Source organism: Aliiruegeria lutimaris (assembly GCF_900099935.1).
Classification (GTDB): domain Bacteria; phylum Pseudomonadota; class Alphaproteobacteria; order Rhodobacterales; family Rhodobacteraceae; genus Tropicimonas; species Tropicimonas lutimaris.
On the sequence record NZ_FNEK01000011.1, the window covers coordinates 1 to 56,515 of the forward strand.

Here is a 56,515-nt window from a genome sequence, read left to right on the forward strand (position 1 = left end):
AGCGGGGCTCAGAAGTTTCCCCGTGCAGCTTCCTTCAGGATGAGCTTGTCCAGCGTCAGGTCTGACACGGCTTTTCGAAGCCGTTCGTTCTCTTTCTGAAGCCGCTTGAGCTCCTTCAGTTGGTCGGTTCCCATCCCGCCGTACTGCTTGCGCCAGCGATAGTAGGTCTGCTCCGTTATGCGCACCTCGCGGATCGCATCCACACGCGCAATTCCTTGCCCGACAAGCACATCAACCTGCCGTAACTTCTGAACTATCTCTTCCGGCTTGTGCCGCTTGTTCGCCATTCTCAGTCCTCCGTTCCCTAAACATAACGGTGGACCAGTTCAGACGGGGCACTCCAGCAGGAGGTATTCGTAACCGATCATGCTTGCCTCAGAACTGCTCTTCCGGAACTGTTACAGTTCTCAATGAGGAATTCCTTAATAACGTTGGGTAATGTCCGATGCGGGCATAAACTGATGTTTTGCCAACACATTACAGGTCCTGACGTCCATATCGAGGAGGCCAGGACCTTTATTATCCTGTCATTTTCGGCAAACGCCCCTGCGCTTTCAGGCAACATCCTGCAAGGTCGCATCCTGCACGATGCCGATCGCATGGCAGATGTCATGCGTCAGGTGCGGCTTGTTCAACGTGTAGAAATGCAGGTGGCCGGCACCGCCTTCGATCAGATCGGAACACAGCTCCGTCGCGACGGCAATGGCGAGCAACTCCTCGCGCCCGTCGCGCTCGGCATTCGCAAATGCCTCGTCGAGCCAGGCCGGAACATTGGCGCCGCAGCGCTGGGCAAAACGTTTCGTGTTGCCCCAATGCTCGATGGGCAGGATGCCCGGCAGTATGGGCGCGTCGATACCGGCCTTCTCGCAGGCATCGCGGAAGCGGAAGAACGTTTCCGCCTCGAAGAAGAACTGGGTGATCGCTTCATGCGCACCGGCGTCGATCTTGCGCTTCAGCCACTCGACATCGGCCAGATCGCTGGTCGCTTCGGGGTGGCGGTCCGGGTAGGCGCCGACGCGAATGGTGAAATCGCCGCTGTCGCGCAGCGCCGAGATCAGCTCGCACGTATCGGCGAAGCCTTCGGGATGCGGCTCGAAACGGGTCGCGCCTTTCGGCGGGTCGCCACGAAGCGCAACGATATCTGTCACGCCTTCGGCGGCGTAGGTCCTGGCGATTTCCAGCGTTTCTTCACGGGTTGCATCGACGCAGGTCAGGTGCGCGGCGACCCGCAGATCGGTCGTGCGATGGATCGCGGAGACCGCCTCGTGGGTCAGCCGGCGCGTGGTGCCGCCGGCGCCATAGGTCACCGAGACGAATTCGGGCTTGAGCGGGGCAAGCGCTTTCACGGTCTCGTGCAGCCGGAAGGAAGCTTCGACCGAGCGGGGCGGAAAGAATTCGAAGGAGACGTGCGGGGCGGGCATGGCGGTTTTTCATCCTCTTGTGTCGGTATTCGACCTCGCATATTCCGCGTCGTGAGGCAATTTCATAATTCTCACAAAGATCATGAGTCAGACATGCATGTAGAACTCCGCCATCTGCGTACGATCAAGGCAATCCACGAGGCTGGCGGGCTTGCTCGGGCGGCCGATATGCTCAACATCACGCAGTCGGCGCTGAGCCACCAGGTAAAAGGCCTTGAAGATCAAGCGGGTATGGAGCTCTTCGTGCGGCGTTCCAAGCCGCTCAAGCTCTCGGCGGCGGGGCAGCGCATGTTGCGCACCGCCGAGCGGGTGCTGCCCGAGATGGCGGCGCTGGAGGAGGAGTTCGACGGCTTGCGCGCCGGAAAGTCCGGGCGGCTGCATATTGCCATCGAATGTCATGCTTGTTTCGAGTGGCTCTTCCCGGTGCTGGAGGAGTTCCGCAAGGCCTGGCCGGATGTCGATGTCGATATCCGCCCTGGCCTCGCCTTCGATGCGTTGACCGCGCTTTGGAAGGAAGAGGTGGACGTGGTCATTTCTTCGGATCCCGAGAAGATCGAGGGCGTGACCTTCAACCCGCTCTTTGACTACTCGCCGGTATTCGTGGCGTCCTCCCGGCATCCCCTGGCCGATCGCCCTTTCATTGATGCCGAGGATTTCCGCAGCGAAACGCTTATCACTTACCCGGTGGAGCGCTCCAAGCTCGACGTGTTCAGCCAGTTGTTGATGCCGGCACGGGTCGAACCGCGCGGCGTTCGGCAGGTGGAACTGACGGCCGTCATCCTGCTCCTCGTCGCTTCCAATCGCGGTGTCGCGGTGTTGCCGGACTGGGTTGTGCGCGAGGTGCGTTACAATTCCGACTATGTCACCCGGAAGCTCACAGAGAACGGACTGACACGCCGCCTCTATGCGGCCAGCCGCACGGAGGATATCGAGAAGCCCTTCATGGCACATTTCCTGCGGCTGGCGCGCACCATTCCGTCCCGGCTGCAACGGGCGCAGGATCAACCGATCGGCTGAGCGGGGAAACGGGCGGCAGCGGCATCCGGCCGGCCGGTTTTCCGGCGGGCGCGACGTGGCTTCCCTTCTGCAGTTCAGGCCAGTATACGACCGGCTTGAATCATCAGGAGCCGGACCGATGCAGGGCAGCGCAAATCTCAACGTCATGATCAAGGCCGCCCGCATGGCAGGCCGTTCGCTGGTCAAGGATTTCCGCGAAGTGGAAAATCTCCAGGTTGGCACCAAGGGGCCGGGAGATTTCGTTACCAAGGCTGACCTGCGCGCCGAGGAGATCATCCACGCAGAGCTGACGGCCGCGCGCCCGAGCTATGGCTGGCTTGGCGAGGAAACCGGCGAAGTGGCTGGCAAGGACCCGACCCGCCGCTGGATCGTGGACCCGCTGGACGGAACCACCAATTTCCTGCACGGCTTGCCGCATTGGGCGGTGTCCATTGCGTTGGAGCACAAGGGCGAGATCGTGGCCGGCGTCGTGTTCGACGCGGCCAAGGACGAGATGTTCTATGCCGAGAAAGGCGCGGGCGCCTGGCTCAATAACGACCAGCGGATCCGCGTTTCCGGCCGGACCCGCATGATCGAGTCGGTTTTCGCCACCGGTATCCCCTGGGGCAGCATGCGCACCCTGCCGGCCATGATGCAGGATCTTGCCCGCCTGATGCCACAATGTGCTGGCGTCCGCCGCTGGGGATCTGCCGCGCTCGACCTCGCCTACGTCGCCGCCGGCCGATATGACGGCTACTGGGAGCGCGAAGCCAAAACGCATGACATTGCAGCGGGTTTGGTCATCGTGCGCGAGGCCGGCGGTTTCGTCGAGCCGCTCTACGAGGGACGCGATATTTTCGAGGACCAGATGCTGATTGCGGGCAATGGCGGCGTGTTCACCAAGTTCGCTCAGACAATTCGAAGCCGCTGATCCGTCGATTTTGCGCCACATTTGCTCGACAATGTGGAGTAATGAAACCGAATGCTCTCCTCCGGCGGCTATTTGCCCGTTTCCAATCCGAAGACCGCGGAGCGGTCACGGTGGATTGGGTCGTACTGACTGCGGCTGTCGTCAGCATGGCGCTCGGTTCCATTCACTTGTGGCGTGCCAATGTCGTAATAGTCGCGACCGACATTGCGGATACGACCACGGATTACGAAATCAAGACATCTTTCGATTGATGCGCCAACCGGCGGATCATTTGCGCCGATGCACAGGCGGGATATGGCCGCGTTTCCGTCGGACCCGTGGAATGCTGCTGCGATCGTAGCGGGCAACCGGGTGCGGTGGCGCCCCATGCGTCCTGTTCCAGAAAGCCGGCCCGCCGCGTTTTAACCAAACTGGCAATGCGAAAACAGCCCCGACCACGAAGCCGCCCGCATGGGCCGAGTAGGCAACCCCGCCCGTATCGGGGTCGGAGCCGGCTGCGCCCAGCAGCTGCAAGCCGAACCACAGCAGCAGCATCGCCCAGGCCGGCACGGAGATGACCCGGATCAGGATGATGATGATCAGCAGTACGTCTACACGGGCGCGGGGAAACAGCAGCAGGTAGCCCCCCATGACGCCTGCAATCGCACCGGAAGCGCCAACGGTTGGCACCGTAGAGCCGGGGGAAAGCATGACGTGCACAAGGCCGGCCGCGACGCCGCTGGCCAGGTAGAAGAGCGCGAATCCGCCATGCCCCATTTCGTCTTCGAGGTTGTCGCCGAAGATCCACAGGAACAGCATGTTGCCCAGCAGGTGCAGAATCCCGCCATGCAGGAACATCGAGGTGAGATAGCTGCCCAGGCTCGGCCGCGCCGGAATCAGCGCATAGTGATCGTAGAAGATCATGAGATCCCGCGGGTAGTTCAGGAGATCCCAATAAGACAGGAAGATCAGCACATTGGCCGCGATCAGCAAATAGGTGATGAAGGGCGTGCGCCCCGAGGGGTTATGATCGCGGATCGGAAACATGGACGGAGGCTAGCGGGCCGTTCCGCCCGGTCAAGCAAAAGGCTCTGACGCAGCCGTGAATTGACCGAAGCGGTGAAACGCGCATCGTTGAGGTATGAATCGTGCAACACTCACGGGGCTTTCGTCCCTCTGGATCGCTTTTGGAGCCACCGCCGGCCTCGCTTGCCCCGAGGTTTCTGAAACCGATCCTCTCCACAACGAGCTGATGGAACAGGTGCGCGTTGCGCCCGATGCCCGCTCCGCGCAGCTTCTGACCAACCAACTCTGGGAGATCTGGGCCAAGGCGCCGGATGCGCATTCCCAGGACCTGCTCGATGCCGGGATCGAACGGCGGTCTGTCTTTGATCTCGATGCCGCGATGGCGGCATTCGATGCGCTCGTTGGCTATTGCCCGACCTATGCCGAAGGCTACAACCAGCGGGCTTTCGTGCTTTTCATCCGGCAGGATTACGAGCCCGCGCTGAAGGACCTGGACCGCGCCCTTGCGCGCGCGCCCGACCATCTGGGCGCCTTGACCGGCCGGGCCATGGCGCTGATGGCGCTCGGCAGGGATGTCGAGGCGTTGCAGGACCTGAAATCGGCCCTGTCGCTCAACCCGTGGTTGAAGGAGCGCGACCTTGTTCCGGTTCTCGAAGGCCGGATTTCCGACTCGGAACTTTGAGATCCGCCGAGAGGACGCTCCCCTCTTGCCGCCCGCGCGCGCAAGGCCTATTCCGGGCATGTTGCGGGCGTGGTGGAATGGTAGACACAAGCGACTTAAAATCGCTCGGGCGTGGCCCGTGCGGGTTCGACTCCCGCCGCCCGCACCACCTTCCGCCGCGAGCGAAACAATGGCCCCGCGCTATATCCACTGTTTCCAAATTCTCCCCTTGATACCCACCGGTGCGGACACTTACCTCTAAGCGAGATCGAAAAAACAAGCGCTTGGGGCGCTGAGAGGTATTTGCATGCGCAACGCGGCGCTGACGCTTGGGTTGATCGGGGGGCTTATCGCCCTGGTGATCGGGTTCTTTGGTTTTGGCTATACAGAGGTCATTCGGAATTACGAGGAGGTCGGCGAGGTCTTCGGCCGGCCGCAGAATGCCGAACTGATCCGCGTGGCGAGTTTCCTCGCCCCGCTGCTGGCCATTGCCGGGGGCGCGATGGCCAAGAGCCGGGCGCTCTGGGGCGGGCTGATGATGCTCGTTGCGGGCGGGTTGATGTATTACACCTTCGGCTTTGGCGTTTTCACCATGTTCCCGATCGGATTTTGCCTCACGGGTGGCCTGCTCGCCGTGGCCGCTGGCAAGCCGGACGAGCCCAAACAGCATTTCTGACCTTCGCGCCGACGACGGCCGGTTTCCCATACAAAGTCCGGCTCTCCAGCCCGGTGAATCGTCCTGGCGCCAATCGTGTCAGGGATGCGGGGGTGTTTCCCAATGAAGGCCCCATTGCGGCGGGCTGGTCTGCCGCGGGGACGGTTTTCGTGGACTCATACATGCCCCCGAGTCAGCATGACCTGGGGGTAGCTCGTCTGATTCTGAAACTGCCATTGATTTTCAGCGGGTTACGAAATGTCTGCCGGGAGCCGGGTTGCGGCCCGTATCGAATCCAGGCCTCAGAAAGCGACGCAAAAGGTGCGTATTTCGCCTGAATGTCGCCGCAGCGGTCGGGTCTTTTGGCTCCAAAGACCATCGGAGGCCGAATGCGCGCTGCGAAAACGATATTGCTTGCCCTGACCCTGCTGCCGGTCATGGGCGGGGGGATTTCCGCGAAAAGCACGCGGCAGTTCGACTCCTTTCCGGGCGAGACGGCCGTCGGTCGGCTGATCGTTTCCGGTAACGCGATGTGCACGGGGGCGCTGGTTTCGCCGGACACGGTACTGACAGCGGCTCATTGCCTGTATGATCCCCGGAGCGGGCGGCGGGTGGATCCGAAGAAGATAGAGTTCCAGGCCGGACTGAAGCAGGGCCAGGCCAGCGCGGTGCGCAAGGTAGCCAGCGCGAAGGAACATCCCGACTACCGCCACCGCAAGGGGAATGCCCAGCTCGGCAACGACCTTGCGCTGCTACGCTTGCAAAGCCCGATTTCCAGCGAGACCGTGCTGCCGCTCGATTTCAATCCCGGCCTTGAGAGGGGCGACGCGCTTGCGGTGATGTCCTACACGCTCGGGAACAAGAGCAACCCGATCATGGAATATCCCTGCATGGTTCTGGCGCGGGAATTGCAGACCCTGGTCATGTCCTGTGAGGTGGATTACGGTGCCTCCGGTGCGCCGGTGATCGCGCTGAACAAGGGCAACCGTCCCGCTGTGGTTTCCGTCGTGTCAGCCAAGGCGGCGATGAACGGCAAGAAGGTGTCGGTTGGAACCACGCTGAGCGCCAGCACCTTGCGGCTCATGTCGGGCGGCTAGGCCCTACGGCTCCCGAAACGCTTCTTTCGACTTGTAGAGCGGCTTCATCAGGTAATGCAGGATCGTCTTCGATCCGGTATGCAACTCGACCAGTGCGCGCATGCCGGGGCGGATCTCGATCGCCTTCTGCCGCTCGGTCAGTGCATTCACATCCACCGTCACGGTGACCCGGTAAAACGGCGGGGCGGAGGGGTCGCGCTCGTCCTCGAACGTGTCGGCGGAGATGAAATCCACCTTGCCCTTGAGCGTTCCATAGATCGTGTAGTCATAAGCCGTGAGATTGATCGAGGCATCCTGCCCGGTCACCACGTCGGCGATATTCTCGGGGCGCACGCGGGCTTCGACGAACAGCTCCTCGCCCAAGGGGATGATCTCGAAGATCTCCTCGCCCGGCCGGATAACGCCGCCGATGGTCGTCACCCCGAGATTGTTGACGATGCCGCGCATCGGCGCGGTGATCACGGTGCGGCTCAACTGGTCCTGCGCCAGCCGGATTTCCTGACGGAGCGAGGTGATCTCCTTGAGCGTTTCGGAGTAATCCTCGGCCAGTTCCAGTTCCGCCTGGGTCAGGATGTCCTTGTAGCGAATATCGGCCTCGGTTGCCTTGTCTCGGGCCTTGTTGACCTCCAGCAGGGCGACGAATTCCTTCTTGTAGAGCTTCTCCATGTTGGCCAGTTCGGACTTGGCCTGCTCCAGCTGCGCCAACGCGCCCTCGCTCCGGCTTTCCAGATCCGTCTGGCGAGCCCGCAACAGCGCCCTTTCGGAGGAAAGGATGCGCGGGGAGCGCTCGGCGAGATCCTCGGGAACGATGAATTCCGCCGCGCCGTCGATCTCGGCTTCCAGCCGGATCCGGCGGATCAGCAGCGCGTCGATCTGGTCTTGAAGATCGTCGAAGGCAGTGCGGAAGCGAGTATCCTGCAGCGTCGCCAGAACCTGTCCGGCCTCGACAAGGTCGCCCTGTTTGACCGCCAGCTCCGCAAGGATGCCGCCTTCGAGGTTCTGGACACTTTGCGAGCGCGAGGACGAGACGACCTGCCCATCCGCGCGCACGATCTCGTCCACCCAGGCAAAGGCCGACCAGAGCACGAACAGCCCCACCGCCAGCGCGATCAGCCGGATCGTCAGCCGCGAGGCGCGGATCTGCTGTTCAAGCCCGGTTTCGGTCTCATGGGTCAGAACGCTCATCGGCGGTCTCCCGAGGCCAGATGCGCCAGGACCTGTTCACGCGGCCCGTCCACGGCGAGGCGACCGGCCTGCAGGATCAGCGTGCGGTCGGTCAGTGCGAGGATCGGCGTGCGGTGGGTGGCGATCAGCGCCGTGCGCCCGTCGAGCCACTTGCCCAGCCGGCTGACCAGCGTGCGTTCCAGCGTCTGGTCGAGCGCAGCGGTCGGCTCGTCCAGCAACGCGATCTGCGGATTCTGCAGCCAGAGCCGCGCCCAGCCGATGGATTGGCGCTGCCCGACGGAGAGCCCCTCCCCGCCGTCGCGGATCTGCAGGTCCAGCCCTTGCGGGTGGCTGCGCAGGAAGGCGCCGAGCCCGGCGAAATCCAGCGCCTTCATCAGCCGGTCATCGTTGCGTTCGAGCTGGGTGAGGTTGTCCCGAAGACTGCCGGCAAACAGGCGCACATCCTGCCCGAGATAGCCGATGCCGCGGCGCAGGTCGCGCGGGTCGATCTGGGACATTTCGGTGCCGTCGAGCAGGATCCGCCCGCGGCTCGGCCCATAAAGCCCGGCCAGCAGCTTCAGAAGCGTGGATTTTCCCGAGCCATTGGCGCCGAGAATGGTGACATGCTGGCCCGGCTTGATGACCACGCCGGAGATATCCAGCGTTGGCGCGGCATCTTCGTCGTAATGGAAGGTCAGGTCGCTCAACTCGAATTGTCCACGCAGCGACTCCCGGCGCAGATAGCTCCGTTCGCTATCCTTTTCCTGCTCGGCCAGCGCGATCTGTTCGAGATTTTCCAGCGCGCCGCGCACATTGCTCCAACGCGCCAGAACACCCGCGAACTGTGTCAGAGGCGCCAGCGTGCGGCTGGTCAGGATGCCGGTGGCGATGATCGTGCCGACCGTGAACTGCCCGGCAAAGACGAGATAGGTGCCGATCACGACGGTTGAGATATAGGTGCATTGCTGCACGCCCTGCGACCAGAAGGTCAGCGTGCTCGACAGGCGGCGTTGCTCGGCGGAGCTGTAGGAGGAAGCCTCGTTCAGCTCGTTCCACAGCCGCAGTACACGTTCCTCGCCGCGCTGCGTCTTGACCGTGTCGGCCTCGGTGATCACTTCCTGCAGCAGTCGGCCGAGCTTGGCCGAGGTGCCCTGGTTTTCGCGCGAGAGCGCCACCATCCTGCGCTGCAGGAAATAGGCTGGCAGAACCATCAAAATCCCGCCCAGCATCAGCACCCAGACGACATTGCCCGCTATCGAGGCGACGAGCGCAAGGAAGAGGACAATGAAGGGGACATCGGCCAGCACGGAGATGGTGGAGGAGGTAAAGAAATCCCGCACCATACAGAAATCGCGCATCGCGGCGAACAGGCCCGACGGGGGCAGGGGGCGCTTGTCCGAGCGCATGCCCAGCAGGCGGCGCATCAGTTTTTCCTGGATGGACAACTCCATCCGCTGCCCTGTCGCGTCGCTCATCCGGGCGCGGGCGATCTTGAGCATGCCCTCAAGCGTGATCGCCGCGAGCGCGCCAATGGCCAGCACCCAGAGGGTCGATTGGGACTGATGCGGAATGACCCGGTCATAGACCTGCAGCGAGAACAGCGCCACGGCCACGGCCAGCATGTTGGCCACCAGCGAGCCCAGCATGATCTCGGCCACGTGGCGGCGGTAATGCTGGAACTCGCCCCAGAACCAATGCCCGCGCGTCGCCTGCCCGACATGGCGATCCGCCAGTTGCCGCAGAGTGACCCGCGCCTTCAGCACCGTTCCAGAGAAGAAGGGCGCGAACTCTGCGACGGGGACCTCGGTGCGGTTGTCGGGGCAAGTCTCGTCGAAGATCGTGAGGCTGTGCTCCCGCTGCTCCAGAACCAGCACCGATTGCCCGTTCGCCATGAAGGCGATGGCGGGCCAGCAAGCGGGCGCGACTTTCTGGTTGCGCACCACGCGGGCATCAAGGCCTGTCGAGGCCAGCGCCAGCGCCAGCGCCTGCGCCTCAACGGAGACCTTGCCCGGTGCGTGTTTCCACATGAATTCCGATAGGTCGCGCGCCGGGGTTTCAACCCCGTGCAGGCCGGCCATCGTCGAGAGGAGCTTGGCGCGATGCTCGACCCTCGCGGCCAGCGCACTGGTGTCTGCCTTTCTGGGCGGCGCTCCCGCCGGTTCGGCGGAATTGGCCGCGTCGGCCGGCTGGACGGTCTCGATGGAGACGATGACCGGGGTGTGCACCTTGTTCAAATCGCCTCTCCATTGGCTAGAAGGCCAAGATCCCGGGCAAGCTGCAGCTCGGCCAGCAGCGTATCGTATTTCGCGTTCAGCCCTTCCATCTCGCGCTGGATGGACTGTTCGTAGATATCGACCACTTCGAGGACTGAGCGCTGCCCGGCCCGGAACTGAGCCTCGAACAGGCGGTAAGTTTCCTGGCCTTCGCGGGCCAGCCCCTCGGCCTCGGCCTGTTGGCGCTTCAGGCTCTCGATGCGGTTCTGCAACCGGCTGCGGGCGCGGGCGGAATCCTCGCGCGCCTCGTCGACCTGCAAGAGCGCGGTCTCCTTGGTGGATTCGATCGCCTTGATCCGGGCGGCGGTGCCAAAGCCGAGGCCGGTTTCGCTCACCAGTTGCAGCGCGGCCGAGCCGCTGCTTGCAACAGCGCCGATCCCCGGAAGCTGGCCGGCGCGTTCCACCTTGGCGCGGGCGATGTTGCGCCCGGCCTCGGCCTTTGCCTTGACGACGGCGAGCGCCTCGACCTCGGGCAGGGCGGAAATGCCAAGCTTGCCGACATCTGCGATCTGGAAGCTCGTTCCCGTCATCGCGGTCAGCTCGGAAAGCGCGGTCTGTGCCGCCTCGCGGGCGGTATCGCGCTGCGTGCGCAGCGAACTGGACCGGGTGTCGACCATCCGCAGGTCTCCCTTGTCGGATACTCCGCCTTCGACACGGCCGTAGACGATCTTGCGGAACCGGTTCATCTGCGCGAGCGCCCGGTCTGCCAGCGCGGCGCGGTGCTGGTTCTTGACCGCTTCCACGAAGAGAGATTGCGCGGTGTAGACGCGGTCGTTCATGTCCTGCGAGAGAGTGACGGCGGCCACCTCCACGTCGGCGGCGGCATATTCGCGCTCGGCTTTCTTGCGACCGTGATCATAGAGCACCTGCTCGACGATGAGCCCGGTCACCACGTCGCCCAGGCTGGTCAGCGAGACGGTGGGTTCCAGCGTCGGCAGCCAGTTCTTGTCTTCCGCCTCGGCACGCAGTTTGGCGGTGCGCAGTTCGGCCTCGGAGGCGCGTGCCCCGGAGGCCAGCGCGATATCGGCGACTTGCGAAAGCGTGCTGTCCTCGGGAATGACCGAGCGGCGGGCCAGAAGCGTGTCGAAGATCTCCGACCCGTCGGAGCGGTCCTCCTGCACGAAGTTGCCCGCGCCCTGGCTCACCTGTTCCTGCTCCTGCCCGAAGGGCAGCTTGAGCCGGGATTGGATCGCTTCGCTGTCCATCTCCATGCAACCGCCCAGCACGACGAGCGCGGCGGCCGGAAGCAGTCTGCAAAACACGGCAGTCCCGGCGACGCGTCCGCGTTCCCCGGGGAGTGTCGGGGCGGACGAGCCGCCCCGCTGCCTGTCACCTTTAGATGACAACGTTGATGTCTTGATCGATGACAACCGTCACTCCATCATCGCCAACCGTGTAGATATCGTAGGTTTCGCCTTCGATATCGACGGTTTGCGTTGTCTTGGCTGCATTCTCGATCGTGACGGTATCGTCCGAACCGCCGTGGACCGTGACCGTATCGGAGGTGCTCGACAGATCCCGGATCATGTCTTCCGTGAGGGTCAGATTGGCGTCCGATGCATAGTCCAGCTCGATACCTTCAATATTGAAGCCGTCGATCTGATTGTGCTCCAGCGTGCCGGTATTGGTCACGTTGTCATCCAGAACGAGCAGCGTATCGGAGGTATTCCCGGCATCGTCCGTCGCGGCGATGACAAGATGCGTTCCGTCTGAGGCGCTCGGGTTGAGAACGACCAGCGACTCCTCGGGACTCAGCGCGAATTCGGTCGTGCTCAACTCGGTGGCGGTCCCATCCGGGTTGAGCGCGTAGAAGTCGAACGCCTGGTCATCGGTCGAGATCGAGAGCGACGTGACGTCGTCATCGGCAAAGGTCACCGACTTGATCAACGGGTTGGTCACTTCCGTGTCCACCAGGAAGGTGGCACTGGTCGTGGCGGTGTTGCCGGCAATGTCGGTCACTTCCACGTTGGCCGAGGCGTTATACGTCCCTTCCGGCAGGCTGCCATCCTCGTAGGTCACCATCCAGTGGCCGTTCTCGTCGGCGACCGTCTCGCGCACGACCCCGTCCACCGTGACCAGCACCACTGCGCCGGCCTCGGCCGTTCCGTCCAGTTCGACACCGTTCTGAAGCTGCTCGGCATTGACGGGCGTCACGAACATGCCCGTATCCATCGACACATTCGTGCTGGTGTCGATGCGCAGGATCGCGGAGGAACTGGCCGCGTTGCCGGCGTCATCGGTCGCGATCACCGTGACGGTGGCATCGTATTCCCCCTGCGCGATCTGCGAGGAGGCGAAGGTGCTGCTCCAGTTGCCGTCGGCATCGGCAGTCACATAGTCGGTGGCGCCTGCCAGCGACACCTGAACCTGCGATCCGGCCTCTGCCGTCCCGGTCAGGGTGACGCCGTTGGTGACTTCCTCGGCATTGGCGATGTCGTCGCCCCCAGCCTGGCCGCTGTCGATGCCCACGTTGATCTCGGTGTCGACATGCACCGTGCCCGTCGTGGTGCTGGAGTTGCCCGCCGCGTCGGTCGCGGTGACGGTCACGGTCGCATCGTAGGTTCCTTGCGGGATCTCGTTCGAAGCGAAGCTGGCGGATCAGTTTCCATCCGCATCCGCAACCACGCTGTGCGAGGTGCCCGCAAGTTCGACGAGCACCGTTGCCCCGGCTTCGGCGGTGCCGGTCAGGCCCACCCCGGAGGCGACCTCCGCCGCGTTCGCCGTGTCGTCGCGCCGGCCTGACCGGCATCGTAGGTAACGAAGGTTTCGGTATCCACGCCAATGACATGGTTGGCCGTCGCGCTGTTGCCCGCGGCGTCGGTCGCGACCACCGAGACGGTCGTCTCGTAGGTGCCTTGCGGGATCTCCGAGGAGGTGTAGGAGGCCGACCACGTGCCGTCCTGGCCTGCTGTGACTGTCTTGGTGACCCCGACAAGGGTCACTTCCACCGTCGCGCCGGCCTCGGCGGTTCCTGTCAGCGTGATGCCGGCGGATTGCTCGGCCGCGTTGGCAACGTCATCGCCGCCCAACTGGCCGGAATCGATCCCGGCGCCGGTCTCGGTATCCACCTGAAGGGAGAATGTCTCGGTCGAGGAATTGCCCGCGCCATCGGTCGCGGTGATCGTCACCTCGGACTCGTAGGTGCCCGGGGTGATCTCGGAGGCCGCGTAGTCGATGGACCACGCGCCGTCCTCGCCGATCGTGGTCGTCCGGGTCTGGCCCTGGAACTCCACGGAAAGCGTGCTGCCCGCCTCGCCGCTGCCGCTGAGCGTGACGCCGTCGGAGGCTTCCGCGGCATTGATCACGTCGTCGCCCTCGACCGTGCCGAGGTCGACCTCGGGCGGGATCGTGTCGACGTCGAGCACCTCGTTAATGACGGTCGTATTGCCGCGCGCATCGCTCGATGTGATCGTCACGGCCGTTTCATATTCGCCGGTCGCGATCTGGTCGGACTCGAAGGTCACGCTCCAGGAGCCATCCTCGCCCACGGTCGTGCTCTGCGTGTTGCCGTCGATCTCGACCGTTAGAGACGCGCCGGGCTCGCCCGTGCCGGTGATCGTGACGCTGCCGTCGCCATTGCCGCCGACGTCGTATTCGCCATCGGGATTGTCAACGGTCGGAATGATGGGCGTGCTGCCGGACCCGTTGCCGTCGCCTCCGGAGCCGCCGCCGTCGCCCGTGCCATCGCCTCCATCACCGGAGCCGCCATCGCTGGCGGTCCCTCCGCCAGTGCCACCCGGGGTGCCGCTGCCTCCAGTGTCTTCGGGCGCTGCTTCGCCGTCACCGGTCTTGGCGGGATCTTCTCCATCCGAACCGCCATCGCCATCGCCATCTTTGCCGTCATCGCCGCCAGAAGTAGCGAATGCCGCCGCTGCGCCGCCGGCGCCGAGAACGCCAAGGCCGCCCATTCCCAGGGCTGGCGCGACAAGCGGCGCGATGACCGGCTCGACATCGTCGAGATCGAGGAAGGTCATCTGGTCATACGAGCTCCATTTTCCCGTGATATCGACCGCCGTGTATTGTGCAAAATACTCGTCGCCGACATTGTCGGTGAAGGCCACCAGGTGCAGCTCTCCGTCCCGGCTGAGCAGCAGCTCCCGGTCCTCGGCCTGCGTTCCGGCAAAATACCCCTGAAGGGTAATGGTCTCTCCATTCGACAGGTGCAGGACCAGATCGGACCCCTGCCGTGTGTATGAAGAGACGTTTCCGGGAGAAATATTGAGAGAAACTTCGGAGGCCTCGCCGACCGCAATTGTCGCGTTTGCAGCGTCCGATGTTTCGCCACGAAAAACCCCTCCGGAATCCCGGACGGCATACTTGTAAACATTCATTTGAACCCACCGCTCGATGAATTTTGGGGCTTTTGCCCTTGCTTGATTGCGGGAAACTATACGCGAATATCGGTGTCAATCCAGAAGTATTAACCCCTGTGGAAGAATTGTGGCAATGGTGCAAAAAATGTGGAAAAAGTTAACGAATCATTGAGATTAGCGGGTGACGCAAACGTAGCTTTGGCCTCCGCTAGTCCCGGGGGAAAGCTGATTTGAGCGGGCAAACCCATGCGCCGATGCAGTGCCCGCAGAGGAAAATCGAGTTTGGGCATGGACATTTGCAAGCTGAAACCCGCAAAGGTGAGAGATCGGATTTTCGGTGCCCGCCGCCCTGACCGGGCCGGGTTCCGGTTGGTCCAGTTGGGAGGCCTAGGATGATACTGGTTCTGGCGCTGGCCGCTGTGCTTTGGGGTGTCGGTCACGCAATGGGTGCATCCGGCAGGGTGCGCTGGACGATGATCGCATTTCTGTACGCGGTCGTCGTCCTTGAGCAGCTTGTCCTGCCCGATGGGCATCCTCTGCGGGAGGCAACCGGGGAGTCGCCGGCCTTCTGGCTGCTGCTGGGGGGCTTTGGCGTGCTTGTGGCGCTCTATTTCAAGGGGGTCAACTGGCTCAAGGCGCGGGCGCAACCGGTCGAGGCGGTGCCCGTCGCGAAACCGGGCAGCTTTGCCGAGGGAGAGCTGGAGCGATACGCGCGCCATATCGTGCTGCGGGAGTTGGGCGGTCCGGGGCAGAAAAAGCTGAAACAGTCCCGTGTTTTGGTGGTCGGGGCCGGTGGGCTCGGCTCGCCCGCGCTGTTTTACCTCGCAACGTCGGGCGTGGGGACGATCGGCGTGATCGACGGCGACACGGTCGACGGCAGCAACCTGCAACGCCAGATCCTGCACCGCGAGGAAGATATCGGGACGCCCAAGGTGTTTTCGGCGATGCGGGCCATGAAAGCGCGCAATCCGTTTGTCGAGGTGAAACCCTATCACCGCGAACTGACCGAGGAGATCGCGCGGGACCTGATTGCCGAATATGACCTCGTGCTGGATGGAACCGACAATTTCGACACGCGCTATCTCGTGAACCGCGCCGCGGTGGCCTGCGGCGTGCCGTTGGTCTCTGGCGCGCTCAGTCAGTGGGAGGGGCAGATCTCGGTCTTCGACCCCGCCAATGGCGCGCCCTGTTACCAATGCGTCTTCCCGCAGGCACCCGCGCCGGAACTGGCGCCGTCCTGCGCGGCGGCGGGTGTACTCGGGCCCCTGCCGGGGGTCGTGGGGACGATGATGGCTGTCGAAGCGGTGAAGGTCCTCTCTGGCGCGGGCGAGCCCTTGCGCGGACGGATGCTCATCTATGACGCGCTCTATGCCGAAACCCGGCAATTCATGCTTTCGCAGCGTCCCGATTGCCCGATCTGCACGGGCTGACTGGACAGTGCGCCCGCGCCGGCCATACTGCGCACGGACCCAAAGGAGACACTCTCATGAAGTTGATTCATACCATCGCCGCGGCTGCATTCGTCGGTCTGGCCGCCGGCCCGATCCAGGCCGAAACGCCCGATCTCGGCGGCAAGGAAGTCACGGTTGTCACCGAGAACGCCTATCCGCCGCTGCAATTCGTCGATCCCGCCTCCGGTGAGGCCGTCGGCTGGGAATATGACGCGATGGAAGAGATCGCCAAACGGCTCAACATTACCGTGGTCTACGAGAACATCTCCTGGGATGCGATGATCCCGGCCGTGTCCGAAGGCCAGTACGATCTTGGCATGACCGGCATCACCATCCGCGAAGACCGTATGGAGAAGGTCGATTTCTCGGATGCCTATATGCGTTCCGAGATGCGGATGATCGTGGCCGGCGATGAGGACCGCTTCACCAACCACACCGAGTTCGCCGCCAATGACGATTTGCTGATCGGTGCGCAGCCAGGCACGACGCCTTTCTATGTCGGCATCTATGATATTCTCGACGGCAACGAGCAGAACCCGCGCATGAAGCTCTTCGAGACCTTCGGCGCCGCCATCCAGGCGCTGCGCACCGGCGATGTGGACCTCGCGCTTTCCGACGGTACTGCTGCAAATGGCTATGTCGCGGCCTCCGAGGGCACGCTGAAGATCATCGGCGAGCCGCTCGGAACCGAGGATTTTGGCTTCATCTTTCCCAAGGGATCCGATCTCGTGGCGCCGTTCAACGCCGCCATCGCCGAGATGAAGGAAGACGGCACCATGGAGGCGCTGAACAAGAAATGGTTCCTCGATTTCAAGATGGGCGGCTGAGCGCCATTTGAAACAGCCCCCCGCGCTGCCCGCGCGGCGTGGGGCGCCAGCCTTGGGCCGAGTGCTACCGGAGCCGACGTTGCGGCCTGCCGCGAATTGCTGCTAAAGGGGCATGAACGCCGTCCCGAAAGGCCTTCATGACACCGCAAAACGACGAATACGCCGGAGAATTCCCCTGGTGGCTGTTGGCCGCTTGCGGGCTGGGTGGGTTTTTCCTCTACCGGATTATCTCGGACGATCTCTACACGCAGGTTCTGGGCACGCTCAGCCGGGGCGTGGGCATCACGCTCTTCGTCACGGCGATCGGTTTTTCCACGGCCTGCCTGATCGGACTCTTGTTGGCCGTTGCGGGGCTTTCACGCTACCGCGTCCTGCGGCAAGTCGCGCGTTTTTATATCGAGATCGTGCGCGGCCTGCCGATCCTCGTTCTGCTGCTCTACGTCGCCTTCGTCATCGCGCCGGCGCTGGTGGCCGCGATCAACTGGTTGCTGGAGGGTATGGGGCGGGAGACAATACGAACCCGCGAATTTCCCCTGCTCTGGCGGGCCATCCTGGCGCTGACCATCGGCTATTCCGCCTTCATCGCCGAGGTGTTTCGCGCCGGCCTGCTCTCGGTGGACGAGGGGCAGGTGGAGGCCGCCAAGGCGCTCGGGCTGAATGGCTGGCAGCGCTTCCGCTTCATCGTCTTTCCACAGGCGATCCGGACCATCCTGCCGCCGCTTGGCAATGATTTCATCGCGATGATCAAGGATTCCTCGCTCGTCTCGGTGCTTGGCGTGCTCGACATCACCCAGTTGGGCAAGGTCACGGCCGCCGGAAACTTCCACTATTTCGAGACCTATAACGTGGTGGCCTTCCTCTACCTGACGATGACGGTGACGCTCTCGCTCCTGCTGCGGCGGCTCGAAAGGCACATGCGCCAGAAACCGGGCTGAGCCCGCGCCGGAAAGAGTGCCCCGAAACGTTGGTGGGAATTGAAAGGCGCAAGTCGCACGCCTACGTGACCCATCTGACAAACAAGGAGAGCAGTGTGAAACCGCCCGTCTATTCGCTCGTCGATTTCAAGGTTCGCACCGAGAAGCTGGGCTATGCCCGCAGGCGCATGCGCAAGGCCGAGCAGTTCGCGCGCTCCAAGCCCGGCGTGCTGCAATTCCACTTCCTGCAGGATCACGCGGACCCAACGGTTTTCACCGGCTACGGGATCTTCGCGTCCAACGACGATCTCGACAGCTATCGCAGCTCGATGCAGGAAATGTCCGAGAACGATTCCGAATTCAACGACATGCTCGATCCGAAGCTACCGATGTCGGTGCGCGTGCTGGACCGGATCTGACGTAACGTCATTGATAGGTTGGGAATGCTCCCTATGCTCGTGAATGCGTGAACAGAGGAGTCATTGCATCATGAGGACCATTTTCTTCGCCGCCCTTCTGGCGGCCGCCCCTGCATTTGCCGATACCACGCCTGCGCCGGAAGGGGCGCGGGTGTTCTTTTCCAATATCGAAAGCGGTGCGACGGTTTCCGCCCCGGTTGAGATCACCTTCGGGATCGAGGGAATGAACGTCGCCCCGGCCGGCACCGAGGAGGCGGGCACCGGGCATCATCACCTCCTGATCGACCGGCCCCCCTTGGGTGAGGGCGAAGGCGGTACGGATGAACTGATCTATGGCTTGCCCTCCGACGAGCATCACATGCATTTCGGCAAGGGCCAGACCGAGGTCTCGCTCGATCTGGCCCCGGGCGAGCACACGTTGCAGTTGGTGCTGGGCGATCACTCCCATGTGCCGCATGACCCGCCCATTGTCTCGGACGTGATCACGATCACGGTGGAGTAGGGCTGGCAAGTTCGGGCGGGGCACCCTAGTTTCTGTCCAAGCCATTTTCCGGAGCCCCGCCCATGACAAACCCGCTTCTTGCCGAGCGTACGCAACCTTTCGAACTTCCGCCCTTTGCCGCGATTTCCGACGAGGATTTCGAGCCTGCTTTCGCGGAAGCACTTGCCGCGGCACGGGCCGAGATCGACGCCATCGCCCGGTGTCCCGAAGCGCCGAATTTTGAGAACACAATCGAGGCGCTGGAACTGGCGGGCAAGGAGCTTTCCGACGTACTGTCGGTGTTCTTCCTGTTGGCCTCTGTCGAGTCCAATCCCAAGCGCGAGGAATTGCAGCGTAGCTTCTCGCCGCTTCTGGCGGAGTATTCCAGCGACGTGATGATGAATGTGCCGCTCTTCGATCGGGTGGACAGCCTCTGGCAGCAGCGCGACACGCTGGATCTGACCGCCGAGCAGGCCCGCCTGCTTGAACTGAGCCATCGCGGCTTCCGCCGCTCCGGCGCGGCGCTGGACGAGGACGGACGGGCGCGGCTGCGCGAGATCAACACGCGGCTTGCCAGGCTCGGCACCTCCTTCGCGCAGAACCTTCTGGCCGATGAGCGCGATTGGTTCATGCCGCTGGCCGAGGCGGATCTCGAAGGCCTTCCCGGCTTCGTCGTCGACGCTGCCCGCGCTGCGGGGGCCGAGAAGGGCGCCGATGGGCCGGCTGTCACGCTGTCGCGCTCGGTGATCGTGCCCTTCCTGCAATTCTCGCACCGTCGGGACCTGCGCAAACGCGCCTATGAGGCCTGGACCTCGCGCGGGGCGAACGGGGGCCAGACAGACAACCGCGAACTGGTGGCCGAGATGCTGGCGCTGCGTCACGAGCGGGCGCAGCTTCTGGGCTACGAGAATTTCGCCGCCTACCGTCTGGAGCCGGAAATGGCCAAGACGCCGCAAGCGGTGCGCGATCTGCTGATGCAGGTCTGGGAGCCGGCGCTTGAGCGGGCGAAGGCCGATGCGTTCTACCTGGAGCGCGAACTGGTGATCGAGGGCGCGGACATGCCGATCGAGGCGTGGGACTGGCGCTATTATTCGGGGATCTGGAGCCGAAAGAAGCACGATCTCGACGAGGCCGAACTGAAGCCCTACCTTCAGCTCGACCGCATGATCGAGGCCGCTTTCGACTGCGCGACCCGTCTGTTCAACCTCGAATTCACCCCGCTGGAAATCGACCTGCACCACCCCGATGCCCGCGCCTGGGAAGTGACGCGGGACGGGCAGCACATGGCCGTCTTCATCGCCGATTACTTCGCTCGTTCAGGCAAGCGCTCCGGTGCCTGGTGCTCGGCGATGCGCAGCCAGGAGAAGCTCGCGGGCGACATCCGCCCGCATGTGCTCAATATCTGCAATTTCGCCAAGCCCGCCGAGGGCGCCCCCGCGCTGCTCTCCTATGACGATGCGCGTACGCTCTTCCACGAGTTCGGCCATGCACTCCACCAGATGCTGAGCGACGTGACCTATCAGACGCTCTCCGGAACCTCCGTACCGCGCGATTTCGTGGAGCTTCCCAGCCAGCTCTACGAGCATTGGCTGGAAGTGCCCGACGTGCTCCAGCGCTTTGCCACCCATGCCGAGACCGGCGAGCCGATGCCGCAGGAGATGCTCGCCCGTGTCCTCGCGGCGGCGACCTATGACATGGGCTTCCAGACCGTCGAATTCATCGCTTCCGCTCTGGTCGACCTCGAATTCCACGACGGCCCGCCCCCGGCGGACCCGATGCAGAAACAGGCCGAGATCCTGGAGGGGATCGGCATGCCGTCGGCCATCCGCATGCGCCACGCGACGCCGCATTTCGCCCATGTCTTCTCGGGGGGCGGCTATGCCTCGGCCTATTACAGCTACATGTGGTCTGAAGTGATGGATGCCGATGCCTTCGAGGCCTTCGAGGAGGCGGGCGACCCGTTCGATCCGAAAACCGCCGAGGCCCTGGAGAAGAACATCCTCGCCGTCGGCGGTCTGCGGGAGCCGGACGAGCTTTACACGGCCTTCCGTGGCCGCTTGCCCGGTGTCGAAGCGCTGCTCAAGGGGCGTGGGTTGATCGCGGCGGAATGATCCCGATCGGAAGCCGGCGGTATTCCCGCCGGCTTTCCATTAGTCGTAGCTGACAACCTCGATCTCGATCCCGTCGCGCGTGTCGAAATAGAAACGCCGACCAGGCTCATAGTCGGCGTGATTGTGCGGCGTGTACCCCGCCGCTGCGACGCGCGCCTCTGTCGCCTCGAAATCCGGCACGACGATACCGACATGGTTCAGCCCGCCCAGCGTGCTGTAGCTCGACCCGGTCTTCGCGTGGGTTTGCTTTGGCGGGGCATAGACGGCCATGTAGCTCGTCCCGTTACCGACATGCACCGAGTACCCGCCGCTGATGGCGTTCCCTTCCCAGCGGATCTTCCAGTCGAACAGCGCGCAAAGTTCCTCCGCCGTGGCTTTCGGATCCTTCACGGTGATGTTGACATGTTCCAGAAAGGCCTGTGTCATTTCCTGTCTCCTGTGACGCGTTTTCGTGGACAGGCGGCGGTATAATTTCTAAACCTCACTTTAGATCAATATATTTTGCGAGGTGTCCCAATGCCGCTCGGGCGCGAAATTTCCATCGGCCAGCTTGCCGCCCGCACCGGGCTGGCCGTGTCCGCCATCCGCTATTACCAGGCGCAGGGGCTGATCTCCTCGGAACGCAATGCGGGCGGGCACCGGCGCTTTCCTCGCAGTGTCATCCGGAGGCTATCCTTCATCCGGATCGCCCAGCAATTCGGATATTCGCTCGACCGTATCCGCGCGGAACTGGCCTCCCTGCCAGAGAACCGAACGCCGAATCAGGCGGACTGGTCCCTCATCGCCGGAGGGTTGCGGGGCGAGCTGGATGCCCAGATCGCGGGGCTCATGGCGATGCGGGACCGTCTCGATGGCTGTATCGGCTGTGGCTGTCTCTCGCTGGAAAAATGCGCGCTCTACAACCCGGAGGACAAGGCGGCTAAGCGCGGCAGCGGACCGCGTTACTTGATGGGCGACAGTTCCGACGAGATCTGACGGGTCACTCCCGCGTTTCGTCGGCCTTCACGCCCCAGAGGGCCGACTTGCGGACCCATCCGCGCTCTCCGCCCGCGGTGATCCGGCACCATGTCGCGGTGCATTCGCCCAGCCGGGCCACGACGCCGATTTCCGCCTGTGCCAGGGTCTCCGCGTCTTCCGAGGGCTGGGCGTGCATCTCGACCATGTCCTGTTCGATGAGCACGGTGCGCACGCCGGACAGAAGCGAGTAATGCACCCAGCCGCCAGCGCCGTCGCGATCCCGCACCCGTCGCCAATGGCCGAATTCGGCCGTTACCTCCAGCGGCAGACCCCGCCGCGTATACACCCAGTCGATCCGCTGGCTGAGCGAGGGGCCGCGGCGGGCATTGCCCTCGGATGTCTTCAGAGACACGAAACGCGGCAGGGGTAGGTTGGTCACCGGCCCGCGAGTCGCCGGCTGATCCGCCGCCTGGGCAGGCGCCATGATCGCGCTGCCAATTGCCAGCGCTGCGATTGCAATGATTCTGGGGACAAGACGAAACGTTATTGCCTGTACCGTCATGCTATTTTGTCGCTTATTGCTCGATGCTGCTTGTGCAGCATTCCTTTGAAGGGCAGTGTGCCAGCGAGGGAGATATCTAGGAAGATGCCAGGAGGGGTTACATGCCAAGAGAGCGGCTGAGTGTTGTCGTTACGCGACGGTTGCCGGAGGTTGTCGAAAAGCGCCTGTGCGAATTGTTCGATACCGAACTGCGCGAGGACGACCGGCCGATGAGCAATGACGAGTTGATCGCGGCCATGTGCAGGGCGGATGTGCTTGTTTCGACAATCACCGAACACATCGACGCGGCGATGCTGGCGCATGCGGGGGAGCGGGTGAAGCTGATCGCCAATTACGGCGCGGGCGTGGACAATATCGACGTGGCAACCGCGCGGCAGCGCGGCATCCTCGTGACCAATACGCCGGGTGTCACGACCGACGATACCGCCGACATGGCGATGGCGCTGATTCTCGCGGTGACGCGGCGCATCCCCGAGGGGCTCGCGGTGATGCAGAACGGCAAATGGAGCGGCTGGGCGCCGACCGCTTACCTTGGTGGGCGCGTGGGCGGGCGCCGGCTGGGCATTTTGGGCATGGGCCGGATCGGCCAGGCCGTGGCACGCCGGGCGCGGGCATTCGGCATGGGGGTGCATTACCACAACCGCCGCCGGCTGCGTCCGGAAGTCGAGCAGGAGCTTGGCGCGACATGGTGGGAGAGCCTCGACCAGATGGTCAGCCGGATGGATGTGATGTCGATAAACTGCCCGCACACGCCCTCCACCTATCACCTGATGAACGCGCGGCGGCTGAAGCTGATGAAACCCTCGGCGGTGCTGGTGAACACCTCGCGTGGCGAAGTGGTGGACGAGAACGCTCTGACCCGGATGCTGCGCGCCGGCGAGATCGCGGGGGCGGGGCTTGATGTCTACGAGCACGGGGCGGAGATCAACCCGCGCCTGCGCCATCTCGACAACGTGGTGCTGCTGCCGCAGATGGGCTCGGCGACGGTCGAGGGCCGGATCGAGATGGGCGAGAAGGTGATCGTCAACATCAAGACCTTCGACGACGGGCACCGCCCGCCGGACCTGATTGTTCCGTCGATGCTGTGATAAGCCGATGAGATCCGCGTTGCGCAACCTCGTACTGCCCATGCTCGCCGCGCTTTGCGTTGTCCTGGCGCTGAACCCCACCGGGCCGGTCAATGCGCCGGCCGAACGGGCCGCTCGGGAGGCGGCGACGGCGAGCCTGGGCGTCTATGTTGCGTTGCGGTCGATCAATGCCGCCCTGTCCTTTGCGCAGGAAATCGAGGTCGGGGGGAGCGTGGGGCTGTCGGCCAATGCGCAGCCGCTCAAGTTCCTGGAGCCCATTGACGACACCGTCGAGCGGGTGGCGGCGCTGGTTTTCGGTGTCTCTCTGGTCTCGGCGACAATGTCGATCGGGATCGGCCCGGTTGCGAGCATCGGATTCCTGGTGCTTGCCGCTGGACTGGGTGTGCAATGGCTCAGAGGTCCACTCGAGCGGCATGCAGGCCGCGCGGCCGGACCCGTCTGCCGGGCGGGATCGGCCTGCACATTCACCGGCACGATGCTGGCGTTGGCACTGCCGCTTTCGCTTGCGCTTGGCAACCTTCTGGGGGAGGTCGTGACCGATGCGAAATGGCAGGAAGCGAACGCGAAACTACAGGAAGTCGCGTCCTATGCACAGTCGCTCGTGGGCGCCGAAGAGGCCGCTGCGCTTCCCGAGACAGAGGAGGTAGACGATCCCGCCGGTGGCTGGATCGGGTGGTTGCAGGAGTCGCTCAGCGCGGCGGGCGAAGGGCTTTCCGGTGCGGTGGCACAGACAGATGGCTACCTCGAAGCAGCTGGGTATTTCATGTCCAATGCCGACGACCTACTCGGAGCGTCGCTGACGCTCGTTTCGATCTTCCTGCTTCGCACGCTGGTCCTGCCATTGGCGTTCCTTGCGGTTGGGGTCGCCCTGCTCAGGCAATCGTGGCGCGCGTGAGCCCGGCCTAGCGATAGGTCTGATCTTCCGTCGGAAAGGCGCGGCTGCGGACCTCTTCGGCATAATCCGAAACGGCCTTTTCAATCCGCCCGCCAAGATCGCCATAGACCTTGACGAATTTCGGCGGCCTGGGGTTCAGCCCCAGCATGTCCTCGAGCACGAGGATCTGTCCGTCGCATTCGGCGCTGGCACCGATGCCGATGGTCGGGATCGCCACTTGCCGGGTAATCCGGGCGGCCAGCGGCTCGACCATGCCTTCGAGCACCAGCGCGAACGCACCCGCCTCGGCGCCCGCCTGCGCATCCGCTTCGTGAAGCGGCCAGCTCTCCTCGTCCCGCCCCTGGGTCTTGAAGCCGCCCATGACATTGGTCGATTGCGGCGTCAGCCCGATATGCGCCATCACCGGGATGCCGCGTTCGGTCAGGAAGTGGATCGTCTCCGCCATCCGCGCCCCGCCTTCAAGCTTCACCGCTCCGCAGCCGGTGTCCTGCATGATCCGCGCCGCGTTGCGAAATGCCACCGAAGGGCTCTCCTCGTAGCTGCCGAAGGGCATGTCCACGACCACAAGCGCCCGCTGTGTTCCGCGCACGACCGCCTTGCAGTGGGTGATCATCATCTCGACCGTCACGCCGACCGTGCTCTCCATCCCGTGCATCACCATGCCGAGACTGTCGCCCACGAGGATGAAATCGGCATACTTATCCACGATGGCGGCGGTATGCGCGTGATAGGAGGTCAGCGAGACGATCGGTTCGCCCCCCTTGCGCGCGGCAATCCGGGGCGCGGTCATGCGGCGGACGGGTTTCTGGACGCTCATGGTGTCACCTCTATCTGGTCGATCAACAACACGCCGCCGAACTCGGCCGAGATCATCAGCGCCAGCGGGCCGGACGGTTTGCCGGAGACGTGCCGCAAGCTCACCGCCTCGGTCACGTCCACGGCGCGCAGATGGGAGCGCGGTTCGGACTGGATCATGGTGGTTACCTCGGCCGTGATCTCCTCGACCGTCGCGCCCGCCGCGCAAAGCGCCTCCGCCCTGTCCAGCGAGCGGTGCAATACCAGCGCCGCCGCGCGATCCTCGGGCGAGAGCCGCACGTTGCGCGAGGACATGGCCAGCCCGTCGGGTTCTCTCACGGTCGGGCAGGCGATGATTTCCAGCGGGAAATGCAGGTCCCGGACCATCTGCCGGATCACTTGAAGCTGCTGGTAATCCTTCTCGCCGAAACAGGCGAGATCGGGCTGCACGAGGTTGAAAAGCTTCGCCACAACCGTCGCCACCCCGCGAAAATGCCCCTCGCGAACCTCGCCATGCAGCACATTGGCCAGCCGCATCGTCTCGACGATGGTCTCGGAGCCTTCCGGGTAGACGACCTCGACCGACGGCAGGAACACTGCTTCCACCCCGGCCTCGCGCAGCATTGCCAGGTCGCGTTCCGTGTCGCGCGGATATTTCTCCAGGTCGGCCGGGTCGCCGAACTGTGTCGGGTTCACGAAAATGGACACCACCACGCGGTCCGCGTCCCGCGCGGCGCGCTCCACCAGCGCCATGTGACCGGCGTGGAGATAGCCCATCGTGGGCACGAGGCCGATGCTGAGACCCTGTCGCCTCAGCCATGCGATATGGCTGCGAAGCTCAGCCGAAGTCCTGCAGATTTCCATGGGGGCGCTCCGTAACGATATTGCGTGGATCGTGCAAACATTCTTTTGGGTGTTGCGCGAGCTTGGGCGTGAGGCGCGAAAGTGTAGAAGCGCTTTGGGAAATGACGCCCAAAAGGCAAGGCCGGCAGCCCTTTCCTTCCGCCCCTGTACGTCGCTTTCTGCCCTTCAAGGGTCGGGTCGGAATTGCGTTGATCGGACCGGTTCGGCTTTACTGCGCACAAAAGCGTCCAGCATCGAGGATTCCCGCCATGAAAACCCATGTGAAAGCTCTCGTCGTCGGTGGCGGATGTGTCGGCACTTCAATCGCCTACCATCTTGGAAAGGCGGGATGGGACACAATGCTACTGGAGCGCGACGAGCTGACCTGTGGCTCGACCTGGCATGCCGCCGGTCTTCTTCCGCTCTTCAACATGTCCTTCGCCACCTCCCATATCCACGACTACTCGGTGAAATGGTACAAGACGCTGGAAGCCGAGACGGGCCTCAACCCCGGCTTCTCGGTCGTCGGCAACCTGCGTATGGCCCAGACACAGGCGCGCATGGACGAATACATGCTCTATGCCACCACCGCCGAGACGGTAGGGGTGCCCTATCAATGGCTCAGCCCGGCGCAGATCAAGGAGCGCTGGCCGCTGGTGCGCACCGAGGACTTGGTCGGCGCGCTGTTCCACCCCACGGACGGCTATATCAACCCCGCCGACGTGACCATGGCCATGGCCAAGGGGGCACGGCAGCTGGGCGTTGCCATTGAGCGCAAATGGCAGGTCGATGGTTATGAGTGGACGGGCTCGGAGTGGAAGGTCACCTGCACCAAGATGGCGGAGAAGGGCGGCAACCTGATCGCCACCGAGGAGCAGGTCGTCATCACCGCCGAACATGTCGTCACCGCCACGGGCAACCATTCGCAACGCACCGCGCAGCTTCTGGGCATCAAGATGCCGGCCATCCCGGTCGAGCACCAGTTCATCGTCACCGAGCCGGACCCGGCGTTGCTGGCCTATCGCGCGGCGGGCGGGGCCGAGCACCCGGTGCTGCGCGATGCCGACGCCAAATGGTATGTCCGCGAGGAACGTGGTGGCTGGATCCTTGGGCCTTACGAGCAAGGCGCGCCGGCACGGTTCAAATACGCCGTGCCCGACAGTTTCCGTGCCGACCTGTTCCAGCTCGATCTTGAGCGGATCGAGGAAGAATACATGTCCATGATCCACCGGATTCCGACTTCGGAAACGGTCGGTCTCAAGGACGATTTCAACGGCCCGATCTGCTACACGCCCGATGGCAACCCGCTGGTCGGCCCGGCGCCGGGGCTGCGCAACATGTGGCTGGCGGAGGGCTTCTCCTTCGGCATCACCGCTGCGGGCGGTACCGGCTACTACCTCGCACAGATGATGGTCGAGGGCGAGGCCGAGATCGACATGGCGAGCCTCGACCCCAAGCGCTACGGCAACTGGATGACCACCGAATACGCGGTGCAGAAGAACGAGGAATGTTACTCCCACGTCTTCATCCTACACCACCCGGACGAGGAGCGCGAAGCAGCCCGCCCGCTGCGCACCTCGCCCGCCTATGACCGGCAGAAGGCCGCGGGTGCGCAGTTCGGGCATGTCAACGGCTGGGATCGACCGAATTACTATGCACCTCAGGGTTTTGACGATCACGCGTCCCGCAGCTTCCGCCGGGGCGGCTGGTGGCAATATGCCGTCGAGGAGGCCAAGGCGATCCGCGAAGGCGTCGGCCTGATCGATGCAACCGCCTTCACCAAGCATATCGTCAAGGGGGCGGGCGCGACCGCCTTCCTCGACTGGTTCACCTGCAACAAGTTGCCGAAGGTGGGCCGCATCAACCTGACCTATGCGCTGACCGCCGCCGGCACGACCCGGACGGAATACACCATCGTCCGGCTGGCCGAGGACGAATATTACCTCGTCTCCGCCGGTGCATGGACGGCTTATGACCAGGACTTCCTGAAAAAGGCGATCGAGGACAAGGAAGCAGAGTTCGGCCGGATCGAGCTGCAGGACGTGACCACCCAATGGGGATGCTTTGCCATTGCCGGACCGAAGTCGCGCGATGTCCTGAACGAACTGGTGCGAGATGCGGAGCCGGAGACGGTGCTCTCCAACAAGCGCTTCCCGTGGCTTTCGATGCGCAAGATCGAGCTTGGCATGGTGCCCTGCATGGCGATCCGCGTCGCCTATACCGGCGAGCTGGGCTGGGAACTTCATCACCCGATCGAGATGCAGAACCATCTCTGGGACAGGCTCATGGAAGCAGGAGAGAAGCATGGCCTGAAGCCGGTCGGCGCCAGGGCGCAGAACTGGCTGCGGCAGGAGAAATCCTACCGCGCCTTCGGCACCGAGCTTGGCCGCGATGCGACACCGCTCGAAGCCGCGCTCGACCGCTTCGTGGATCTGGAGAAGGACTATCACGGCAAGCAGGCCATGCTGGACAAGGGGATCCGCAGCAAATGCGTCACCCTGCTGATCGACGGGCCGGAAGATGCCGATCCGTGGGGGCGCGAGGCGCTCTATGACGGTGACACCAAGATCGGACGCCTGACGTCGGGCGGTTACTCGGTCGCCTTCGGAAAGAGTATCGGCATGGGCTATGTCCGCCCGGATCTCGCGGTTCCCGGCAAGACGCTCAAGGTGAAGATGCTCAACCAACTCTGGGACGCCGAGATCACCGAAGACAGCCCCTACGATCCGAAAAACGAAACCATCAGGAAGAACGGGTGACGGAACTTGCCGGGGCTATCGGTGGGGCGGCCCTGGCATGGCTCGCCCTGTTCCAGCTCCTGCTCGCGGGGGGCGCGCCGCTTGGTCACTTGGCCTGGGGGGGCGCGCAGCGCGTCCTGCCCACCAGCCTCCGTATCGCGAGTTTCGCCGTGGCGCTGCTGGCGGTACTGGGCGCGATCGCGCTTGCCCAGGCGGGCGGTTTGCTTTCTCCATTGCTGCCGCCCACTTGGCTACCCTGGCTGCTTTGGGGCTTTGTCGGGCTGTTCGGACTGAGTTTCGTGGGCAACATGGCGACAAGCAGCCGCCTCGAACGGCTCCACGGCGCGCCACTCACTGTTGTCATCGCTTCGTGCAGCCTGTGGCTGGCGCTCTCTGGCGGCTGACATTCTGTTGCCGGACCGACCTGCGACATGTCATCGTTGCCGTTATTTTTGGCTTGTCCCTCCACCTCGGCTCACGGGATGGTGCGCCGAAAAGCTACGAGGGAGAGAAAAATGGGGTATCTGACATCCAATCCGACACGTGATGGATGGTTCGGCGACTATGGCGGGGCGATGTTGCCGCCGCCGTTGGAGCCGCATTTCAAGGAAATCCGGGAGGCCTATGACCAGCTGTCGAAATCCTCCGAATTCCTGACCGAGCTGCGCCTGATCCGGAAGCATTTCCAGGGCCGACCGACGCCGGTCTCCTACCTCAAGAACCTTTCCGAGCTTTGCGGCGGGGCGCAGATCTATGCCAAGCGCGAGGATCTCAACCATACCGGCGCGCATAAGCTCAACCACTGCATGGCTGAGGCGCTGTTGGCCAAGCATATGGGCAAGACCAAGATCATGGCCGAGACCGGGGCTGGCCAGCATGGCGTGGCGCTGGCCACCGCGGCGGCCTATTTCGGGCTCGACTGCGAGATCCATATGGGCGAGATCGATATCGAGAAAGAAGCGCCCAATGTCACCCGCATGAAATTGCTGGGCGCCACGGTCGTGCCGGTCGGTTTCGGCGGCCGCTCGCTCAAGGAGGCCGTGGACAGTGCCTTCCAGAGCTATGTTGCCCAAGCCGACACGGCGCTCTTCGCCATCGGCTCGGTCGTTGGCCCGCACCCGTTTCCCAAGATGGTGCGCGATTTCCAGTCCATCGTCGGCATCGAGGCGCGCGAGCAATTCGCCGAGATGACCGGTGGCCAGTTGCCGGACATGGTCGCGGCCTGTGTCGGCGGTGGCTCCAACGCCATGGGGCTTTTTGCCGGGTTCATCGACGAAGACGGGGTAGACCTCTACGGCGTCGAGCCGCTAGGCACGTCTTCCAAGCTGGGCGAACACGCGGCGACAATCACCTTCGGGCATGACGGCGATATTCATGGTTTCCGGACGCTCGTGTTGACCGATGAGGAGGGCGAGCCGGCGCCGGTCCACACGATCGCGTCCGGGCTGGATTACCCGGGAGTCGGGCCGGAACACGCGCATCTGCACAAGACGGGCCGGGTGAGCTATGTTGCCGCCAATGACAAGGAGGCACTTGATGCCTTCTACAAGCTTTCGCGTCTCGAGGGCATCATCCCGGCGCTCGAAAGTGCCCATGCGGTTGCCTTCGCCCTGCGCGAGGCCGGCAAGAACCCCGGCAAGTCGATTCTGCTGAACCTTTCGGGGCGCGGCGACAAGGATATCGATTACGTCACCGAGACGTTCGGTTTCGGCGACGAGTAATCGGTTGCAGCGATCACCGTGCGGAGCGGGGGGCTGTCTGCCCCCCGCGCCCCCCGAGGATATTTCCCGTCAGAAGAAGAGTAGCGACGGTCAGGACCGGGCGAGAAGGTCTTCGACTTCCTCGCGTGTCGGAGCAGAAGCAGAGGCGCCCCGCTTCGTGGTCGACAGGGCGCCGCAGGCCGCGGCGAAATGGACGGCCTCTGCGAGCGGTCTGCCCTCGGAGAGGGCCGTCGCCAGCCCGCCGTTGAAGCAATCTCCGGCGGCGACGGAATCAATGCTGTCGACCTTGAACGGCTCGACGAAGCCTTCGCTTTCGGCATCCTGGAAATAGACGCCGGACGCGCCGAGCTTGACCACGGCGGCGGCGACGCCCTGTTCACGCAGTTTGGCTGCGGCTTGCGCGGCTTCCTTGGCATTGGTGGGTTTCAGCCCGGTCAGAAGCTCCGTCTCCGTCTCGTTCGGCGTGATCACGTCGATGCGGGCAAGGACGCCCGGGGCGTAACCGTTGGCGGGGGCAGGGGCGGGATCGAGGATCACGCGGCCACCCGATTGCCGCACGAGATCCGCAGCCATGAGCGCGGGCTCCAGCGGGATCTCCATCTGCAGCAGCAGGATATCGGCGGCGGCCAGGCGTTCGGCGGCGCGGGCGACGTCGCTGCCGTCAATGGCCATGTTGGCGCCGCCAATGACGGTGATGCAGTTCTGGGCCGTGGAATCGACGCCGATCACGGCAATGCCGGTGTCGCTGTCGGGATCCTGGAAAATGTCCCGTGTCGGCACGCCCATCGCTGCAAGCTCGGCGCGGGCGCGGGCACCGAACTCGTCCTCGCCGATCCGGCCGATCAGGGTTGTTACGGCCCCGAGGCGGCGCGCGGCGACCGCCTGGTTGCAGCCCTTGCCGCCGAGCCCGAGCGCATAGCGTTCGCCGTGCAGCGTTTCGCCGGGGCGGGGCAGGCGGTCGGCATAGGTGGTCAGGTCGATATTGATGCTACCGAAAACGGCGATAGGCATGGCGGTGGCTTTCTAGAGCAGGGAGTCGCGGTTGATAAGCTCCGGCGGCTTGCGGATCAGGGCGGGAAGCTCGTCGCCTCGTTCAAGGTGGCCGATCAGGAGTTCGGCGGCCTCCAGCCCGAGACCGAAGCCCGGCTGGCGAATGGTCGTAAGGGTCGGGTAGAGATAGGAGGCGATCTCCACGTCGTCATAGCCGATCACAGAGATGTCTTCGGGGATGCGAAGCCCCCGCTCGGTGATGGCCCGGTAGGCGCCCATGGCCATCAGGTCGTTGAAGGCAAAGACCGCCGTGGGCGGAGACGTGCTATCCAGCATCTGCGCCATGGCCTCGTAGCCGCCTTGGGCGGAAAGGTCGCCGGTGATGACTAGCTCCGGGTCGAGCGATAGCCCCGCCGCGTCGAGCGCCTGAGTGAAACCCAGCAGGCGGTCCGTGGAACGGGCGTGGTTGATCGGGCCGGTCAGGCAGCCAATCCGGGTGTGACCATGCGCAACCAGAGCCTCGCCGGCCAGTTCGCCCCCCTTGATGGAGTCGTCGCCGATGGCGCAGACATTCGGCATCGGCTCGGAATCCAGCATGGCGCGGGGCAGGGAGGTCAGGCGGTCAAGCTCTGTCTGGAAATCCTCGTCGCGGTTGACGGTCATGACGACGAGAGCGTCGATGCGTTTCTGCATCAAGGTCTGAAGATAGGTCAGCTGTCGCCCGGGCTGGTCACCGGAATTGCACAGGATCAGGGAATACCCGGCTCGAAAGCAGCCCTCTTCCACTCCGCTGATAATCTCGGCGAAGAAGGGGTTGGTCGAAGATGTTACGAGCATGCCCAACGTTCGCGTGCGCTTGCTCTTGAGCGCACGCGCCAGGAAGCTTGGTTGATAGCCAAGCTCCAAGACGGCCTTTTCTACCGCGGCCCGTGTGTCGGGGGCAACGAAACGGGTCTTGTTGACGACATGAGAGACAGTGGAGACCGAAACGCCGGCGGCCTTTGCTACGTCCTTGATACTCACCATGGTACCTCACGTTCCGTTGGCGAGGAGCGGCATTCTGTCATCGCTTGTCCTTTCCCGGCTCACTCAGAAGGGGACACCGGAGTACAGCAGGATATTCGCGTAGGGCGTGAATTCGCCCGTCCGAATGACCGCTTTCGAGGACCGGGTCAGACGTTTGAACTCTTCATGTGGCACAGTAGTGACTGTGATCGAGTTCCCCTGCGCCTGCTCCAGGTTGCGGAGCTGCCTGAGCAGCTTGGCGTGAAAGGCGGGTTGCCCATCCGACAGTTCCTGCGCGATCGCGGCGCGTTCGACGAAAAGCTCGCCAAGTACGGCTGGCAGGACATCGAGAAACCCCGGCAGACCGGTGGAAACGGCAAGGTCGATGCGTTCCACGCCGTCGGGGACCGGCAGGCCGGCATCGCCGATACACAGGCTGTCAGTGTGTCCCATGAGCGAAACGACACGGGCGATAGGTGCATTGAGAAGGTCAGCCTTTCTCATGATCCCTCCATCATGTGGCTGTGAGTCGTGGGATAGCATAATTTGGGAAAACGTTTGCGCAAAGCTTTTCTTTGAAATTTCTTCGTACCTCGTGTTTTGCAGGTTGCGTGCAGCGCTATCGGGCAAGGATCGCTTGAAATTTTCGTCACCTACGCCTTGTCGACGGATGGAAGCGCTATTATGGACCTCGCACGTTAGATTGGGCTAGCTTGTCGAAAAGACGGGGTGGGGCCGGTTTGCATTTCGCGGCCAGATCTGCACTGTTTGCATGAGTGCGTCGGCGCAACGAAGGGGGCGCCTGAGAATAAACGGAAAGGGAATGAAATGAAGAGAACTCTTACCTATCTCGTGATGGCAATGGGCGTTGCCGCTGCTTCGCCGGTGCTCGCCGAAGGCGATGCCGCTGCCGGTGAAAAAGTGTTCAAGAAGTGCAAGGCCTGCCACGCAGTTGGAGAAGACGCCAAGAACAAGGTCGGTCCGGTGCTGAACGGTGTCGTCGGTGCGGCGGCAGGCCAGAAGGAAGACTTCAAGTATTCCTCGAACCTGCTGGAGCTGGCCGAAGGTGGCCTGACTTGGGACGAGGAAACCCTCGCTGCCTACCTGACCAAGCCGAAAGACGTGATCCCGAAAGGCAAGATGTCCTTTGCCGGCCTGAAGAAGGAAGAAGACATCGCCAACGTGATCGCCTATCTCTCGGGTTTCTGATCCGACCGGGATCGAAGGTTTCGGGGCCGTCCTGACGGGCGGCCCTTTTGCTTGGCATTATGAGCTTTTGTTTCGGCCGGCTGTAACCGCCTTGATTTTCCTCTCCGCATTCTGCAAGTGAGTCCGGACCATTTGCGAGGACCGACATGACCCGGATCGACGATACTTTCGCGCGGCTCAAGGCCGAAGGAAAAAAGGCCTTCGTGGCCTATGTTATGGCAGGCGATCCCGATTACGAGACCTCGCTGGAGGTCGTGAAGGGCCTGCCTGGGGCGGGCGTGGACATCATTGAACTCGGCATTCCCTTCACCGATCCGATGGCGGATGGCCCGACGATCCAGCTCGCCGGCCAGCGTGCGCTTGCAGGCGGCATGACGCTTGAAAAGACGCTGCAACTTGCTACCGAGTTCCGCAAGGGCGACAACAGCACGCCGATCGTGGCGATGGGCTACTACAACCCGATCTACAATCGCGGTGTCGATCGTTTCCTCGAAGATGCCAAGGCCGCCGGGATCGACGGGTTGATCGTGGTGGATCTTCCCCCCGAAGAAGATGAAGAGCTTTGTATCCCGGCGCAAAAGGCCGGCCTGAACTTTATCCGACTTGCCACGCCGACAACGGACGACAAGCGTTTGCCGAAGGTTCTGACCAATACATCCGGCTTTGTCTATTACGTCTCCATCACCGGCATTACCGGCGCGGCAGAGGCGCAGGCCAGCGATGTGGCGCCGGAAGTGGCGCGGATCAAATCCTCCACGGATTTGCCGGTGATCGTCGGCTTCGGCGTCAATACGCCCCAAAGGGCCGAGGCGATTGCCGGCGTGGCCGATGGCACCGTGGTCGGCTCCGCGATCGTCAAGCTGATCGGGGAGGCGCGGCCGGTTCCCGAGATACTGGAATTCGTGAAGAGCCTCGCGGACGGCGCGCATCACGGCTGAACGAAAAAGCGGTTTTCCGAAACGTCGAGAAGGCTCACCGCTACGCGGACTGCTGCGCGTTGTGGGGTCTGAAGCAATTGGGGGTTTCACCCCCAAACCCCCAGGATATTTGTCGTCAGAAGAAGGCTGATGTCGTTTTTGGCTTCTTCTGACTGGAAATATCCCAGGGGAGCGCCTTTGGCGCGGGGGCAGCGCCCGCAAGGCGGCGTTTGCCACCGAGGCGACGTCTTCTGATCCGAACTCTTTCATGGCTTGCGGCATCCTTTCTATTGCTCCCAAAATGCCGGATTGGTACGGGAACCTAACCAATGTCGCGTGGGAGGCGCAGCAATGCCCGTCATTACCAATATCGACGACCTCAAGGCCATCTATCGGCGCCGCGTCCCGAAGATGTTTTACGACTACGCAGAGGCGGGAAGCTGGACGGAACAGACCTTCCGCGAAAACTCCACGGATTTTGACAAGATCCGCCTGCGCCAGCGTGTCGCCGTCGACATGACGAATCGTTCGACCGTCGCTGAAATGGCCGGAGAGCGGGTTGCGATGCCGGTCGCGCTTGCGCCGGTTGGATTGCTGGGTATGCAGCATGCCGATGGCGAGATCGCGGCGGCGCGCGCAGCGGAGCGCTTCGGTGTGCCCTTCACGCTCTCCACCATGTCGATCTGTTCCATCGAGGATGTGGCCGAGAATACGACCAAGCCTTTCTGGTTCCAGCTCTACACGATGACCGACGCGGATTTTGTCCGTCGTCTGATGGAGCGCGCGCGCGATGCCGGCTGCAAGACGCTTGTGATCACGCTGGACCTGCAGATGATCGGGCAGCGCCACAAGGATCTCAAGAACGGCCTCTCGGCTCCGCCGAAGCCGACGCTGATGGGGTGGCTGGACCTTGCAACCCGGTGGTCCTGGGGGCTGGGCATGCTCGGCACCAAGCGGCGGGCGTTCGGCAACATCGTCGGCCATGTGCAGGGTTTGGACGATCCGTCCCGGCTGTATGAGTGGACCGCGAAGCAGTTCGATCATTCGCTGGACTGGAAGAAGGTCGCCAAGCTGATCGAGATGTGGGACGGCAAGGTGATCCTGAAGGGTATTCTCGATCCGGAGGACGCCCGGATGGCAGTCAAGGTCGGCGCTGACGCGATCGTCGTGTCCAACCACGGTGGTCGGCAGATTGACGGCGCGCTGTCCTCCATCCGGATGCTGCAGCCGATCCTCGACGCGGTGGGCGGCGAGATCGAAGTGCATCTCGACGGTGGCATCCGCTCCGGACAGGACGTGCTCAAGGCCTTGGCCATGGGAGCGGACGGCACCTATATCGGGCGCGCATATGTCTATGGGCTCGGGGCGAATGGCGAGCAGGGAGTAATATCCGCGCTCGAAGTGATCCATAAGGAATTGGACACGAATATCGCTCTTTGCGGTCGCCGAAAGGTTTCCGAACTGGACCGGGATGTGCTGCTCATTCCAGAGGATTTCGAGGGACGCTGGCAATAGCCGGGCCGGGCGCGTCGACAAACCCATGAAACCGCTCGCTGGCGGATGCCGGTGTGGATGGTTGCACCCGTGTGCCGGCTCCTCTGAGCAGGCCATGTTTTCCGTGGCCAGGAGCGGACCCGGCCGCGGTGATGGCGCGGCTTGGTCTGCGGCTTCGGCCTGGTCTCGCGCGATGCCGGCGCGGTGGAATCGCGACCGCGCGCCCTCCGTTCAAATAGAGCTTCCTCGGGAGAATCCAGCGGCGTGATTCCCTCGCCCAAATGGGTGTGTCGGGCAAGATTATTTCGTTATCTGGTGCCCCTGACGTATTTGTCGCAGGGAAGCGGGGAGTGATCGGGAATGATTGCACCTGTGACCCGAGATTCGTGATCACGCCTTTTCACGCGCGATGCCCTCCGTAGCACTTTGATTTTCATGATGTTTGCGTTCTCAATTGAAAAACAATTTACACATATGTGCACCGTTTCGTTAAGTGATTTACAAAAAAATCCATTTCAAAAAAAGACTTACCCGTTTTTTGACGGATGGCGCTATGCTGTGCGCAAGCCGTGGCCAGGGGAGGGGCGCGTCTTGTTGGTAATTTCGACCATAAGACCAGTTTCTCCCGCAATGCCGCAGAAGCCATTTCAGGGAGGGAGATCCATGACTGCAAAAGCCAAAGCCGAAGAGATCGGCGCTATCCCCGCCGAGTTCAAGAAAAACGCTCATATCAACGAGAAGCAGTATGAAGAGATGTATGCTGCCTCGGTCAATGACCCCGACGCGTTCTGGGGCGAGCATGGCAAGCGTCTTGAATGGATCAAGCCGTATACCAAGGTGAAGAACACTTCGTTCGAGCCGGGTAACATCGACATCAAGTGGTTCGAGGATGGCACGCTCAACGTCGCCGCCAACTGTATCGACCGCCACCTCGCGAAGCGCGGCAACCAGACCGCGATCATCTTCGAGCCGGACGATATTCACGAGCCCGCGCAATACATCACCTATCGCCAACTGCATAACCAGGTTTGCAAGCTCGCCAACGTTCTGGAAGATCTCGGCATCCGCAAGGGCGATCGCGTCGTCATCTACCTGCCGATGATCCCGGAGGCCGCCTATGCGATGCTGGCCTGTGCCCGTATCGGCGCCATTCATTCGATCGTCTTCGCCGGCTTCTCTCCCGAGGCGCTTGCTGCCCGCGTCAATGGCTGCGACGCTAAGCTGGTGATCACTGCCGACTACGCTCCGCGTGGCGGCCGCAAGACCCCGCTCAAGTCCAACACCGATGCCGCGCTCCTGCACTGCATTCACGACCCGCAGGTCCTCATGGTGCGCCGCACCCGCGAGCAGACCACCTGGGTCGACGGCCGTGACCACGATTACGGCGAACTGATGCTGGAAGCCGACGAGCACATGACCCCGGCCGAGATGGATGCCGAGGATCCGCTCTTCATCCTCTACACCTCCGGCTCCACCGGTCATCCGAAGGGTGTTGTGCACACCACCGGCGGCTACCTCGTCTATGCCGCGATGACGCATGAATACACCTTCGACTATCGCCAAGGTGATGTCTTCTGGTGCACCGCGGATGTCGGTTGGGTCACCGGTCACAGCTATATCGTCTATGGTCCGCTCGCCAATGGCGCCACCACCGTGATGTTCGAAGGCGTGCCGACCTACCCCGATCCGGGCCGTTTCTGGGAAGTCGTCGAGAAGCACAAGGTGAACCAGTTCTACACCGCGCCGACGGCTATTCGGGCGCTGATGGCCAAGGGCACCGAGTGGGTCGAGAAGCACGACCTGTCCTCGCTCAAGCTGTTGGGCTCGGTCGGTGAGCCGATCAACCCGGAAGCCTGGAACTGGTACAACGAGAATGTCGGCAAGGGGAAATGCCCGATCGTCGACACCTTCTGGCAGACCGAAACCGGCGGCCACATGATCACCCCGCTGCCCGGCGCCCACAAGGCGAAGCCCGGCTCGGCGACCAAGCCCTTCTTTGGCGTTCAGCCGGTCATCCTCGATCCGCATTCCGGTGCCGAGGTGACGCAGACGGAAGCCGAAGGCGTGCTCTGCATCAAGGATAGCTGGCCGGGCCAGATGCGTGGCGTCTGGGACGATCACGGCCGCTTCGAGAAGACCTATTTCTCGGACTACAAGGGCTATTACTTCTCCGGCGACGGCTGCCGCCGCGACGAAGATGGCTACTACTGGATCACCGGCCGGGTCGATGACGTCATCAACGTCTCCGGTCACCGGATGGGCACCGCGGAAGTCGAATCCGCGCTGGTGGCCCACGTCAAGGTCGCCGAGGCCGCGGTTGTCGGTTACCCGCATGAGGTGAAGGGCCAGGGCATCTATTGCTACGTGACGCTCATGAACGATGTCGAGCCTTCGGACGAGCTGGTGAAGGAGCTGCGCATGTGGGTCCGCCACGAGATTGGCCCGATTGCCAGCCCCGATGTCATCCAGTGGGCCCCTGGCCTGCCTAAGACACGCTCGGGCAAGATCATGCGCCGCATCTTGCGCAAGATCGCCGAGAACGATTACGGATCCCTTGGAGATACCTCCACGCTCGCCGACCCGTCCGTGGTCGACGAGCTGATCGAAAACCGTAAGAACAAGGGATAACGTCATGAGCGACGCACAAACCCCGCCAGTCCTGATCCTGCTCGGCCCCCCCGGGGCCGGCAAAGGGACGCAGGCCCGTATGCTCGAAGAGAAGTTCGGGCTGGTTCAGCTTTCCACCGGTGACCTTCTTCGGGGCGCCGTGGCAGCAGGAACCGAGGCTGGCAAGGCCGCCAAGGCCGTGATGGAGGCGGGGCAGCTCGTCAGCGACGAGATCGTGATCGCGGTTCTGAAGGATCGTCTCGGCGATGATGACACCGCGAATGGCGTCATCCTCGACGGCTTTCCGCGCACCACGGCCCAGGCCGAGGCGCTGGACGGGCTGCTGGCCTCTTCTGGCCAGAAGATCAACGCCGCTATCTCGCTCGAGGTCGAGGACGAGGCGATGGTCGAGCGGATCTCGGGTCGCTACACCTGCGCCGAATGTGGCGAGGGCTACCACGACAGCTTCAAGAAGCCGGACGTGGACGGCACCTGTGACAAGTGTGGCGGCACGGAGTTCAAGCGCCGCGCTGACGACAATGCCGAAACCGTGCGTTCGCGCCTTGCTGCCTATCACGAGCAGACCGCGCCGCTGATCGATTTCTACAAGGGCCGGGGCGTTCTTCAGGAGGTCGCCGCCATGGGCGCGATCGAGGAGATCGCCACCAAGCTCAGCGAAATCGTCGAACAGGCCAAGGCCTGATCGCCGAAAAAAGAGTCTGCCGGACAGTGTAGCGCCTGTCCGGCGAAAAGGGATTGCCGACCAGGCTCGCGCTTGATCGGAGGGATGCGTGCGTCCTCTAGCACCCATCCCGAAACCGGTTCGCTTGAAAATGGACTGGACTGATAAGGTCGCGGCGCGCGGGAGGCACGTCGTGGGAAAAGGGAAACCAACTCGGGAGGACCGCAATGTCGGACAAACCTGAAGCCAATGCGTATTGGGCGGCGAATATCAAGATCGTCACCTGGTGCCTCGTAATCTGGGCCGTCGTGCCCTTCCTCTTCGGCATCCTGCTGCAGCCAGTCATGCCGGGCTTTGCATTCTGGGTTGCCCAGCAAGGCTCCATTCTCGTCTTCCTGGCAATCATTTTCTTCTACGCCTGGCGGATGAACAAGCTCGACGCCGAACACGGCGTGGACGAGCAGTAAGAATATAGGGACAGGGAAACATGGATCAGTTTGTACTTAACTGGATCTTTATCGGTGCGAGCTTCGCGCTCTACATCGGTATCGCGATCTGGGCCCGCGCGGGCTCTACTTCCGAATTCTATGCCGCCGGCCGGGGTGTTCATCCCGTCGTCAACGGCATGGCCACCGGCGCTGACTGGATGTCGGCCGCCTCCTTCATCTCGATGGCGGGTCTGATTGCCTTCACCGGCTACGACAACTCGACCTTCCTCATGGGCTGGACTGGCGGCTACGTGCTGCTGGCGCTGATGCTCGCGCCCTACCTGCGCAAGTTCGGCAAGTTCACCGTTTCGGAATTCATCGGCGACCGTTTCTACAGCCCGACTGCGCGCCTCGTGGCCGTGATCTGCCTGATCGTCGCCTCGATCACCTACGTGATCGGCCAGATGACCGGCGTCGGCGTTGCCTTCGGCCGTTTCCTCGAGGTTGACAATACCACCGGCCTGCTGATCGGTGCCGCGGTCGTCTTCGCCTACGCGGTGTTCGGCGGCATGAAGGGCGTGACCTACACCCAGGTTGCCCAGTACGTGGTGCTCATCACCGCCTACACCATCCCGGCGATCTTCATCTCGCTGCAGCTGACCGGCAACCCGATCCCGGCGCTCGGCCTGTTTGGCGATCACGCCGCTTCCGGCGAGCCGCTGCTTGCCAAGCTGGACCAGATCGTCTCCGAGTTGGGCTTCAACGAGTATACCGCGCACCACGCCGACACGCTGAACATGGTTCTGTTCACCTTGTCGCTGATGATCGGTACCGCCGGCCTGCCGCACGTCATCATGCGTTTCTTTACCGTGCCGACCGTTGCCTCCGCGCGCTGGTCTGCCGGCTGGGCGCTGGTGTTCATCGCGCTGCTGTACCTCACGGCCCCGGCCGTTGGTGCGATGGCCCGCCTGAACATCTCCGAACTGATGTGGCCGAACGGCACCGATGGTGAGCCGGTCTCCATGGAGATGATGGAGAACCAGGAAGAATATGCTTGGATGGCCACCTGGCAGAAGACCGGCCTGCTCGGCTGGGAAGACAAGAACGGCGACGGCAAGATCGCCTACTTCAACCAGGGCAATGCCGACAAGGCTGCCGCCATGGAAGCCGCCGGTTGGGGTTCCGAGAACGAGCTGACCAACTTCAACCGCGACATCCTGGTTCTGGCCAACCCGGAAATCGCCAACCTGCCGGGCTGGGTTATCGCGCTCGTCGCCGCCGGTGGTCTCGCCGCCGCGCTCTCGACCGCTGCCGGCCTGCTTCTGGCGATCTCCTCGGCTGTCTCGCACGACCTGCTCAAGGGTCAGCTGACCCCGAACATGTCGGAAGCCAACGAGCTGATGTCCGCTCGGGTCGCCATGGCCGCTGCCATCGTGGTCGCCACCTACCTGGGCCTCAACCCTCCGGGCTTTGCCGCCCAGACGGTTGCGCTCGCCTTCGGTCTGGCTGCTGCCTCGATCTTCCCGGCCCTGATGATGGGGATCTTCTCCAAGCGTGTGAACAACGTGGGTGCCGTCTCCGGTATGCTCGTCGGCCTGGTGGTCACGCTGGTCTACATCTTCCTGCACAAGGGCTGGTTCTTCATCCCGGGCACCAACAGCTTCGACGACAGCGACCCGCTGCTGCTGACGATCAAGTCGACCTCGTTCGGCGCGGTCGGTGCTGCCCTGAACTTCGCCACGGCGATCATCATCTCCAAAGCGACCAAGGCGCCGCCGCAGGAGATCGTCGATCTGGTCGAAAGCGTCCGGGTGCCGCGTGGCGCCGGTGCTGCCGCCGCGGATCACTGATCCCGCAGGTCCGCAGGCAGGGTTACCCAATGGCCTTGCCTGCAACCTGAGACAACAACCGGCGCGTCCCTTTGCCCGAAGGGGCGCGCCGCCTGCCTTTCAGGACCCCTTAAAACGGTGAGACGATGACCGACGCCGCCCTCGACCGAGACACACGGATCCTCCGGTTCCTCGAAAACGTCCACCCCTATGACAGCCTCAAGCGCGAGACGCTGACCCGCATCGCCAGCGTGTTTCTCGAGCGCAAGCTTGCTGCTGGCGAGGTGATCTATTCCGCCGGCGCATTGCTCGAAGGCCTCTACCTGATCGAGCACGGCACGGTTGAAATCACCGACCAGAGCGGAGCGCAGGTTTCCATCCTGCATGGCCGCAACTCGTTCGGCGAGCGTGGCCTCACCCGCGACGGGATGGCGATGACCAATGCCAGGGCGGTCGAGGAAACCCGCCTCCTGCTGCTGCCGGCCGACGAGTTCCACGACCTCATCCAGACGTCCCAGAGCTTCTCCCGTTTCTTCGACCGTGGCCGCAGCCCGGAAAAGGAACGCCGCAGGGATCTGAGCGCGCAACGCGTAGCCGACCTGATGGCGCGCAACCCGATCACTGTTTCGCCGGATACCGGCATCCAGACCGCGGCCGGAATGATGCGCGACACGCGCGTCTCCTGCCTCGCCGTGACCGAGGGCGACAACCAGCTTGTTGGCATCGTGACCCTGCGTGACATGGCGACCAAGGCGGTGGCCGCGGGCCTGTCCGGGGACACGCCGGTCAGCCAGATCATGACCGCCAACCCCGCGAGCCTTGCCCCCTCCGCGCTTGGCTCGGACCTGTTGCACATCATGCTGGAACGCAAGGTTGGCCATGTGACGGTGACCGAGGGCAACCGCATCGTCGGCATCCTGACCCAGACCGACCTGACCCGCTTCCAGGCAATCAGCTCCGCCTCGATGGTGCAGGAAATCGCCGAGGCCTACACGGCCCAGGAAATGGCCAAGGTCACCGCGCGCCTGCCAAGGCTGCTGATGCAGCTTGTCGGCGCTGGCAACCGGCACGAGGTCGTCACGCGGTTGATCACCGATATTGCGGATGCGGTCACCCGCCGCCTCCTGGCGCTTGCCGAGGCCGAGTTCGGCCCGCCGCCCGTGCCCTATCTCTGGCTTGCCTGCGGCAGCCAGGGGCGGCAGGAACAGACCGGTGTTTCGGATCAGGACAATTGCATGATCCTCGACGACGCCGTGACCGAAGCTGACATGCCCTATTTCCGCAAGCTGGCGAAGTTCGTCTCCAACGGGCTCGATACTTGCGGCTATTTCTACTGCCCCGGCGACATGATGGCGACGGCCGAGCGCTGGTGCCAGCCGCTCGCGGTCTGGAAGCGCTATTTCCAGGGCTGGATCGACAAGCCGGATCCGGAAGCGCAGATGCTGGCGTCGGTAATGTTCGACCTTCGCCCGATCGGCGGCACGCACAGCCTGTTCGAGAACCTTCAGGAGCAAACGCTGGAGGCGGCCCGCAGGAACACGATCTTCGTTGGCCACATGATCGTGAATTCGCTCAAGCACACGCCGCCGCTAGGCCTGTTCCGCGGCTTTGCCACGGTACGTTCTGGCGAGCACAAGAACGAGTTGGACATGAAGATGAACGGCGTCGTGCCGGTTGTCGATCTCGGCCGCATCTACGCGCTTCAGGGCGGGATCACCGAGGTAAACACGCGCGCGCGGCTGGAAGCGGCCGAGGCGCTTGGCACGATCTCGCATTCGGGCGCACATGACCTGCTAGACGCCTATGACCTGATCGCCGAGACCCGCCTGAAGCGGCAGGCCGACGAGATCAAGGCCGACCGCAAGCCCGACAATTTCATGCCGCCCTCGGATCTGAGCGATCTGGAACGCAGCCACCTGCGCGACGCTTTCGTGGTGGTCCGAACGATGCAATCGGCCATTGGCCAGGGCAAGGGCATGTTGAGTTGAAACAGAAATTTTCCACGGCAGCACGACTGCCTGGAACAGGGGAGGGGCCATGTTCCTCGAATTGATCGCCGCCGTATTCGCCGCTGTCGCAGCGGCCGGGGTCGTCTATCTGTTGAACCGCCTTCTGGGTGGTCGCCTGCCGGGCTGGCTGATGCCCGTCGCGGCCGGCGCGATGATGATCCTGTTTACCATCCGCATGGAATACACATGGTTCGAACGCACCTCCGCGGAGTTCCCGGAGGATGTGGTTGTCACGAAAGTCCATGAATCCACGGCTTTCTTTCGCCCTTGGACCTATGTCACGCCGCTGGTGAACCGTTTCGCCGCTGTCGAGACCAGCGCCATTCGCAGCAACGAGGCCGTGCCGCATCTGCGCATGTTCGACATGCTGCTCTTTGGCCGATGGCAGCCGCCGCAGGTCGTGCCGATGATCGTCGATTGCGACGCACAGCTCGGCGCGCCGCTGCTCGACACGGTCACCTTCGATGCCTCCGGCGCTGTCGAGAACGCCCAGTGGGCGCCAATCCCGGAGGATGACCTGACGCTCGCTACTGTCTGCAAGGAGATCCGACCATGACCGGCACAGATCACCCGGCCAGAATCCTGATCGTCGAGGACGAGGACAATATCGCTCTCGCGCTGAGCCATGTGCTCGGGCGGGAGGGCTGGACGGTCGAGCGTGTCGCCGATGGCGATGCCGGGCTGGCGGCCGTGCGGGACCTTCACCCGGATCTTGTCTTGCTTGACGTGATGCTACCGGGCATGACGGGCTACGAGGTCTGTCAGGCCGTGAGGCTTGAGCCGGAGCTGGCGGAGGTGAAGATCCTGATGATGACGGCGCGCGGGAACGCGATGGAGCGGCGCAAGGGACTTGCGCTCGGCGCGGACGGTTTCATTGCCAAGCCCTTCGACCTTTCGGACCTGCTGGAACAGGCGCGCGCGCTTCTGTCCGGCCCTGCGGAGCCAAGCAATGCATGAGTGGCTGGCGCGCAAGCTGAGCCTGCGACTGCGGGTCTTCCTGTTCTTCGCACTGGTTGCATTCGGCGGGATAGCCGCGGTCTTCGCGGGCCTGTGGCTGGGCTACCGGCGCGTGCCGGAATCCGGGCTCGAAGGCGGTTTCGTCTTTGCCGGCCTCGTGTCCAGTTTCGGTGTTCTGGCAATGGTGGTCTGGGTCTGGTTCCTGTTCGACGAGAATGTCGCCAAGGCGATCCAGAAACTGGCCGGCGGGATGCGGGCCCGCGCCCATGCCGACATCGCAGAGGAGCTCGATCACCAACCGGCGCGGTACCTTGGCGACCTCGCCCCGGCAGCACAGGCGATCACCGGCTCGCTCTCTGAGACCAAGAACGCCCTCGCCGAAGCCGTGGAACGGGAAACGACCCGGCTGGCGGTCGAGAATGCCCGGCTGCAGGCCCTGTTGGCCGACGTGCCCGCCGGCGTGCTGCTGTGTACCTGCGAGCACCAGATCGTCTTCTATAACGGGCAGGCGCAGGAGATCCTGTCGGGAGAAATCTCCGCCGGCCTCCACAGGTCGCTGCTCGATTATCTGCGCGAGGGCCCGCTCCAGAATGCTTACCGGCGCCTACTGACCTCCGAAGATGCCGATGCGTCTAGCGATATCCTCTGCGCCTCCGTCCAGTCCGGCGAGGTGCTGGCCGGACGGATGCGCCTCGTGAACCTGCCGCAGCGCAGTGCGGACGAGCCGGGCTACGTGCTGACGCTGCGCGATGTCACCTCCGATTTGGCGCTGCATGCCGGGCGCGAGGAGCTGCTGGAAGAAGTCTTCGAACGGGTTCGCCGCCCCGCCGCGAACCTACAGACGGTGCTGGATTCCGGCTCCATGGACAATGGCAACAGCCGTGCGGCCTTGCTGGGAGAGGTTGGGGCGCTGACCCATGCCATCACCGATCTGGGCGCGCGCTACGATGCGGCGCGTGGCGGCTGGTGGCCGATGGAAGACATTCGTGCCAGCGAGTTGGTGGATTCCGTCGTGGCACTGCTGGAGCGCGAGGGGATCCACCTGACCGCCGAGGCGGAACGCCTGATGCTGCGTTGCGATGCGTTTCAACTCGTCGCGCTGCTGACGCATCTTTGCGAGCGGCTGTCGACCGTGATCGGCGCCACGGCGCTCTCGCTGCGCATCGCTGAGGAGGAAGATGGCGGTGCGCTCGTCACCATCGGCTGGTTCGGGGACGTGCTGCAGGTGGGCCTTCTGGACGGGTGGTTGGACCTTCCGCTCGAGGTGGGCATGGCGAACGTGACCGGACGCACGGTGCTGTCGACCCATGCAACCGATGCCTGGCCCGAATCCGGCGCGGTGGGCAGGGCGCTGTTGCGCCTGCCGTTGCGGAAGGCCTGTCCCATCGGGGCGCCGCATGTCGGCGCACGCCGGTCTGCCGTCTATGATTTCGACCTAATGGATCGCGAGCCGAGCGGTGAACTGGCCGAGACCCCGCTGCGCGAGCTGACTTGCGTGGTGTTCGATACCGAAACGACCGGCCTGCTGCCGTCCTCCGGAGACGAGATCGTCCAGATCGCGGCTTTGCGGCTGGTCGGCGGCAAGCGGATTCCGGGCGAAAAGTTCGAGAGCCTCGTGAACCCGGAACGCCCGATCCCGGCCTCGGCGACCGAGGTGCATCACGTGACAAACGAGATGGTAGCGAAGGCTCCGGTCATCGCCGATGTCGGTCGGCGTTTCCACGCCTTCGCCCATGACGCGGTACTGGTGGCGCATAACGCGCCTTTCGACCTGGAATTCCTGCGTCGGCACGAGGCCGATATCGGCAAGCGCTTCGATCACCCGGTGCTCGATACCGTGCTGCTCTCGGCGGTGGTGTTTGGCCAGTCCGAGACACACACGCTCGACGCGCTGACCGAACGGCTCGGTATCGTCATCCCGCCCGAAGCGCGCCACACCGCCATGGGCGACACGATCGCCACAGCCGCGGCGCTCGAGATGATGATCCCGATGCTGGAAGGGCAGGGCTATCGCACCTTCGGCGAAGTCATCACGGCGGTGCGTCGCCACAGCCGCTTGCTAAAGGATGCCAACAGCCCGGAGAAAGTGCCCGGATGATCCGCCTCAGATGCGCATCAACGTGCCGAAGATCCTGTCGCGATGCTCTTCGAGATATATGCGCAGCCAGGGCGTGAACCGCTCGGGCCGGCGCGCCACCTCGGCGGTCAGGTCATAGAAGCCGACCCATTCGACCTGTGCCACCTCGGCCGGGTTGGGCGTGACCTTCATCTTGGTCTGGGCGGTGGCCATGAAGATATCGACCACCTCGTGCTCGATCATTCCGTTGCCGACATCCGCCCGGTATTCGACCCGGTCGCGATGTGCGGGCCAGAGCCCGACAATTCCAAGCTCCTCGCGCAGCCGGCGCACCGCACAATCCGCCGCCGGTTCGTTCCAGCGTGGGTGGGTGCAACAGGTGTTCGCCCACAGGCCGCCCGAATGATACTTGTGATGGGCGCGGCGCTGCAGCAGCACGTTCTGGCCATCCATCACGAACACCGATACCGCCTTGTGGCGCAGCCCCTTGCGGTGCACCTCAAGCTTTTCGACCGGTTGCAGGGTTCCATCGACCCATGCGGGAATCAATTCGTCGGTCATCGACTTTTCGTCCGGGAGTGGCCCTGGCGACCCCGTGGCGGCTGAAAGGTTTTAGGCGGAGTGCCCGCGCTGCAACGCGGGCAGGTTCGCCTCCGATGTAAGCGCCGATCGAAAAACACTTCACCTCGACAAGGTGCCACAGGGGAAGTTTGCCTATGAAATTGGCCCTGAAATGCCGGTTTGGTGTGGTTGGACGAGGCAAATACCCCCAGGAAAACGATTTCGTGACCTGTCCTGTGGTTTGTCTGCGTCGATTTGCCCAATCTGTAGGCTGAAGGGAAATCGCCCCCGGGTGGAGCGGAAACCACCGAGATCGCTTAACAAACCGATCTCTCTGCCTATAGGCTGTCAGCTATATAAAATCAGGGAGCCGACCATGTTTACCCGCCACTTTCTCGGCACGGCCGTTCTGGCGCTTGCAGCCAGCGGAGCCCTTGCCGCGCAGGATCATATCACCATCGGTATGGCGCTGGAGCCGCCCAATCTCGATCCGACAGGAGGGGCCGCAGCGGCCATCGACGAGGTGGTCTATGCAAATATCTTCGAGGGGCTGACGCGTTTCGCCCCCGATGGCGCCATTGTGCCGGGGCTGGCGGAAAGCTGGGACGTGTCCGGGGAGGGTGCGGTCTATACCTTCCATCTTCGCGATGGCGTGAGCTTCCATGACGGCTCGAAAATGGATGGCGAGGATGTCGTCTTCTCGCTGGAGCGTGCCCGCACCGAGGACAGCACCAACGCGCAGAAGGCGCTTTTTGCCGGGATCGAAACGGTCGAACTCGTTGATCCGCTGACCGTCAAGGTGACACTCGCCAACCCGGATGGCGCCTTCCCGTTCAAGATGGCCTGGGGCGACGCGGTCATTCTCGCGCCCGAAACCGCCGAACAGGCGGCGACGGCACCCGTGGGAACCGGTCCTTTCGCCTTCGACAACTGGACCCAAGGCGATTCCGTCGATATCGCCCGCTATGACGGCTACTGGGGCGCGGCCCCGGCGCTCGCCAGCGCCACGTTCAAGTTCATCTCGGACCCGAACGCGGCCTTTGCCGCGATGATGGCCGGCGATGTCGATGCTTTCCCGAACTTCCCGGCGCCGGAAACGCTGATGCAGTTCGAAGCCAACCCGATGTTCAAGGTGATCGTGGGATCGACCGAGGGCGAGACCATCCTGTCGATCAACAACAAGTCCGGCCCCCTGGCCGATGTGAAAGTGCGCAAGGCCATTGCCCATGCCATCAACCGTCAGGAGATCATAGACGGAGCCATGCATGGCTACGGCACCCCGATCGGCACCCATTTCGCGCCGCATAACCCCGACTACCTCGATCTGACCGGGCAGTCCGCTTATGATCCCGCGATGGCCAAGAGATTGCTGGAAGAGGCCGGCCAGGCGGATCTGAAACTGCGTCTGGCCCTGCCGCCCCCCGCCTATGCCCGCCGCGGTGGCGAGATCGTCGCCGCACAGTTGCGCAAGGTTGGAGTCCAGACCGAGATCTCGAACCTGGAATGGGCGCAATGGCTGGAGCAGGTCTTCAAGGGCAAGGATTTCGACCTGACCATCGTCAGCCATACCGAGCCTGCCGATATCAACATCTATGCCCGGCCGGATTACTACTTCCAGTATGACAATCCCGAGTTCCAGGCATTGATGGTGGAGCTGGAAAAGACCGCCGAACCTGCCCGGCGCACCGAGATCCTGCACGCTGCGCAGAAGATGATCGCCGATGACTACGTGAATGGCTACCTGTTCCAGCTGGCAAAGACCGGTGTGGCCAACAGCAAGATCGAGGGGCTTTGGGAGAACGCACCAACCCAGGCGAATGACCTGACCGGGGTCCGTTGGATCGACTAAGCAAGCGTGGTCTTTGGCTTCTGCCCGGACGGTTCAGGCCAAAGTCAGGTTCTGGCTTGTACGGGGAATTGGGGGCGCTGCCCCCAAACCCCCGGGATATTGAAGGTCAGAAGAAAATGGGGCCGGACTTTCATCTTCTTCTGACCGGAAATATCCCCGCCGGAGGCACGATCCAAAGGATCGTTTCCGCAGTCCCGGACGGTACGGTTTCCGGCAATCCTGAATTATTGCCCATGCAAGAAAAGTTCGTCGCTTTTCCAAGGATCCGCGACCCGAGCCCGTCTCACCCCGTGACATGCGCATGACAACCGATGACGAAGCCTTGGCCCGCGCTGCGGCAAGTGGCGACCGAGACGCCTTCGCGGCGCTCGTGAACCGGCATTACGACCGGCTTTTTGCCTTTGCCTTCCGTCTGACCGGCGCCCATGCCGAGGCGGAGGATCTGACGCAGGATATCTGTGTGGCGCTGCCCGCCAAGCTGAAATCCTTTCGTGCCGAGGCGCGTTTCACGACCTGGCTCTACCGGGTCGCGGTGAATGCTGCCCATGACCGCCGTCGCCGCGCCGCCACCCATGCTCGGGCCGCCGATGGCTGGGGTGACTGGGAGACCGCACGCCGCGCCGCCGATGCGGAAACGCAGCAGGCCGTTGGCTGGCTGGAGCAGGCGATGGACCGACTCAAGCCGGAGTTGCGCGACACCGCTGTATTGATCCTGGCAGAAGAACTGACACAGGCAGAGGCAGCCAGTGTTCTCGGCCTGTCCGAGGGAACCATCGCGTGGCGCATGTCGGAAGTGAAGAAAGCCCTGCGTGCGATCGCGGAGGAAGAGCAATGACAGATGATCTCGAACGGCTCCGCGCCGCCCTGAAAACCGCCCCGCCGGCCGCTGATGCGAGCCGCAAGGCGGCGGATATTTCCGCCGCCATGGCCGCTTTCGACCAGGAAACCGAAAATCCCCTCCAAGGATCGCCCGCCGAGCCGCGTCCATCCAACAGCCGCCCCATGATGGGGCGCCTGATTGATGGAGGAATTTCGATGATCCATGCCCTGACCAGCCGCGCCGGCCTCGCCGCCACCACCGGGCTTGTTACCGCCGGCCTCGCCGTCCTGATCGTTCTGCCGCAGGATATCGGTTTCGGGCCAAATCCCGATGACGCATTTCCCGAAACTCGCAACGAGAGCGCTGACATGACCGTTGCGACCGTGGCGTCCGACGCACCGGTCGAACGCGACCTGGCCGAGGCTGTTGAACCGATGCTGGAACTGGCCAGCCCGTCCCCGGCCGCGCCGCTCGTGCGACAGGCGGCTCGCGCCAAGATGGCGCCAGCCGCAGGCGTCGCATTGGACAGCATGGCTTTGTCCGATGCCCCGATGGCCTTCGGCCGGGCGCCGCAGGCCGAACTGGCAACCGAAGAATTCGCCAACGATGAGGCCGCCGGTGTGACTGCCGTGACGGATCAGCCCGTCTCGACCTTCTCGGTGGATGTCGATACCGCCTCCTGGTCTGTTCTCCGTTCTTCGTTGATGAACGGGTATCTGCCGCCTTCCGATGCAATCCGCATCGAGGAAATGGTGAATTACTTCCCCTATGCCTATCCGGCCCCCAAGCCGGGCGGGGATCCGTTCGAACCGACCGTGAACCTGAGCCAGACACCCTGGAACCCGAACACGCAGATCCTGCATATCGCGCTACAAGGCGAGATGCCGGCCGTTCAGGACCGCCCGCCGCTCAATCTCGTCTTTCTCATCGACACCTCGGGTTCGATGCAGGACGCGAACAAGCTGCCGCTTCTGAAACAATCCCTGCGGCTGATGCTGGGAGAGCTGCGCCCCGAGGACGAGGTCGCCATGGTCGCCTATGCCGGCAGCGCCGGGCTGGTGCTGGAGCCGACACCGGCCGGTGAGGCCAGCAAGATCCTCGCCGCGCTGGACCGGTTGGAGGCTGGCGGATCGACTGCCGGGCAGGAAGGGCTGGAGCAAGCCTATGCCATCGCTGCCGACATGGCGGGCGAGGGCGAGTTGTCCCGTATCCTTTTGGCCACCGATGGCGATTTCAATGTCGGTATCCACGATCCGGACGCGCTCGAAGATTTCATCGCCGCGAAACGCGAAACCGGCGCCTATCTGTCGGTGCTTGGCTTTGGGCGTGGGAACCTGGACGATGCGACCATGCAGGCGCTGGCACAGGCCGGTAACGGGCAGGCCGCCCATATCGACACGATCGCCGAGGCGCAGAAGGTGCTGGTGGACCAACTTACCGGCCAGCTCTTCCCCATCGCGCAGGACGTGAAGGTGCAGGTGGAATTCAACCCGGCCGTGGTGGCCGAGTACCGCCTGATCGGCTACGAGACCCGCGCGCTGCGCCGCGAGGATTTCGCCAATGACAAGGTGGATGCCGGCGAGATCGGTGCCGGCCACCAGGTGACCGCGCTTTACGAGGTCACGCCGGTTGGCTCTCCCGCGGTGCTGAACGAGCCGTTGCGCTACCAACCGGGTGCCGGCACGCGCGAAGCGAGCGATGAGCTTGGCTTCCTGCGGCTGCGCTACAAGGCGCCGGGCGAAAGCGAGAGCCACCTGATCGAGACGGCGATTCCCGCAGGTGTCTCGGAGGCGTCGGTCGAAACCCGCTTTGCCTCCGCCATTGCCGGGTTCGGGCAACTCCTGCGCGGTTCCGTCTATACCGGCGAGTGGAACTATGCCGATGCCATCGCATTGGCAAACAGCGCCCGTGGCGAAGACGCCTTCGGCTACCGCGCCGAGGCCGTCCGTCTCATGCGCCTTGCCGAGACGCTCGCGGCGCCACGCTGACCATCAGGGCAGCCAGCGCGATCGCCGTCACCCCGGCCAGCCCCAGCGGGCCGGGGAAAGTGGCAAAAAGCAGGATGTCGAAACCGAGCGCCCACGCCATGCCGGTGAAATCGAAGGCCGCCAACGCGGCGACGGAGGCCCGCGCCGTGGCCTCCGTTGCCGCGATATGGGCCAGCCCGCCCAACAGACCGGCGCCGATCAAGCCGACCAGCAGGGCGCCCTCGACCGGCACCCAGCCGAAAGGCGCGGTCGCCAGCCCGACCAGCGTTCCTGTCACCGCAAAGGTCAGGGCGATGGACGCTGGCGCCTCGGTCTTCGTCATTGCCTTGATATGAACCCGGACGAAACTCGTCGTCAGCGCGAAGGCGAGCCCGGCGGCAATTCCCCACAACGCTTCCGTTCCCGGCATCTCCAGCGCTTCCCAAAGCATCGCCAACACACCTGCAAAGCCCAACCCGACGGCCATCACGAAACGCGGTGCGATCCGTTCGCCCAGGGTCCACGCCGCCAACGGCAGCGACAGAACTGGCGCCAGGAACCCGAGCGCGGTCGCATTTGCCACCGGCAACCAGGCCAGCGAGAGGAACGACAGCGCCATGGAAATCACGCCCAGAAGCCCGCGTGTGAAATGCAGACCCAGGCGGTGCGGTATCAGCTCTCCCGGGAAATTCCCGCGCAGGGCCACGTAGGACATGATCGGAATGAGCGCGAACGCCGAGCGACAGAAGATGATCTGCCCCACGGGCACCGACTCGGCCAGCGCATGCACCAGCGCCGACATGGCCGTGATCAGGAAAGCGGCCAACAATCGGAGCGCGACACCTGGTGCAAGATGGACGGGAGCGGACATGGCGCAGCGTTATCGCAAACAAGTTTGACGGGAAAGCTGCCAATCCGCCGCGAAGCGGCGCCACCGCCGCTCGGCCTTCGGCCGGCGGCACGCCCCCCTGCGCTCAGGCCGCCGGCAGGGCCGGTGCGGCGTCCAGCAAGGCGCGCGTGTAGGAATCCGTCGGAGCGGAAAACACCGCCTGCGTTTCTCCCTCTTCCACGATCCGCCCCGCTTGCATGACCAGCACCCGGTCCGTGATCGCCCGCACGACCGTAAGGTCATGTGCGATGAAAAGGTAGCTCAGCCCGAACCGCCCTTGCAGATCCGCCAGAAGATCCATGATCTGAGCACGGATCGAAACATCGAGAGCGGAGACCGCCTCGTCCAGGATAATCAGTTCCGGACGGGTGATCAGCGCGCGGGCAATCGCGATCCGCTGGCGCTGCCCGCCGGAAAATTCGTGCGGGAACTTGTCCCGGTCCGAGGAGGCCAGCCCGACATTCTCCAACGCCTCGCCAATCCGCTCCTTCAGGTCCGGCGGCCGCCCGGTCAGGTGAAACGGCTCGGTCAGCAGGCGCGCAACCCGGTGGCGAGGGTTGAAGGAACCGTAGGGGTCTTGAAAGACGACCTGCATGCGGCGGCGCAACTCGGCCGGCATCCGGGTCGAGACCGGCTGGCCATCGAGCAGGATTTCGCCTCCCTGAAACGCTTCCAGCCCGAGGATGGCGCGGGTCAGGGTCGACTTCCCGCAGCCGCTTTCGCCGACCAGCCCGAGGCTTTCCCCGCGTTTGACCGCGAAGCTCACTCCGTCGACGGCGCGAAACGAGGGGCGCGGCCCGAACAGGCGCTGCCGCCGGAGCGTGTAATCCCGCACTGCCCCGCGCACTTCCAGCAATGGCGCCTCGCTCTTTGCCGATGCGCGCTCAGGCTGATGGCGTGAGGCATCGAACAACGCGCGCGTGTACGGGTGGCGCATCTCGCGCAGGAGCGTCGCGGTCGGCGCGCGCTCCACCACCGCGCCTGCCTTCATCACGGCAATCTCGTCGGCCATCTCGGAGACGACAGCAAGATCATGGGTGATGAAAAGGCAGGCCATCTCCTCCTCGCGCACCAACTCGCGGATGAGGTCCAGGATCTGCGCCTGCGTGGTCACGTCGAGCGCCGTCGTCGGTTCGTCCGCGATCAGCAGCTTTGGCCGCAGCGCGATCGCGAGCGCAATGCAGACCCGCTGCCGCTGTCCGCCTGACAGCTCATGCGGGTAGCGGTCCAGCGGGAACCGCTCCGGCACCAGCCCGACCCGCGCCAGCCGTTCCCGCGCGATGGCCCGCGCTTCGGACCGGCTGGCCGTCCCATGGACCAGCAGCGTCTCCGCCACCTGGTCGCCAATGGTCTGGACGGGGTTCAGGGCCGTCATCGGTTCCTGGAAGATCATCCCGATCTCGGCCCCGCGCACCGCGCACATCTGCCGCTCGGACAGCTCGTTCAACTCGCGGTCTTCCAAATGCACTTTCCCGCGCATCTGTGCCCCATGTGGCAGCAGCCGCATGATCGAAAGCGCCGTCATGGATTTGCCCGAGCCGCTCTCGCCCACAAGCCCGAGCGTCCGCCCCGCTGCGATGTCCAGCGAGACATCCCGCAGCACGGGAATGCCCGACAGGGTCAGGGAGAGCTTTTCGATGCCGATCACCGCACCGCCCTCCGCAATCGCGGATCAAGCAGGTCGCGCAGCCCGTCTCCCATCAGGTTGAGGCCGAGTACCGTCAGCACGATCGCCAGCCCCGGCAGGAGCGCAAGCCGCGGATAGCCGTAGAAAAACGTCTGCGCATCGGCGAGCATCCGTCCCCAAGAGGGGGTCGGCGGCTGCGCCCCGAGGCCGACATAGCTGAGACCCGCCTCGGCCAGGATGCCCATCGAGAACTGGATTGTTCCCTGCACCACCAGCAGGTTGGCGATATTGGGCAGGATATGTTCGGTCGAGATCAGCACCTTTCCCTTGCCGGCCACGCGTGCGGCAAGGATGAATTCCCGCGGCCAGATGGTCAGCGCCGCGCCACGTGCCACGCGGGCGAAAACGGGGATGTTGAAAATCCCGATGGCGAGGATGGCGTTGAGCGCCGAGGGGCCGAAGACGGCGGTGATCAGGATGGCGATGACGAGGCTCGGGAAGGCAAAGATCAGGTCATTGCCGCGCATGATGATCTCGTCGAGAAACGAGCCGCGATTGGCGGCCGCCGAGAGGCCCAGCGGCACCCCGAGCGCGATGCCGATACCCACCGCCACCAGCGCCACGGCGATAGAGGTCCGCGCGCCGGCCATGAGCATGGAGAGCATGTCGCGCCCGAGATGGTCTGTTCCCAGCCAATGCGCCGCCGAGGGCGCCGAAAGCTTGGCCGCGATTTCCAGCTCGGTGACGTCGTAGGGTGTCCAGACCAGCGAGAGCAGCGCGGCCAGCAGGAACACCCCGAACAGCGCGCTGCCCAGCCGGAGTTGGATTGGCCAGTTCATCGCGAATGCCTCAGGCGCGGGTCGACCAGCGCATAGGCAAGATCGACGAGAAAAGTCACAAGTATGACCGCGAAAACGAGTAGCATCACGACCGACTCCACGACGACGAGATCGCGTTGCGTGATCCCCTGGAAGATCAGCAGGCCGAGCCCCGGCAGGAAGAACACCTTCTCGATGATGATCGCCCCGGCCAGCAGGAAGGAGAATTGCAGTCCGACAATGGTCAGCACCGGGATCATCGCGTTGCGCATTCCGTGGCGGCGGATCGCCTGTCCTTCCGACAGGCCCTTGGCGCGGGCGGTACGGATGTAATCCTGTCCGAGTGTCTCGATCAGGGCAGAGCGCATCACGCGGGCAAGGATCGAGGCCTGCGGCAAGGCCAACGCGACGGCGGGCAGCGTCAAGGCCTTCAAGGCGGCGAACGCGCCCGCATCCCAGCCGGGGAAGCCGCCTGCGGGGAAGATCGGCAACGTGATCGCCAGCAGTACGACGAGCAGCATGGCGAACCAGAAATTCGGCACCGCGATACCGAGCTGTGTCAGGCCCATGATTCCATAGTCGAACATCCTGCCGCGTCGCGCCGCGGCAACCATTCCGATCGGCAATGCCAGCAGGACCGAGAGCAGCAGGGCATAAAAGGCCAGTGGTATCGAGATCCAGAGCCGTGCCGCCACGAGGTCCGCAACCGGCACGCGATAGGTATAGGAGGTCCCGAAATCGCCGGAGAGCATTCCGCTTACCCAGTCGAAATAGCGCGCGCCCAGTGTTCCGGTAAGCCCCAGTTCTTCCCGCAGGGCGGCGACGGTGTCTTCCGAGGCGTTCAGGCCAAGCATGAAGGCGGCAGGGTCGCCCGGGATGATCTCGACAACGGCAAAGATCACCAGGCTCGCCGCCACGAGCGACAAGCCCAACGAGACCAGGCGGGTGATCACGTAACGCAACATGCAGCGACGTTAGCCTCCGCTGCGACGCGGCGCCAGTGCGAAGGGAAAGCCAGTTGCCGCGCTGTGCCGGGCAGGAAGAGGGGGGCTTTGCCCCCCGCGCTCTTTCGAGCGCTCCCCCCAGGATATTTGGGGAAAGATGATGGACATAGCCGTCTGGTTTCATCTTTCCCCAAACATCTCCGCCGGAGGCACGATCCGAAGGATCGTTCAGGCGCAGCCAGCGAAAACGGGCATCTGGTATCTCCCGGGTGTTTCTGCCACGCTATCCGATGCCGGGGCGATGGCGTCGCCCCTTCAATGGCTTTCCCGTCCTGAACGCCGGGACCTTTCTTTCGAGGGGTCCGGAATGCTGCGGCCCCGAAACGGAGGTCGACATGACGACGCGCCCGCAATCCTATCGCTTTCACAACGGCGAAAAGGCCAGCCTTCCCTTTACTGTGTCCGAATATGAGGCTCGCCTCAGCGGATTGCGCGCCATCATGGCGCAAGCAGGCGTG

52 protein-coding genes, 1 tRNA gene and 1 pseudogene (1 of these 54 cut by a window edge) are annotated in these 56,515 nt (G+C 63.5%); 34 read left to right on the forward strand and 20 right to left on the reverse strand.

Translation table 11 applies throughout. The features are described from left to right. Positions 1-17: 17 nt before the first annotated feature. Both BLR85_RS07020 and metF read right to left on the reverse strand, forming a co-directional pair. Positions 18-287 (reverse strand): annotated as a pseudogene (locus tag BLR85_RS07020) (transposase); the annotation flags it as partial. 267 nt (positions 288-554) lie between these two features. After that, positions 555-1,421, reverse strand: coding sequence for a methylenetetrahydrofolate reductase [NAD(P)H] (gene metF, locus BLR85_RS07025; RefSeq protein WP_093152404.1), 867 nt, complete (start codon positions 1,419-1,421; stop codon positions 555-557). Between the two features lie 93 nt (positions 1,422-1,514). Here metF and BLR85_RS07030 point away from each other — a divergent pair, with 93 nt between their 5' ends. The 3 genes from BLR85_RS07030 (at position 1,515) to BLR85_RS29040 (ending at position 3,599) form a co-directional block, all read left to right on the forward strand. Then, positions 1,515-2,438: a LysR family transcriptional regulator gene (locus BLR85_RS07030; protein ID WP_093152407.1), complete on the forward strand. Its 924-nt coding sequence runs from the start codon at positions 1,515-1,517 to the stop codon at positions 2,436-2,438. A gap of 118 nt (positions 2,439-2,556) precedes the next feature. After that, positions 2,557-3,348: an inositol monophosphatase family protein gene (locus tag BLR85_RS07035; RefSeq protein ID WP_093152412.1), complete on the forward strand. Its 792-nt coding sequence runs from the start codon at positions 2,557-2,559 to the stop codon at positions 3,346-3,348. Between the two features lie 110 nt (positions 3,349-3,458). Beyond that, positions 3,459-3,599 carry a hypothetical protein gene (locus tag BLR85_RS29040; protein ID WP_212635029.1) on the forward strand — a complete coding sequence of 47 codons (141 nt, stop codon included), beginning with the start codon at positions 3,459-3,461 and terminating at the stop codon, positions 3,597-3,599. 16 nt (positions 3,600-3,615) lie between these two features. Here the strand turns inward: BLR85_RS29040 and BLR85_RS07045 are convergent, their stop codons facing one another. Beyond that, positions 3,616-4,374: a rhomboid family intramembrane serine protease gene (locus BLR85_RS07045; RefSeq protein ID WP_093152422.1), complete on the reverse strand. Its 759-nt coding sequence runs from the start codon at positions 4,372-4,374 to the stop codon at positions 3,616-3,618. A 94-nt stretch (positions 4,375-4,468) separates the two neighbouring features. On the opposite strand from BLR85_RS07045, the gene BLR85_RS07050 reads away from it, so the two are divergent. The 4 genes from BLR85_RS07050 (at position 4,469) to BLR85_RS07065 (ending at position 6,766) form a co-directional block, all read left to right on the forward strand. Further along, a complete protein-coding gene (locus BLR85_RS07050; RefSeq protein ID WP_244520637.1) occupies positions 4,469-5,035 on the forward strand; it encodes a tetratricopeptide repeat protein in 567 nt (188 codons plus the stop codon). Between the two features lie 63 nt (positions 5,036-5,098). Then, positions 5,099-5,183, forward strand: a tRNA-Leu gene (locus tag BLR85_RS07055). Between the two features lie 138 nt (positions 5,184-5,321). Beyond that, the gene (locus BLR85_RS07060; protein WP_093152426.1) at positions 5,322-5,690 is read left to right on the forward strand and encodes a hypothetical protein; all 369 of its coding nucleotides are present in this window, start codon (positions 5,322-5,324) and stop codon (positions 5,688-5,690) included. Between the two features lie 368 nt (positions 5,691-6,058). Further along, positions 6,059-6,766, forward strand: coding sequence for a trypsin-like serine peptidase (locus BLR85_RS07065; RefSeq protein ID WP_170844474.1), 708 nt, complete (start codon positions 6,059-6,061; stop codon positions 6,764-6,766). Between the two features lie 3 nt (positions 6,767-6,769). Here the strand turns inward: BLR85_RS07065 and BLR85_RS07070 are convergent, their stop codons facing one another. The 5 genes from BLR85_RS07070 to BLR85_RS07090 form a co-directional block, all read right to left on the reverse strand. Continuing rightward, the gene (locus tag BLR85_RS07070; RefSeq protein WP_093152434.1) at positions 6,770-7,951 is read right to left on the reverse strand and encodes a beta-barrel domain-containing protein; all 1,182 of its coding nucleotides are present in this window, start codon (positions 7,949-7,951) and stop codon (positions 6,770-6,772) included. Further along, the gene (locus BLR85_RS07075) at positions 7,948-10,164 is read right to left on the reverse strand and encodes an ATP-binding cassette domain-containing protein (RefSeq protein ID WP_244520638.1); all 2,217 of its coding nucleotides are present in this window, start codon (positions 10,162-10,164) and stop codon (positions 7,948-7,950) included. The genes BLR85_RS07070 and BLR85_RS07075 overlap by 4 nt, the downstream gene beginning before the upstream one ends. Beyond that, the gene (locus BLR85_RS07080) at positions 10,161-11,465 is read right to left on the reverse strand and encodes a TolC family protein (protein ID WP_244520639.1); all 1,305 of its coding nucleotides are present in this window, start codon (positions 11,463-11,465) and stop codon (positions 10,161-10,163) included. Before BLR85_RS07080 ends, BLR85_RS07075 begins: the two co-directional genes overlap by 4 nt. A gap of 73 nt (positions 11,466-11,538) precedes the next feature. Next, entirely contained in the window at positions 11,539-12,750 is a 1,212-nt protein-coding gene (locus tag BLR85_RS07085; RefSeq protein WP_093152441.1) for an Ig-like domain-containing protein, read from the reverse strand. 137 nt (positions 12,751-12,887) lie between these two features. Continuing rightward, positions 12,888-14,534: an Ig-like domain-containing protein gene (locus tag BLR85_RS07090; protein WP_093152447.1), complete on the reverse strand. Its 1,647-nt coding sequence runs from the start codon at positions 14,532-14,534 to the stop codon at positions 12,888-12,890. A gap of 374 nt (positions 14,535-14,908) precedes the next feature. On the opposite strand from BLR85_RS07090, the gene BLR85_RS07095 reads away from it, so the two are divergent. From BLR85_RS07095 to BLR85_RS07120, 6 genes are all read left to right on the forward strand, one after another. Next, the gene (locus tag BLR85_RS07095; RefSeq protein ID WP_093152453.1) at positions 14,909-15,946 is read left to right on the forward strand and encodes a HesA/MoeB/ThiF family protein; all 1,038 of its coding nucleotides are present in this window, start codon (positions 14,909-14,911) and stop codon (positions 15,944-15,946) included. A 56-nt stretch (positions 15,947-16,002) separates the two neighbouring features. Continuing rightward, a complete protein-coding gene (locus BLR85_RS07100) occupies positions 16,003-16,794 on the forward strand; it encodes a transporter substrate-binding domain-containing protein (protein ID WP_093152460.1) in 792 nt (263 codons plus the stop codon). A gap of 137 nt (positions 16,795-16,931) precedes the next feature. Next, on the forward strand, positions 16,932-17,729 hold the full coding sequence (locus BLR85_RS07105) for an amino acid ABC transporter permease (protein ID WP_093152466.1): 798 nt from the start codon (positions 16,932-16,934) through the stop codon (positions 17,727-17,729). 95 nt (positions 17,730-17,824) lie between these two features. Beyond that, positions 17,825-18,127 (forward strand): putative quinol monooxygenase, encoded by a 303-nt coding sequence (locus BLR85_RS07110; protein WP_139188323.1) that lies wholly within the window; start codon positions 17,825-17,827, stop codon positions 18,125-18,127. Positions 18,128-18,197: 70 nt separating this feature from the next. Then, positions 18,198-18,629, forward strand: coding sequence for a DUF4399 domain-containing protein (locus BLR85_RS07115; RefSeq protein WP_093152481.1), 432 nt, complete (start codon positions 18,198-18,200; stop codon positions 18,627-18,629). 62 nt (positions 18,630-18,691) lie between these two features. After that, entirely contained in the window at positions 18,692-20,719 is a 2,028-nt protein-coding gene (locus BLR85_RS07120) for a M3 family metallopeptidase (protein ID WP_093152488.1), read from the forward strand. Between the two features lie 39 nt (positions 20,720-20,758). Here BLR85_RS07120 and BLR85_RS07125 read toward each other — a convergent pair whose 3' ends face one another. Next, a complete protein-coding gene (locus BLR85_RS07125) occupies positions 20,759-21,145 on the reverse strand; it encodes a VOC family protein (RefSeq protein WP_093152493.1) in 387 nt (128 codons plus the stop codon). A gap of 90 nt (positions 21,146-21,235) precedes the next feature. Here BLR85_RS07125 and soxR point away from each other — a divergent pair, with 90 nt between their 5' ends. Further along, complete coding sequence (gene soxR / locus BLR85_RS07130) at positions 21,236-21,694, forward strand: redox-sensitive transcriptional activator SoxR (RefSeq protein ID WP_093152497.1); 459 nt, start codon at positions 21,236-21,238, stop codon at positions 21,692-21,694. Between the two features lie 4 nt (positions 21,695-21,698). Here the strand turns inward: soxR and BLR85_RS07135 are convergent, their stop codons facing one another. Beyond that, positions 21,699-22,160, reverse strand: a complete 462-nt coding sequence (locus BLR85_RS07135) for an SH3 domain-containing protein (protein ID WP_244520640.1) — start codon at positions 22,158-22,160, stop codon at positions 21,699-21,701. A 179-nt stretch (positions 22,161-22,339) separates the two neighbouring features. Between BLR85_RS07135 and BLR85_RS07140 the strand changes: the two genes are divergently transcribed. Beyond that, positions 22,340-23,326, forward strand: a complete 987-nt coding sequence (locus BLR85_RS07140; protein ID WP_093152507.1) for a 2-hydroxyacid dehydrogenase — start codon at positions 22,340-22,342, stop codon at positions 23,324-23,326. A gap of 19 nt (positions 23,327-23,345) precedes the next feature. Beyond that, positions 23,346-24,221 carry a hypothetical protein gene (locus BLR85_RS07145; RefSeq protein WP_139188324.1) on the forward strand — a complete coding sequence of 292 codons (876 nt, stop codon included), beginning with the start codon at positions 23,346-23,348 and terminating at the stop codon, positions 24,219-24,221. A gap of 7 nt (positions 24,222-24,228) precedes the next feature. On the opposite strand, the gene panB is transcribed toward BLR85_RS07145, so the two are convergent. Beyond that, positions 24,229-25,038, reverse strand: a complete 810-nt coding sequence (gene panB / locus BLR85_RS07150; protein WP_093152514.1) for a 3-methyl-2-oxobutanoate hydroxymethyltransferase — start codon at positions 25,036-25,038, stop codon at positions 24,229-24,231. Continuing rightward, complete coding sequence (gene panC, locus BLR85_RS07155; protein WP_093152517.1) at positions 25,035-25,880, reverse strand: pantoate--beta-alanine ligase; 846 nt, start codon at positions 25,878-25,880, stop codon at positions 25,035-25,037. Before panC ends, panB begins: the two co-directional genes overlap by 4 nt. Before the next feature lie 248 nt (positions 25,881-26,128). Between panC and BLR85_RS07160 the strand changes: the two genes are divergently transcribed. The 3 genes from BLR85_RS07160 (at position 26,129) to trpB (ending at position 30,318) form a co-directional block, all read left to right on the forward strand. Continuing rightward, positions 26,129-28,618, forward strand: coding sequence for a GcvT family protein (locus BLR85_RS07160; RefSeq protein WP_093152521.1), 2,490 nt, complete (start codon positions 26,129-26,131; stop codon positions 28,616-28,618). Continuing rightward, positions 28,615-29,001 (forward strand): hypothetical protein, encoded by a 387-nt coding sequence (locus BLR85_RS07165; RefSeq protein ID WP_093152524.1) that lies wholly within the window; start codon positions 28,615-28,617, stop codon positions 28,999-29,001. The genes BLR85_RS07160 and BLR85_RS07165 overlap by 4 nt, the downstream gene beginning before the upstream one ends. A 111-nt stretch (positions 29,002-29,112) precedes the next feature. After that, the gene (trpB, locus tag BLR85_RS07170) at positions 29,113-30,318 is read left to right on the forward strand and encodes a tryptophan synthase subunit beta (RefSeq protein WP_093152528.1); all 1,206 of its coding nucleotides are present in this window, start codon (positions 29,113-29,115) and stop codon (positions 30,316-30,318) included. A gap of 90 nt (positions 30,319-30,408) precedes the next feature. Here trpB and rbsK read toward each other — a convergent pair whose 3' ends face one another. From rbsK to rbsD, 3 genes are all read right to left on the reverse strand, one after another. After that, entirely contained in the window at positions 30,409-31,329 is a 921-nt protein-coding gene (gene rbsK, locus BLR85_RS07175; protein WP_093152532.1) for a ribokinase, read from the reverse strand. 12 nt (positions 31,330-31,341) lie between these two features. Beyond that, positions 31,342-32,334: a substrate-binding domain-containing protein gene (locus tag BLR85_RS07180; protein WP_093152536.1), complete on the reverse strand. Its 993-nt coding sequence runs from the start codon at positions 32,332-32,334 to the stop codon at positions 31,342-31,344. Positions 32,335-32,397: 63 nt separating this feature from the next. Next, positions 32,398-32,817, reverse strand: coding sequence for a D-ribose pyranase (rbsD, locus tag BLR85_RS07185; protein WP_093152540.1), 420 nt, complete (start codon positions 32,815-32,817; stop codon positions 32,398-32,400). Positions 32,818-33,141: 324 nt separating this feature from the next. Here rbsD and BLR85_RS07190 point away from each other — a divergent pair, with 324 nt between their 5' ends. From BLR85_RS07190 to BLR85_RS07240, 11 genes are all read left to right on the forward strand, one after another. Beyond that, complete coding sequence (locus BLR85_RS07190) at positions 33,142-33,522, forward strand: c-type cytochrome (RefSeq protein ID WP_093152545.1); 381 nt, start codon at positions 33,142-33,144, stop codon at positions 33,520-33,522. Between the two features lie 146 nt (positions 33,523-33,668). Next, positions 33,669-34,460 (forward strand): tryptophan synthase subunit alpha, encoded by a 792-nt coding sequence (gene trpA / locus BLR85_RS07195; RefSeq protein WP_093152549.1) that lies wholly within the window; start codon positions 33,669-33,671, stop codon positions 34,458-34,460. A gap of 330 nt (positions 34,461-34,790) precedes the next feature. Continuing rightward, positions 34,791-35,954 (forward strand): alpha-hydroxy acid oxidase, encoded by a 1,164-nt coding sequence (locus tag BLR85_RS07200; RefSeq protein WP_093152553.1) that lies wholly within the window; start codon positions 34,791-34,793, stop codon positions 35,952-35,954. Between the two features lie 642 nt (positions 35,955-36,596). Continuing rightward, on the forward strand, positions 36,597-38,561 hold the full coding sequence (gene acs / locus BLR85_RS07205) for an acetate--CoA ligase (protein ID WP_093152557.1): 1,965 nt from the start codon (positions 36,597-36,599) through the stop codon (positions 38,559-38,561). 4 nt (positions 38,562-38,565) lie between these two features. Then, on the forward strand, positions 38,566-39,243 hold the full coding sequence (locus BLR85_RS07210) for an adenylate kinase (RefSeq protein ID WP_093152562.1): 678 nt from the start codon (positions 38,566-38,568) through the stop codon (positions 39,241-39,243). 206 nt (positions 39,244-39,449) lie between these two features. Then, positions 39,450-39,689 carry a DUF4212 domain-containing protein gene (locus BLR85_RS07215; protein ID WP_068311414.1) on the forward strand — a complete coding sequence of 80 codons (240 nt, stop codon included), beginning with the start codon at positions 39,450-39,452 and terminating at the stop codon, positions 39,687-39,689. Positions 39,690-39,709: 20 nt separating this feature from the next. Further along, on the forward strand, positions 39,710-41,500 hold the full coding sequence (locus BLR85_RS07220; protein ID WP_093152570.1) for a sodium:solute symporter family protein: 1,791 nt from the start codon (positions 39,710-39,712) through the stop codon (positions 41,498-41,500). Positions 41,501-41,625: 125 nt separating this feature from the next. Further along, positions 41,626-43,467: a DUF294 nucleotidyltransferase-like domain-containing protein gene (locus BLR85_RS07225; protein ID WP_093152579.1), complete on the forward strand. Its 1,842-nt coding sequence runs from the start codon at positions 41,626-41,628 to the stop codon at positions 43,465-43,467. A 49-nt stretch (positions 43,468-43,516) separates the two neighbouring features. Further along, entirely contained in the window at positions 43,517-44,044 is a 528-nt protein-coding gene (locus tag BLR85_RS07230; protein ID WP_093152586.1) for a hypothetical protein, read from the forward strand. Further along, complete coding sequence (locus BLR85_RS07235) at positions 44,041-44,445, forward strand: response regulator transcription factor (protein ID WP_093152594.1); 405 nt, start codon at positions 44,041-44,043, stop codon at positions 44,443-44,445. Before BLR85_RS07230 ends, BLR85_RS07235 begins: the two co-directional genes overlap by 4 nt. Continuing rightward, entirely contained in the window at positions 44,438-46,543 is a 2,106-nt protein-coding gene (locus BLR85_RS07240) for a 3'-5' exonuclease (RefSeq protein ID WP_244520641.1), read from the forward strand. The genes BLR85_RS07235 and BLR85_RS07240 overlap by 8 nt, the downstream gene beginning before the upstream one ends. Positions 46,544-46,549: 6 nt before the next feature. Here BLR85_RS07240 and idi read toward each other — a convergent pair whose 3' ends face one another. Next, a complete protein-coding gene (idi, locus tag BLR85_RS07245) occupies positions 46,550-47,083 on the reverse strand; it encodes an isopentenyl-diphosphate Delta-isomerase (protein ID WP_093152601.1) in 534 nt (177 codons plus the stop codon). A gap of 376 nt (positions 47,084-47,459) precedes the next feature. On the opposite strand from idi, the gene BLR85_RS07250 reads away from it, so the two are divergent. The 3 genes from BLR85_RS07250 to BLR85_RS07260 all read left to right on the forward strand — a co-directional run bounded on the left by BLR85_RS07250 (position 47,460) and on the right by BLR85_RS07260 (position 51,740). After that, positions 47,460-48,932 (forward strand): ABC transporter substrate-binding protein, encoded by a 1,473-nt coding sequence (locus tag BLR85_RS07250; RefSeq protein ID WP_093152610.1) that lies wholly within the window; start codon positions 47,460-47,462, stop codon positions 48,930-48,932. A gap of 301 nt (positions 48,933-49,233) precedes the next feature. Next, the gene (locus BLR85_RS07255) at positions 49,234-49,767 is read left to right on the forward strand and encodes an RNA polymerase sigma factor (RefSeq protein WP_093152797.1); all 534 of its coding nucleotides are present in this window, start codon (positions 49,234-49,236) and stop codon (positions 49,765-49,767) included. Beyond that, positions 49,764-51,740 (forward strand): vWA domain-containing protein, encoded by a 1,977-nt coding sequence (locus BLR85_RS07260; protein ID WP_093152617.1) that lies wholly within the window; start codon positions 49,764-49,766, stop codon positions 51,738-51,740. The genes BLR85_RS07255 and BLR85_RS07260 overlap by 4 nt, the downstream gene beginning before the upstream one ends. Here the strand turns inward: BLR85_RS07260 and BLR85_RS07265 are convergent. The 4 genes from BLR85_RS07265 to BLR85_RS07280 all read right to left on the reverse strand — a co-directional run bounded on the left by BLR85_RS07265 (position 51,703) and on the right by BLR85_RS07280 (position 56,018). Then, positions 51,703-52,590, reverse strand: coding sequence for a DMT family transporter (locus BLR85_RS07265; protein ID WP_093152623.1), 888 nt, complete (start codon positions 52,588-52,590; stop codon positions 51,703-51,705). The genes BLR85_RS07260 and BLR85_RS07265 overlap by 38 nt on opposite strands. A gap of 103 nt (positions 52,591-52,693) precedes the next feature. Then, positions 52,694-54,256 carry an ABC transporter ATP-binding protein gene (locus tag BLR85_RS07270; protein ID WP_212635030.1) on the reverse strand — a complete coding sequence of 521 codons (1,563 nt, stop codon included), beginning with the start codon at positions 54,254-54,256 and terminating at the stop codon, positions 52,694-52,696. Continuing rightward, positions 54,253-55,074 (reverse strand): ABC transporter permease, encoded by an 822-nt coding sequence (locus BLR85_RS07275; RefSeq protein ID WP_093152636.1) that lies wholly within the window; start codon positions 55,072-55,074, stop codon positions 54,253-54,255. Before BLR85_RS07275 ends, BLR85_RS07270 begins: the two co-directional genes overlap by 4 nt. Further along, on the reverse strand, positions 55,071-56,018 hold the full coding sequence (locus tag BLR85_RS07280) for an ABC transporter permease (RefSeq protein WP_093152643.1): 948 nt from the start codon (positions 56,016-56,018) through the stop codon (positions 55,071-55,073). Before BLR85_RS07280 ends, BLR85_RS07275 begins: the two co-directional genes overlap by 4 nt. Positions 56,019-56,392: 374 nt before the next feature. On the opposite strand from BLR85_RS07280, the gene BLR85_RS07285 reads away from it, so the two are divergent. Next, on the forward strand, positions 56,393-56,515 hold the 5' end (the start) of the coding sequence (locus BLR85_RS07285; RefSeq protein WP_093152802.1) for an aminopeptidase P family protein. The gene runs 1,086 nt beyond the window's last position; 123 of the gene's 1,209 nt are visible here — the first part of the coding sequence; it begins with the start codon at positions 56,393-56,395; the stop codon falls past the right edge of the window.

What these genes read in the sequence shown, in the direction of transcription:
- BLR85_RS07225 (WP_093152579.1), top strand. Translation starts at nt 41,626, where the DNA reads ATGACCGACGCCGCCCTCGACCGAGACACACGGATCCTCCGGTTCCTC.
- BLR85_RS07045 (WP_093152422.1), bottom strand. Translation starts at nt 4,374, where the DNA reads ATGTTTCCGATCCGCGATCATAACCCCTCGGGGCGCACGCCCTTCATC.
- BLR85_RS07260 (WP_093152617.1), top strand. Translation starts at nt 49,764, where the DNA reads ATGACAGATGATCTCGAACGGCTCCGCGCCGCCCTGAAAACCGCCCCG.
- BLR85_RS07190 (WP_093152545.1), top strand. Translation starts at nt 33,142, where the DNA reads ATGAAGAGAACTCTTACCTATCTCGTGATGGCAATGGGCGTTGCCGCT.
- metF (WP_093152404.1), bottom strand. Translation starts at nt 1,421, where the DNA reads ATGCCCGCCCCGCACGTCTCCTTCGAATTCTTTCCGCCCCGCTCGGTC.
- BLR85_RS07210 (WP_093152562.1), top strand. Translation starts at nt 38,566, where the DNA reads ATGAGCGACGCACAAACCCCGCCAGTCCTGATCCTGCTCGGCCCCCCC.
- idi (WP_093152601.1), bottom strand. Translation starts at nt 47,083, where the DNA reads ATGACCGACGAATTGATTCCCGCATGGGTCGATGGAACCCTGCAACCG.
- BLR85_RS07240 (WP_244520641.1), top strand. Translation starts at nt 44,438, where the DNA reads ATGCATGAGTGGCTGGCGCGCAAGCTGAGCCTGCGACTGCGGGTCTTC.
- BLR85_RS07135 (WP_244520640.1), bottom strand. Translation starts at nt 22,160, where the DNA reads ATGGCGCCTGCCCAGGCGGCGGATCAGCCGGCGACTCGCGGGCCGGTG.
- trpB (WP_093152528.1), top strand. Translation starts at nt 29,113, where the DNA reads ATGGGGTATCTGACATCCAATCCGACACGTGATGGATGGTTCGGCGAC.
- BLR85_RS07265 (WP_093152623.1), bottom strand. Translation starts at nt 52,590, where the DNA reads ATGTCCGCTCCCGTCCATCTTGCACCAGGTGTCGCGCTCCGATTGTTG.
- BLR85_RS07050 (WP_244520637.1), top strand. Translation starts at nt 4,469, where the DNA reads ATGAATCGTGCAACACTCACGGGGCTTTCGTCCCTCTGGATCGCTTTT.
- BLR85_RS07125 (WP_093152493.1), bottom strand. Translation starts at nt 21,145, where the DNA reads ATGACACAGGCCTTTCTGGAACATGTCAACATCACCGTGAAGGATCCG.
- BLR85_RS07180 (WP_093152536.1), bottom strand. Translation starts at nt 32,334, where the DNA reads ATGGTGAGTATCAAGGACGTAGCAAAGGCCGCCGGCGTTTCGGTCTCC.
- BLR85_RS07030 (WP_093152407.1), top strand. Translation starts at nt 1,515, where the DNA reads ATGCATGTAGAACTCCGCCATCTGCGTACGATCAAGGCAATCCACGAG.
- BLR85_RS07140 (WP_093152507.1), top strand. Translation starts at nt 22,340, where the DNA reads ATGCCAAGAGAGCGGCTGAGTGTTGTCGTTACGCGACGGTTGCCGGAG.
- panB (WP_093152514.1), bottom strand. Translation starts at nt 25,038, where the DNA reads ATGAGCGTCCAGAAACCCGTCCGCCGCATGACCGCGCCCCGGATTGCC.
- BLR85_RS07035 (WP_093152412.1), top strand. Translation starts at nt 2,557, where the DNA reads ATGCAGGGCAGCGCAAATCTCAACGTCATGATCAAGGCCGCCCGCATG.
- BLR85_RS07100 (WP_093152460.1), top strand. Translation starts at nt 16,003, where the DNA reads ATGAAGTTGATTCATACCATCGCCGCGGCTGCATTCGTCGGTCTGGCC.
- BLR85_RS07255 (WP_093152797.1), top strand. Translation starts at nt 49,234, where the DNA reads ATGACAACCGATGACGAAGCCTTGGCCCGCGCTGCGGCAAGTGGCGAC.
- BLR85_RS07220 (WP_093152570.1), top strand. Translation starts at nt 39,710, where the DNA reads ATGGATCAGTTTGTACTTAACTGGATCTTTATCGGTGCGAGCTTCGCG.
- acs (WP_093152557.1), top strand. Translation starts at nt 36,597, where the DNA reads ATGACTGCAAAAGCCAAAGCCGAAGAGATCGGCGCTATCCCCGCCGAG.
- soxR (WP_093152497.1), top strand. Translation starts at nt 21,236, where the DNA reads ATGCCGCTCGGGCGCGAAATTTCCATCGGCCAGCTTGCCGCCCGCACC.
- BLR85_RS07200 (WP_093152553.1), top strand. Translation starts at nt 34,791, where the DNA reads ATGCCCGTCATTACCAATATCGACGACCTCAAGGCCATCTATCGGCGC.
- BLR85_RS07095 (WP_093152453.1), top strand. Translation starts at nt 14,909, where the DNA reads ATGATACTGGTTCTGGCGCTGGCCGCTGTGCTTTGGGGTGTCGGTCAC.
- BLR85_RS07105 (WP_093152466.1), top strand. Translation starts at nt 16,932, where the DNA reads ATGACACCGCAAAACGACGAATACGCCGGAGAATTCCCCTGGTGGCTG.
- BLR85_RS07235 (WP_093152594.1), top strand. Translation starts at nt 44,041, where the DNA reads ATGACCGGCACAGATCACCCGGCCAGAATCCTGATCGTCGAGGACGAG.
- BLR85_RS07120 (WP_093152488.1), top strand. Translation starts at nt 18,692, where the DNA reads ATGACAAACCCGCTTCTTGCCGAGCGTACGCAACCTTTCGAACTTCCG.
- rbsK (WP_093152532.1), bottom strand. Translation starts at nt 31,329, where the DNA reads ATGCCTATCGCCGTTTTCGGTAGCATCAATATCGACCTGACCACCTAT.
- BLR85_RS07070 (WP_093152434.1), bottom strand. Translation starts at nt 7,951, where the DNA reads ATGAGCGTTCTGACCCATGAGACCGAAACCGGGCTTGAACAGCAGATC.
- BLR85_RS07160 (WP_093152521.1), top strand. Translation starts at nt 26,129, where the DNA reads ATGAAAACCCATGTGAAAGCTCTCGTCGTCGGTGGCGGATGTGTCGGC.
- BLR85_RS07215 (WP_068311414.1), top strand. Translation starts at nt 39,450, where the DNA reads ATGTCGGACAAACCTGAAGCCAATGCGTATTGGGCGGCGAATATCAAG.
- BLR85_RS07275 (WP_093152636.1), bottom strand. Translation starts at nt 55,074, where the DNA reads ATGAACTGGCCAATCCAACTCCGGCTGGGCAGCGCGCTGTTCGGGGTG.
- BLR85_RS07090 (WP_093152447.1), bottom strand. Translation starts at nt 14,534, where the DNA reads ATGAATGTTTACAAGTATGCCGTCCGGGATTCCGGAGGGGTTTTTCGT.
- BLR85_RS07280 (WP_093152643.1), bottom strand. Translation starts at nt 56,018, where the DNA reads ATGTTGCGTTACGTGATCACCCGCCTGGTCTCGTTGGGCTTGTCGCTC.
- BLR85_RS07230 (WP_093152586.1), top strand. Translation starts at nt 43,517, where the DNA reads ATGTTCCTCGAATTGATCGCCGCCGTATTCGCCGCTGTCGCAGCGGCC.
- BLR85_RS07250 (WP_093152610.1), top strand. Translation starts at nt 47,460, where the DNA reads ATGTTTACCCGCCACTTTCTCGGCACGGCCGTTCTGGCGCTTGCAGCC.
- BLR85_RS07115 (WP_093152481.1), top strand. Translation starts at nt 18,198, where the DNA reads ATGAGGACCATTTTCTTCGCCGCCCTTCTGGCGGCCGCCCCTGCATTT.
- rbsD (WP_093152540.1), bottom strand. Translation starts at nt 32,817, where the DNA reads ATGAGAAAGGCTGACCTTCTCAATGCACCTATCGCCCGTGTCGTTTCG.
- panC (WP_093152517.1), bottom strand. Translation starts at nt 25,880, where the DNA reads ATGGAAATCTGCAGGACTTCGGCTGAGCTTCGCAGCCATATCGCATGG.
- BLR85_RS07065 (WP_170844474.1), top strand. Translation starts at nt 6,059, where the DNA reads ATGCGCGCTGCGAAAACGATATTGCTTGCCCTGACCCTGCTGCCGGTC.
- BLR85_RS07060 (WP_093152426.1), top strand. Translation starts at nt 5,322, where the DNA reads ATGCGCAACGCGGCGCTGACGCTTGGGTTGATCGGGGGGCTTATCGCC.
- trpA (WP_093152549.1), top strand. Translation starts at nt 33,669, where the DNA reads ATGACCCGGATCGACGATACTTTCGCGCGGCTCAAGGCCGAAGGAAAA.